Here is a 56,828-nt window from a genome sequence, read left to right on the forward strand (position 1 = left end):
CATGCCTCGTCCGGCCACACGCGGGCGATCAGCCCGGTGGGCACCGGGAGCGACGACACCATCCAGGTGTCCACCTGGGCCACGCACGCGGCCACGTGCCGGTCGAGCCACTCGGCGAGCCGGCGCAGCCGGTCGACCTCCGGGTCGTCGCGCAGTCCCTTCGGCAGCGTCTTCAGCTGCCGTCCCCCGGCGCGCCGTGCCACCACACGCCCGTCCTCCAGGGTGATCTCGTACCCCTCACCCGCTGTCAGCCACGCCATCAGCCGTGCCCCTCCGCCTGTCCCGTCGGAAATCCGCACAGCTCGAACCACGGGGTCGAAGCCCCCGGAGCTGCGGTATGCGGGGAACACTAGACAGAGCCACTGACAACGGGTCCGCGCACGCCCGCCGGAGGAGGCGGGGTGCCGGACGACGCATGGCGCGGGGATGTACGAAGGGCAGGGCGGGGGCGGACGGAGGGTCACGCGCGTCGAGGGAAAGGGCGGGCGGCGGGTCACGCCGCCTCGCCGGAAGGGCCGGGCGGGCGACGGAACGTCAGGCGGACGGGACCGCGCGCTGGATGGCGGTGATGACGCGGTCGAGGGCGTCCTTGCTGTGCGGGTCGGTGAGGTTGGCCCAGAGCTTGAACATGAAGCGCTGCAGGACGGGCCGCTGGAGGCTCTTGGTGGCGACGAGCTTCATGACCCGGGGCTGGTTCAGGGCGTGGACGACGAGGCGCCCCACGGTGAAGTAGCGGCCGTAGGCGGCGCGGACGGCGTCGGGGTAGCGCAGCAGGGCCTCCTCGCGCGCGTGGGCCGTGGGCCGCCCGAGGGCGTGGGTGACGGTGTCGGCGGCCAGGCGGCCGGACTCCATCGCGTAGTCGATGCCTTCGCCGCTGAGCGGGTTGATCATCCCTCCGGCGTCGCCGGTCAGAAGGAGCCCCCGGGTGTACTGCGGCCGCCGGTTGAGGCCGGCGGGCAGGGGGGCTCCGCGCAGCGGGCCGGTGGCGTGGTCGTCGTCGAAGTGCCGGGCCGGGGACAGGCGGGCGGTCCACTCCCCGAAGAGCGCCCGGTGGTCGATCTCGGGGCGCCGGCCGATGTGGAAGGTACCGAGACCGACGTTGAAGGTTCCGTTGCCGACCGGGAACACCCATCCGTAGCCGAAGGGCATGTAGGTCCGGCCGCGGCTGTCGCGGGTCTCCAGGTCGAGCCATGCCTCCAGATGGTCCTGGTCGCGGTCCGGCGTCGTGTAGTAGCGGCGCACGGCCACGCCCATGGGCCGGTCCCGGCGCTGGTGCAGGCCCAGGGCGACGGCCAGGCGGCTCGACGCTCCGTCGGCTGCGACCACCAGCGACGCCCGGTAGGTGCGGGGAGCGCCGTCCCGCTGGGCCGTCACGCCCGTCACGTGGCCGGTGGCGGGGTCGATGACCGGGCCGGTCACCTTGGTCCCTTCCAGCAGGCGCGCACCGGCGGCCACGGCCTTGCCCGCGAGCAGCTGGTCGAGGTCCATCCTGCTGCGGACGAGCCCGAAGTCGGGGTAGGACGCCACGCGGGGCCAGGGCATCTCCACCGTGGTGCCGGAACCGTGGGCCCGCAGGCCCCGCGTCCTGACCCAGCCGTCGTCCTCGATGTCGACGCCCATCCCGACGAGTTCCTTCACGGCCCGCGGCGTGAGGCCGTCGCCGCAGATCTTGTCGCGCGGGAAGGTGGCCTTCTCGATCAGCAGGACGTCGTGGCCCGCACGCGCCAGGTGGTACGCGGCGGCGCAGCCGGCGGGTCCCGCGCCGACGATGATGACGTCCGCCGAGTCGCGGTGGGGTGACAGGTCCATGTGGTCTTCCTCTGCTGCGGGCGGCGTGAGGTGCGGGGAACGGCTCCCCATCTGTACCCAGGGCCGACGGCTTTGATCACCCGTCACGCCACTCTCCGTGCCGGGAGCCGCCGCGGCCCGCGCCGGCCCCCGACCCCGGTGGCGCCGCGCCGGGCACCGACGACCCGTGGCCGCGGAGCCGGATCCCCGCAGCCGCCTCCCACCCTGCCCCTCCGGACGGCCGGGGCAAGGACCGCGAGGCCGAAAGGCCCCACACCTCACCTGTTCGGGTCCCCCGGGCGGCGGCGTGCGCGCGGCGGTCCGCCGATGTGCGCGCCGCGGGCCACCCGGGGAGCCGAGGGCTCTCCCCGGCGCCCCGCCCCACCCCTCCCGGCCCAGCCCCGCTCCGTGCAGCCCCGCCCCGTACCAAAGAGGCATTCCCACGGGCGACTTCGGCATCAGAGCCCAGCGCCCCACCCGCGGCTACCGGCGGCGGATCGTTCGCGTGGGCCACCGGGTCGCGACCGCGAGGCCGTCAGGACGGAACGGCGCCGAGCTGGCGCAGCTGGGTGAGCACGTCGACGACGCCGCGGATCTCGGCGATACGCCCGTCGGCGAACCGGAGGATGAAGATCTCCTGGTAGGAGACGGGCCTCCCGGTGGGCGGCAGCCCCTGGTACTCGCCCTGGTGCGTTCCCGTCACGGTGTTCCTGGAGACGACCTTGTCGCCCTCGGCGATCGTCTCCTCGACGGCGACGTGCACGTCGGGGAACGCCCGCAGGAGCACCTCCCAGACCCGCTTGAGGGCCTCCGCTCCGGTCGCGCCGACGGCGACGGGAGGGTGGAAGTCGAGGTCGGGTGCGACGAACTCGTCGATGGCCTTCGCGATGACGTCCCGGTCGCCGCTGTTCACGGCGGCGTGGAAGCGGTGGAGGATCTCGGTGTGACGTGCTGTCGCGGCTGCCGTCATGGTGTCTCTCCTCTGGTCTGCGCCTTCGGCCGGATCTTCGGACCGAATCTTCGAGCCGAATCTCCGGGCCGGGTCTCCGGGCCAAATCCTTCGGGCCGGATCCTTCGGCCCTGCGTCGTCTCGTCCGCGCCTTCGGGGTGCCCGTGCACCGCCGTGTCCCGGCTACGGAGACGGCGGCTCTCCCCCTAGGACGGCACAGCCACCGGATCTGTGACACGGCCGGGGTCGATGCTGCCGCCGGGACCTACCGTTCCAGGCGCTCGACGGCACGGGCCGCCCGCGTGGCCGCCTCGCGCGCGGTCCGCAGGGCCCGTTCGGCGGCCGTCAGCGCCGCCCCGGCCTCGGCGTCGGCCTCGGCCGCTTCGCGGACGGTACGCCGAGCCGCCCGGAGCTCCTGCTCCAGGTGCCGCACCCGGTCGGCCGCCTCCTCCGCCCGCTCGGCGGAGGCGTGTCGCGCGTCCTGTGCCTCGTGGAGCTCCCTCTCACGCCGGCCCGCCTCCGCGGCGGCCTCCTCCGCCGCCTCCTCGGCCGCCGTACGGGCGCGTGCGCGCTCCCTCGCCCGACGTGACGCCTCCCGGTCGAACTCTCCCGCGACCGCACCCCCGGACTCCCGCGACCCCGCACGCCCGGGCGTCGGGGACACCTCACGCCCGGCCTTCGCCGCCTTCCCGCCCCCCGACTCCCCCGGCTTCCCCCGCTCCCCCGGCTCCCCTCGTTCCCCCGACTCCCCCGGTGGCCGGGGCCGTTCGGCCTCGCCCGTGCGGGCGGCCACCGCCTCCGGGGCGGCGGCGGGAAAGCCGACGGCGGCAGAGGGGGGTGTCACGAGGCGGCCTTTCGACCACCGCGCGGCGACGTCCGGGTCGGCGAGTACGCCGTGGAGGGTGCGCTCGATGTCGTGGGTCACCGTCTCACTGACCGGCTGTCCCGCCTCGCGGGCGAGGTCGGCGGCCAGGCGGGCGAGCGCGGTCACGAGCTGGTGCTGTCGACGGCTCGCCGTACGCAGCCGCTCGGCGTCGAGCGTACGGTGGGCTTCCCGGAGGCTCACTCCCAGCGTGAGCAACTCCTCTGCCTGCCCCGGCTGTCGACGGGCGAGCAGGTTCGCGGCCCATGCCGCGAGCGCCGGTCGGCGCAGGGCGGCGATCGCCTTGGCCGCGGCGGTGTCCTTCGCCGTCCGCGCCTGTGCCACGTACCGGTCCCGCGCCGGTACGAACTCGGCCGGCTTGAGCCCGTACAGCTCGTCGGTGACCTTCTCGACATCCACGCCGACCACTGTGGCCGCCCGCGGGCGGGCGACACGGCCCCGGCCGCCGGGCCTCCGCCGGATGACCGACGCGATCACCCGCCCGGGCGCCGGTCCGGGGCAGCGACGCGCCACCCACCGGCCACCCGCCCCGGCCACCCGCTCGCGGCCGAGGCCCGTGGGCGCCGCCGTCGCGGCGGCGGCCAGGCCCGCCCGGCTTCCCCTCAGCCGCTCGCCGTCGTCGGGCCCGTCCGGACGACCGCCTGGTCGCCGTGGGGGCCGAACAGGTGCAGGATCTCGACCGGCTCGGGGCCTGCGGGGCCGAACCAGTGCGGTTCGGCGGTGTCGAACTCGGCGGCCTCGCCCGGCCGGAGGGTGACGTCGCGGTCCCCGAGGATGAGGCGGAGCTCCCCGGCGAGCACGTAGAGCCACTCGTAGCCGGAGTGCGTGACCAGCTTCGGTTCGCGGTACGCGAGGACCTGCTTGAAGACCTGGACCCGGCCCGGGTACTGGGTGAGCGGGACGAGGACGCTGCCGCGCCCGCGGCTCCGGGGAGTGAGGTGGACCCGCGGGTCGCCGGTGGCCGGGGCCGCCACCAGCTGGTCCAGGGCGACCCGGTGGGCCCGGGCGAGCGGGATGAGGAGGTCGAGCGTGGGGCGCCGCAGGCCGGACTCCAGGCGCGAGAGGGTGCTCACGGAGATCCCGGTGTCCTGCGCGAGGGTTTCGAGGGTGAGGCCGCGGTCGCGCCGCAGGGCGCGCAGCCGTGGACCGATGCTGTCGAGGAGTTCCGCGAGTTCTGCGTCCATGGGGCCATTTTGCGGTCTTCGCAAAGTTCCTGGTCGCGGGTGCTTCCCGGGGCCGAGCCTGGCGGAGTCCGATCCCGTCGAAGGGGGAACTCCCGTGCTCACGACATCCCTGCCCGCTCCACCCGCCCCACTGAGCGCGCGCCGGCGCTGGACGGTGCTGGCGGTCTGCGCGCTCAGCATGTTCCTGGTGGGGGTGGACACGACCATCGTCAACGTGGGGCTGCCCGAGATCGGACGGGGCCTCGGCACCGGCACCCGCGGTCTGGAGTGGGTCGTCGACGCGTACACCGTGGTCATGGCCAGTCTGCTGATCGTCTCCGGCGCGCTCGCGGACCGCTTCGGGCGCCGCCGGGTCTTCCGGTGCGGGCTGCTCGTCTTCGGTGCGGCCTCCGTCGTGTGCGCGCTCGCCCCGTCCCTCGGCGTCCTCGTCGCCGCCCGTGCCGTGCAGGGGATCGGGGCGTCGATGCTGAGTCCGGTGGCGCTGGCGATCGTGGTGAACGCGATGCCCGACCCGCGGGAACGGGCCCGGGCGATCGGGGTGTGGGCCTCGGTCTTCGGGCTCAGCATGGCGGCGGGGCCGGTCACCGGCGGGGCGCTGATCGCCGCGTTCGGCTGGCGCTCGGTGTTCTGGGTCAACGCGCCGGTGGTGGTCGTGGCCCTGGTGCTGGTCGCCGTGTTCGTGCCGGAGTCGCGCGGGGAGCGCGCCCGCCGCCTCGATCTGCCCGGCCAGGCGCTCCTCACCGCGGTCCTGTGCCTCGCCGTGGGGCTGCTCATCGAGGGCCCCCGTATCGGCTGGACGTCGCCCGTGGCCCTCGTCGGTTACGCCGCGACCGCGGCGGCCGTGGCGGGGTTCGTGGTGGTCGAGCCGCGCCGGGCCGAGCCCCTGATGGACCTGGGCCTGTTCCGGCGGCCGCCGTTCGCCACGGCGGTGCTGGGTGCGGTGGCGGTGTTCGTCGCGCTGAACACGACCCTGCTGCTCAACACCCTCTACCTCCAGCACACCCGCGGCTGGACGCCGCTCGCGACCGGCGCGGCGACCCTGCCCATGGCGCTCGGCGCCACCGTGTGCGCGCCCTGGTCCGGGACCCTGGTCGGCCGGCTCGGGCCGCGGCGTCCGCTGGTCCTCGCGGGCGTCTTCGTCGCGGCCGGAGGTCTGTGCCTGGTGGGCCTGGACCGGGACACGGCCGTGCCGCTGGTCCTGCTCGCCCTCCTGCTGATCGGCATCGGCTTCGGCTTCGCCAACGCCCCCCTGACCAACACCGCGGTGAGCGGTCTCCCGTCCTCTCGGGCGGGGGTGGCGGGCGCGATCACCTCCACCGCGCGCCAGGTCGGTGCGGCGGTCGGTATCGCCGTCGCCGGCGGCCTTCTCGCGGGCACCGGCCCCGCCGGACTCCCCGCCGCCACCCGTCCGGGATGGCTGCTCGTCTCGGTGTGCGGGCTGTTCCTCCTCGTCGTGGCGCGCGCCGCGGGACCCCGGCCCGCCGGGAAGGCCGGCGGCTGACCCGCTCGAACCCCGGTCCGGACGCGGACCGCCGTCACGACGTGACGGACCGCCGCGCGTACGCCTCGATCTCGATCTTCATCCGGGGATCGGCGAGGCCGCACACAAGCATGGTGGCGGCCGGCACGCCCTCGCCGGTCTCGCCGACGGGCTCGCGGCGGCCCGCGAGGCGGGCAGCGGCCGGGCCGGGCGTCTGCGGATCGGCTTCGCGGCCTCGCTGGCGCTGACCGTACTGCCCGGTCTCCTGCGCACGTTCCGCGAACGGTTTCCCGCCGTGCGGCTGGACATCCACGAGATGACCACCACCCCGCAGCTGGCCGCCCTCCGCGAGGGGACCCTCGACATCGGCCTGCTGCGCGAGCCGCCCTCCGACGACGCGGAGTTGGGCTTCGAGACCGTGCTGACCGAGCCGTTCGTGGCGGTGCTGCCGTCGGCGCACCCGCTCGCCGCGCAACGGACCGTCCGGGTCGGGCAGTTGGCCGACCACCCGTTCGTCCTGCTGCCCCGCCCCGTCGGCCCCGGGCTGTACGACCGGATCACCGGCCTGTGCACCGCGGCGGGTTTCACTCCCCGCGTGGCCCAGCACGTTGTGGAATGGCAGACGGTCTGCGCCCTGGTGGAGACCGGTCTGGGCGTCTCGCTGGCGCCGGAGAGCATCCGCCGCGTCCGCCTCAAGGGCGTCGCGTTCCGCCGTATCGCCCCCTCCACCCCGCGCACGACGGTCGCCGTCGCGTGGCGCCGCAACGATCCGAATCCCTTGGCCGCACGGCTTCTTGAGGCGCTCGGCCAGGACGCGTCGGGCGGGCCTCGCCGGACGGGACCCGCCCGGTAGTACGGTCCGTCAGGCGGTCGGGGCCTGCCACGGCTGGAACCACGGGGCGGGCCACCGTTCGGCGGCGGCCAGCAGGGGGAAGAGGGTGGCGCCGTCGAGGGACTCGCGGATGATGTCGGCGTGGCCGCCGTGCCGGGCGGTCTCCTCGACGAGGTGGAGGAGGACCCAGCGGACCGACCACTCCTCGACGTCGGCGGGGAACCACGGCAGCCCCCGGGGGACGGGCACGCCCTGGCCGAGATCGGCGATGGAGGCGATCACCTCGTCCGTCTCGCGGGCCGCGGCCTCGTACTGGTCGAGGACGTCCGCGAGGGTCTCCTTGTCCGTGAGCCGGAACTCGGCGGAGTCGCTCTCGTCCGCCTCCCGCCGCGGGCCGCGCTGCCGCTGGAGGATCAGGTCGGTCCAGCCCGCCTCGCAGCGGGCGGCGTGCTTGATCAGACCGCCGATGCTCAGTTCACTGACCGTCGGCGTCAGCCGGGCCTGATCGTCCGTCAGGCCGTGGGCGGTGGCGCGCAGTGTCTGGCGCTGCTGGGCGAGGTAGGCGAGTAGGCCGTCGCGTTCGTCGGCGACCGGCGGTACGTGTGCGGGCATGGGCCGACCCTCTCGCCCGGCGAGGATGCCGGTCAACACTTTTCTGAAATTTCTTGCAGCTTCTTTCGCAAGGAGAGGGTGCGGGCAGGCACGTCACCGCCGAGCGGAGCGCCCTCGAGTCCTGGACGCGGCCCGCCCCCACCCCCTGAGCGGGGGTCAGACGTCGAGCTCGACGTCGGTGACCGGATAGGCGACACAGGAGTGGGTGTAGCCGAAGCGCTCGTCGGAGAGCCGGAGGCGGCCCTCCTGTGCCGTGTGGACCGCGCCCTTGACGACGCGCACGCGGCACAGACTGCACTCGCCGGAGCGGCAGGCGGCCTCGGGGCGGATGCCCTGGTCCTCCAGCGCGTCGAGGAGCGGGCGGTCGCGGCGGGTGCGGAAGGTACGCCCCCGGGCGGTGACGGTGACCTCTTCGTCGGGCGCGGCGTCGGCGGGCCAGTGCGGCTGGGCGGCGGGGTCGGCAGGGGCGCCGTTGGCCTCGAAGCGGACCCGGCGGGCCGGGTGGCCGAGCTCCGTGAGCTGCGCGAGCGCGTACGGGTAGAGGGCCTGGGGGCCGCACACGTACACCATCCTTCCGTCGAGCGGCCCGGCGAGGGTGTGGACGAGGCCCGCGGTGAGGAGTCCGGTCGGACCCGCCCACCCCGTCCCGGGTGCGGTGACGACGTGGTCGACGCGGATGTTCGGGTGTTCCGCGGCGAGTCCGTCCAGTTCGTCGCGGAAGAGGATGTCGTCGGCCGAACGGGAGCCGTACAGGAGATGGAAGCGGCGGTCGATCCCGTGGTCGACGATGTCGCGGATCATGCTCATGGCCGGGGCGACGCCCGAGCCCCCGGCGAGAAAGACGACGTCGTCGCCGTGGAAGAGCGGGTGGTGGTGGAAGGTGCCCAGCGGGCCGGTGGTCGTGACGGCGTCACCGGCCCGCACGGTGTCGGCCAGGTGGTTGCTGATCCGTCCGCCGGGCACCCGGCGGACGGTCAGATCCCAGTGGTCAGGGTGGGCGGGACTGGACGAGATCGCGTACGGGCGGCTCGTGCCGTCCGCGTACACCGCCACGTACTGGCCGGCGAGGAACGGCGGCAGATCGGCGCCGTCCGGACGGCGCAGCCGGAGCGTGACGGCGGTCGGAGTTTCGGGGACCACGGCGGAGACGGTGAGGGTCAGCCGCTCCGGGTGGTGGGCGTCGAGGACACGGCGGGTCGTGGCGACGTGGTCGGCGGGGTCGGCGGGACGCCGGTCGATCTCCGCCTGGACGTCGTCGTGCCCGTCGAAGAGCGGCGCGAGGTGGTGCTTCACAGGTGTCTCCCGGAGGTTCGGACGGGGTGGGCGCGCGGGCTGTCCTCCGGGCGCGTCAGCCGGTCCGGGCGTGCAGGAGGCGGCGGGCGACGCGGTGGCCGGCCTCCAGGGTCGGCTGGAATCCGCCGAACCCTGCCCAGGACCCGGCCAGATGGAGCCCGGGGACACCCGGGTCGCGGAGGCTGTCCCGGAAGAGCCAGTTCTCGGTGCGGTCCTGGTCGTATCCGTAGATCGCTCCGCCGGGGTGGCCTAGGTAGCGGGCCATGGTGAGCGGGGTGGCGACGTCGACCTCCTCGATCGCGTCCCGGATGCCGGGGGTGACCGCCTCGACCCGGTCGAGGAGGGTCTCGGCGTAGGCGAACTTCGCCTTCGCGTACGCCGCCGGCGGGAGCTTCTCCCAGACGTCGCCGTACTGGAGCGTCATGAGGCTCACATGCGTCGCGCCGGCGGGAGCGAAGCCGATGGGGGCGATGTCGTAGGAGGAGACGCAGATGCCGCGGGCGGGCTCCAGGGTGCGCCAGGAGGCGTACGTGCGCTCGTCGTCGAGATCGGCGGTGACGAAGGTGGTGCTGCTGGTGAAGCCGAGTTCGGCCGGGGTGGCGTCGAGTCCCATGTGCAGGACGAAGCCCGAGACGCCGACGCGGCGGGTGGCGAGGTCGGCGCGGACCCGCCCCGGGACGACGGAGTCGTCGAGCATGCCGTACGTGACGGGGAGCGAGGCGTTCGAGACGACGTCCCGCGCCGAGACCTCCTCGCCGTCGGCGAGGCGGACTCCGGCGGCCCGGCCGCGCTCGGTGACGATCCCGGTGACCGCCGTGTTGAAGCGGACCTCGCCGCCGGCGGCGAGGAAGGAGTCGAGGATCGCGGTGGACATGGCCTGTGAACCGCCCCTGACGTGCCAGGGCTTGAACTCCAGGTAGGCGAAGAGCGTGATCGCCAGGTCCTGGAAGGCGAGCCGGGACGGCGGCTGGCCGAGGTAGGTCCAGTAGGTCGCGAGAACGGACTTGAGGCCGGGGTCGTCGAAGTGCTCGTCGAGGACGTCCCGCAGAGGACGGAGGCCCTGCCGGAAGAGGACCGGGTCGATCTCGTCGGCGGGCATCCCGCGCATGGCGGCGATCTGCCAGAAGGCGACGTCCCGCAGGAGCCGGAAGAAGCCCTCGACGCGGTCCCGATTGCCGGGGAACGCCTCCTCCAGGGCGTCGGCGGCCCCGGCCCAGTCGGCCGGAAGGGTCACGTCGTGCCGGCCGGGGACGACGGCCCGGTAGAGGTCCTCCTCCTGGACGAAGTCGATCGAGTCGGAGACACCCAGCTTGTCGAACAGCCCCCGCAGGGTGAAGCCCTGGCCTTCGAGTCCGACTCCGGACAGCTGGTGCAGCGCCACCTCGAACTCGTACCGGCCGCGCCGGAAGGACGTGGCGCAGCCGCCCGGCACGTTGTGCCGCTCGACCAGGAGGGTGCGGAGGCCGGCGCGCTGGAGGGTGGTGGCGGCGGTGAGTCCGGCGTTGCCGGCGCCGATCACGACGACGTCGACGTCGGTCATGCCCCGGCCGCCCCGCGGGCCTCGCTGCCCCCAGAAGACTCGCTGCCCTCAAGGGACTCGCCGTTCCCGTGGGACTCACTCGCCTCGCGGGCGATCCGCTCGAACTGGGCCCCCATGGCCTCGGCGAGCGCCTGGGCGGCGGAGAGCGGCCGGACCATGACGGTGAAGTCGTCGATCCTGCCCTCCTCGTCGAAGTGGAGGAAGTCGCAGCCCTGGATCCGCTTGCCGCCGACGGTGGCCGTGAAGACGAGGGCGTGGTCGCGGCCGTCGGGCTGCGCGATCTCCCGCACGTAGGTGAAGTCCTCGAAGACGCGCATCACGCCGCGCAGGATCGCCGCCGTGATCGCCTTGCCGGGGTACGGCTTGAACGCGACGGGGCTGGTGAAGACGACATCGTCGGCGAGAAGAGCCTCGATCGCGGCCTCGTCGCGGTTCTCCACGGCCTTGCGGAAGGGATGCACGGTGACCACCTCTAGTAAACTAATTGAATAGGTGCACCGGAGAGTAAGGGGCGCGCCACGGCTTGTCCAGACCCGTCATCCGCCGGGTCTGCGACGCCGCCGACCCACTCGCCCCCGCACCCGATCGACCCCGCGCGTCCATGCGTCCCACCGAAGAGAGGCCCTGCCCATGACCGTCACACCCGTCCGCTTCTCGCGGTTCGTGGCCCTCGGCGACAGCCAGACCGAAGGCGTCGGAGACGGCGACGACGTCACCGGACTGCGCGGCTGGGCCGACCGGCTCGCCGAACGCCTCGCCCGGCACAACCCCGGTCTGCGCTACGCCAACCTCGCCGTCCGCGGCCGCGTCGCCGGCGAGGTCCACGCCGGCCAGCTCGCGCCGGCGCTCGCACTGCGGCCCGACCTGGCGACCGTGGTCGCCGGGGTCAACGACCTGCTGCGGCCCCGGTTCGACGCCGACGAGGTCGCCGGCCACCTGGAGGCGATGTTCGCCGCCCTCACCGCCGGCGGAGCGCGCGTCGCCACCCTCACCTTCCCGGACGTCACCCGCGTCATCCCCCTGGCCCGTCCCGTCCGCTCCCGCATCACCGCCCTCAACGACCGCGTCCGCGCGGCCGCGGACCGGCACGGCGTCGTGGTCGCGGAGACCGGTCTCCACGCGGTCGGGAGCGACCCCCGGCTGTGGAGCACGGACCGCCTCCACGCCAGCCCCGTCGGCCACGACCGCATCGCCGCCGCCGTCGCCCACGCCCTCGGCCTCCCCGACACCGACGACTCCTGGACACGCCCCTTCGCCACCCCACCCGGGCCCGGCACCGGCGACCTGCGCTGGGCCGCCGAGTTCCTCGGTCCCTGGCTCGGCCGCCGACTCCGGGGCCGTTCCTCCGGCGACGACCGCACCGCCAAGCGCCCTGACCTCGCCCCGCTGGAAGCCGAGCCGGCCCAGGGGTGTGAGGCGTCCGCACGGTGTGGCACGTCCACGTGACGTGCCACGCAGACGGCCTCGCCCGGCGCACGGAGCGGCTTCGACCGAATGGCTCAGGCGCGGCGCGCCTCGGCCGGGCAGGCGGTCGCCGGTGGAGGATCGGCGGGGCGGCGGCCCCGGTACGGGGCTGCCGAGCAGAGCCGTCATCGCGTGAAGGGGTCCGGCCATGGAAGCGTTCGACCGGCTCGACGAGAGCCTCCGCACCACGACGGTGACGACGTGAGCACCGCGCGGGGCGAGGGCCGCTATGGGGAGGCCGCCTTCCGGCCGGAACAGGCGGGCGAGGGGGAACGGATCGACTTCGGCGCCCTGGCCTACGACGACATCACGATGGCGCGGCTGCGGGCGCTCGGGGTCGGGCCGGGGTGGCGCTGCCTCGACGTGGGCGCCGGTACGGGCACGGTCTCCCGGCGGCTCCTGGAGGAGGCCGGGGTGGAGAGCGTGCTCGCCGTGGACCGCGACGTCCGCTTCCTCGGCGCGCGGTCCCGGCCCGGGCTGGACCTGCTGGAGGCCGACATCACCGCGCCGGACTTCTCCCCCGGCCGGTTCCGGCTCGTCCACGCGCGGTTCGTGCTGATGCACCTGCCCGAGCACGAGCGGCTGATCAGGCGGCTCGCCGAACTCGTCGTGCCCGGCGGAGTGCTGGTGCTCAGCGACGCGGTCGACCTGACGAGCGACCGGACGCCCGACTCCCCGTACACGGCCGCGATGCGGGCCATGTGGCAGGGGCTGCGGGCCACCATCGGCACCGATGTCTCCTGGGTCCCGTCGTATCCGAGCCTGCTGCGCGGGGCCGGTCTGCTGCCCGTCGCCGCCGAGATCCACGTGCCACCGCTGCTGCCGGGCAGTCCTCTCAGCCGGTTCTGGGCGGACACCTGGGAACGGAGCAGGGCGGCGATGGTCGCCACCGGTCTGGTCGACGACGGCGCCGTCGACACGGCGGTCCGGTACCTAGCTTCCGACGAGTGCGCCGCGCTGTCGGCCGGCATGCTCACCGCCTGGGGCCGACAGCCCGGGGACACCCCCCGCTGACACTTCCCGGGCCCGGAATCCTCATCGTTCGGACAGGTCCTGGCCGCGCGCGAGCGTGTCGAACCAGCGCACGATCTCGGGCCCCGCCAGCTTGAAGGACCCGTTGTGGTCGGCCTTCCCGTGGTCGACGACGGGGGCCGTGACACCGTTGCGGGCCAGATCGGCCGCGCAGCTGACGGAGTTGGCGATCGCCACGTCCGTGTCGCCGGCCGCGCTGTGCAGCCGTACGGGCACGTCGGGCTTCCAGTCGCAGGTCCCGTCCTGCGCCGCGAGCGCGGCCAGGAGGCCGCCGTCCGGGCGCCGCAGCCGCTCGTAGAAGCCGTCGGTCAGCAGCTCCTTCACCGAGCCGGGCAGCTTCGTGACGATGTCCTCCTCGGTGTGCCGGGTGTCGAAGAGTTCCTCCACGTACCCCGCGTACGGCTGCCGGAAGGCGTCGGCCGGGTCGTCGTAGACGGGGTGCAGCCGGTTCTGTGCGGTGAGGAAGTACGACATGTAGAAGACGCCGCTGATGTCGTTGACACGGCCGTCGAGCAGAGCGGGGATCTCGGCGCCCTGCAGGTCGTACGGTCCGGCGACCGGCGCGAGCGCCCGCAGCCGGAAGTGCCGGTCCGCGCCGCGCGCCAGCTCGCGGCCCAGCGCCATGGCGACCTGGCCGCCCTGTGAGAACCCGGTGCCGTACACGTCTCCGGTGAGCGGCCTGCCGAGCGCACGCGCGGCGGCGCGGGAGGCCCTCAGCATGTCGAGCGAGGCGGAGACGGAGGAGGCGGTGTCCATGTAGGGGTGGAGGCCGGGGCCCTTGCCGAGCCCGAGGTAGTCCGGAGCGGCGACGGCGCGGCCCGCGGCGGCGTGCAGATAGGGCGCGTACAGGCCGAAGTCCTCGGCGACGGACGGCGCGTAGTCGCGGTGGACCATCGTGCCGTGCGTGTCGGCCACCAGGTCGAGCCGGCGCTCGCCGCCCTTGGGAAGCACCAACAGGCCGGTGGCGGTGGTCGGTTCACCCCGAGGCGTCAGGGTCCGGTAGGTGAGCCGGTAGCCGCGCACACCGTGGCGCACGGTCGCCGGGTCGATGTCGGCGCCCTTGAGGAACGCGGCGACCTCGGCCCGGCTCAGGTCGGCGACGGGAGTGACGCCGAGAAGGGCCCCGCGCCCCGTGCTCTGCTGGGCCGGGCGGGGTTCGGCCACCGCGACCGCCGGGGCGGCGGCCAGGGCGGTGAGGACGACGGCCGTCGCGGCGGCCAGGGACCGGCGTGCTCGCCTGCGCTGCACGGCCTGTCGGAAGCGGGTGCGGGTCGTGGTGTGGGTCATGGCGACGACGCTACGGAGCTGTTGATCACAGGGACATCCGACGGCCCCCCGGCCGGGGGTGCGGCCAGCCCTACCCCGGAACCAGGGAATCCCCCCGGGTGGAGGCGGGTTGGGCCGGCGTCCGGTTGTGCAGTCCGCGGCCCGTGAGCCGAACGCCGTTCGGGCGCGATGGGGGTTCGCCCCGGGCGGCCGGGGCCGGTCGCTCGATCGGGTGGTTACGGCAGATGACGGCCAGTGAGGACCCGTGTACAGGAGAACGTTTCCTCGTCGGGCAGGCGGGTGTGCGGAGAGGGTGTGGTGCGGAATGGATGTGGTGCGGGAGTCGGCCCGGGCCGGGCGGATCGTGTTCTGGGAGGAGTCCGCCCGGGACGGTGCGCAGGCCAAGACCCTCATGGGGGCGGGGTTCCGGGTGCGGCTGGCCCGCGAGACGGGCCGGATCTTCGGTGCCGATGGCCCCCGGCACGTGGTGTTCGCCGCCGGCTTCCCTGCGGTGTGCGCCGAGGAGTTCGAGGCCGTTCGCCAGGTGGCGGCGGAGGCCGAAGGTGCTGTGAGTGTGGCCGCGGTGTGCCGTGGCGTGGACCGCGACGTGGAGCAGGCCGTCGCCTCGGTGCGCGGCAGCCGGCACGCGCGGGTGATGGTGGTGGTGCCCGCCTCGGACGCGATGGCGCGGGTGATGGTCCACCGCACCGCCCCCGAGGCCCTCGAAGCTGCTGTCGACCTGGTCAAACGGGCCCGCGACCGGGACGACTCCGTCGCGGTGGACATCTGCCTGGCGGACGCCTCCCGCGCCGACACGTCTCTGATGGCCCATCACTCCCAAGCCGTCACCGACGCCGGTGCCGGGCTGGTCGTCCTGGCGGACACCGTCGGATCCCAGCTCCCCCACGCCTGCCACGACATGTTCACCCGCGTCCGGGCGGCATGCGGTCCCGAGGTGGTGCTCGCCTCCCACCTCCACAACGACCTCGGGCTCGGCCTGGCCAACACCCTGCAGGCGCTGGCGGCCGGGGTCCGGGTGGTCTCCAGCTCCTGGCTCGGCATCGCCGAGCGGGCCGGCATGGTCGCCACCGAGCAACTGCTCTTCCTCCTCGCCCGCCACAGCGAGGAACTGCTCGAAGCCGACTCGGCACCGTGGTGGACGCCCCCTGACCTCACCCGGCTGCCCGCCATCGCACGCATGGTGACGGCGGAGACGGGCGCGCCCCTGGGCGTCACGACCCCGATCGTCGGTACGGGCGTCGGCACCATCTCCACCGGCACGCCCTTCGTCCACCCCGAACTGTTCCAGCCCTACGACCCGCACAAGGTGCTGGGGATCGAACCGCACGTGGTCCTCACCCAGCTCGCCAGCACGCGCGTCGTCACCGCCGTCGCCGCCCGCCTCGACCACACCCTCGACCCGGACCAGACCCGCGCCGCCATGGACTGGGCCAAGACCCGCGCCTACCGGACCGGCCAGTCCGTCACCGACGACACCGCATTCGCCGCCTACCTCGACGGCCTCACCCGGACCATCGCGGGGAGCACCCCGTGAACACCGCCGAAGGAACACCGACCCGCACACCGGCGACCCTGGCCCAGGCCCGCCACGCCCTCAGTCACGGCACAGCGGTGGTGCTCCCCAATCCCGCGCCCCTCACCCACATCGTCACCGCGACCACGGCAACCGCCGTCAACCAGGCCAAACACCGGCCCGCCGACCAGCCCGTCGCCCTGTGGGCCCACCACCACGACACCCTCGACACCCTCACCGACCTGTGGGACCTCGCCCCCCGCCACCGCACGACGGCACTCCACCTGCTGGCCGAAGAACACCTCACCGTCCTCCTGCCGGTGCGCGTCCCCGGCACGCTCCCCTCCTGGCTGGCTCCGGCGGTGAAGGACGGATGGATGCTGCTCTTCGGCGCCCGCTGGCAACCGCTGCACCCCCTGCTGGACGACCACCCGGTGCTGTACGTCAGCAGCGCCAACCGCACCGGCCGCCCACCCGTCGCCGACACCGGCGAGGCCCTCGCGATGTTCCCGCCCACGGTCCCCGTCCTGCACCTGACGGACGCCGAACCCCCGCGCCCACACACCGGCACGCAGGTGCGACGGGCGACCACCACCGTCCGCGTGACGTCCGACGGACAACTGCATCTCCATCGCCACGGCGCCCAGGACCACGCCCACGGCCAGGCCGACGACTACCTGCGCCACCTGAACACGTGTTACACCGACTGATTTCCACGCTCGGTAGTCACTGCGTCACCGGCAGCAGCAGAACGGCGCATCGGCACCCCGTCAGGTCTCCTCCTCCGTGGCGAGCAGGCGCGTGACGGGCGCTCCGATCAGGGCCGGGGCATGCGCGGGACTCACCCACACGTGCGTGCGGAGGAAGTCCAGGAAGCCGTCGGCCCGCTCGGCGGTGGCGAAGGACAGGTCGACGACGACGTAGGCGGGGTCGTCGATGGGGCGGCTCACCCGGTGCCGGAGCACTCCGGCGTCTCGGCGAGCGTAGGCGAAGCGGTCGAACGCCTGCTTCCACACGGTGTAGTCGGTGATCGGGTGCTCGATGTGCAGGGTGATCACGGCTCCTCCCTCCAGAGGCGCGTGGGATTCGAGGGAACGGTTCCAGCGTGGGTGACGGCGCCCGGTCGCGTACATCCCAGATTTCTGGGGTTTCGGCCGTACGCTCCGCCCATGGCTTTGCCCGCCTCCCACGCCCGCTCCCGCGAACGCGTCCTGCGGATCTGCGCGACCGGCGGGGACGCGCACGCTCTCCGGGTCCACCTGCTCCGGGAGTTCCGGGGGTTGCTGGGCGTCGATGCCTTCGCGTTCCTGCTGACCGACCCGGTGACCTCGGTGGGGTGCTCGCCGGTGGCCCGGGTCCCCTTCCTGCCGGAGCTGCCCCGGTTGATCCGGCTGAAGTATCTGACCTCCGCCGATCGCTGGACCTCCCTGACGGGTCCCGCGGCGCTGAGCGGTCTGCCGGAGGACGAGAGGGGGCCGCTGTGGACGGAGCTGCTTCGCCCGGCCGGAGTGCGGGACGTGGCGTCGGCGGTCTTCCGCGACCGTTTCGGATGCTGGGGGTTCCTCGACCTCTGGCGGTACGGAGCCGAGTTCGGCACCGCAGACCTGGCCTATCTGGACGCGGTCAGCGGCGCGGTCACCGAGGCCCTCCGGCGCGCCCAGGCCACGGCCTTCCCGGCCCGCCCGCCGGGTGCCGCACGTCCGGGCCCGCTGGTGCTGCTGCTCTCCGGAGACCTGCGGGTGCGCGGCCAGACGCCCGAGGCCCCCGTCTATCTGGCGGGTCTGATCCCGCCGGAGGAGGGCCGGGCGCCGATCCCGGCGGCCGCGTACAACGTGGCCGCGCAGCTCCTGGCCCGCGAGGCGGGGATCGACCCCAACCCGCCCCGCGCGCGCGTACACCTCGCCGACGGGCTGTGGCTGACGCTGCGCGCGGCACGGATCGACGACGACCCGGACTCCGAAGTGCCACGGTCCGGGCGGGAGATCGCCGTGACGATCGAGGAGACCACGCCCGCCGACCGCCTGGACGTGTTCTGCCGGACCCATGGGCTGACGGCACGCGAGACGGAACTCCTCGGCCTCCTCGCGGAGGGCGCCGACACCGGCGCCGCGGCGCACGCCATGTCCCTGTCCGCCCACACGGTCCAGGACCACCTCAAGTCGGTCTTCGCGAAGACGGGCACACACCACCGCCGCGGGCTCCTGGCGCGGGCGCTGGGGTCCTGACCCCGGGCATGCCGTGCGACGGAGTCACCGATGTCCACCACCCGCACCTGTGCCGGGTATCCGTTGTGGTGGCAGGATCGTGCATGGTGTGGAGGCAGGAGCATGCCAGCGGGGAGTCCTGTGGAGGAGGGGGGTTCGCTGCGATGCTGCTGATGTGGTCGGGGATCTCGTCCCGGGCACCTCTGAGGAAACGGCGCCGGGGCGCCGGGAGGGGAAGAACCATGATGCGTACCGCCACCAGCAAGGCTGCCCGAGGGATCGCGGCGGCGATGCTGACCGCGCTGGCGACGACAGGGGCGTTCACCGCCCTCGCGGGGAGCGTCACACCGACGAGCGGTGACGCCGTCGTAGGGGCGGGCGGCTGTCTCGACCCCCTGAGCGCGTGTTGGGTCAACGGCTGGCAGGAGAAGTCGGGCACCTGATCCTGTGCGGCGAGCCCGCCACGGGGGTGGGTCCAGCGGTCCGGGTGCCGAGCACGACGCGCGGCCCACCGCCTTTCCAGTACCTCGTCACCGACCGACCGTGGAGCACCGCCGATGCACCGCATGCAGATCCTGGGAATCACCCCCACGGAGGAGCGGACGTACCGCCACCTGTTGAGACATCCCGGCAGTGGCGTCGACGAGATCGTTGCCGCGCCTTGGCACCCGGCCGGGGCCGGTGCGGCTGCCGTGGAGCGGCTGAAGGCTCTGGGCGCCGTGGTCGAGAGCGACGGAGCGCTGTGGCCGGAGGAGCCGAAGGTGATGGTGGGCCTGCTGGCCGAGCGGCTGCTGGCCGAGCTGCACACCATCACCCGCAGCCTTGCCCAGGTCTACACTGTGGTGCGCTCCCTTGAGGACGAGGCGGCCGCCACCGGCCGGCCCGAGGAGGGTGACACGCCTCCGCAGGACAGCCGGCTGATGGAGCGGATCACCGATCCCACCGCGTTGCGGGCGAGGGTGGAGGCCCTCGCCCTGAGTACCCGCTCCGAGGTGCTGGCGGGTGGGCTCTGCGAGGAGGTCGACCCCCGGGTCCTCCGGCTGACCTTGCCGCTGGGCCTGCGGATGCTGGGTCGCGGCGTCACCGTGCGGCTCCTGGTGTGGCAGTCCATGCTGGCCGACCCGGTGGTCGTCGCCCACCTGCGCCAGCTGGCCGACGCGGGCGCTCGGGTGCGGGTGCTGTCCTCCTCGGACAGCCCGATGGCGGTGTGCGACGGCGGGACCGCGCTGGTGCCGGTCGAGCCCTCGGACGTCGCCAAGGGCGCGTTCGTCACGGCTGAACCCGGCATGGTGAGCACGGTCGTCAACCACTTCGAGCGGCTTTGGGCGGACGCCCGGGAATTCGGGGACGGCTGACGGCCGGGTCACGTCCCCGGCTGTCAGACCCGGGGACGGCTGACGGCCGGGTCACGCCCCGGCTGTCAGACCCACCGGCTGTCAGACCCACCCTCGTTCTCGGGCCAGCAACGCCGCATGGGCGCGGTTCTCCGCACCGAGGAGCCGCATCAGCTCCGATATGTGGCGGCGGTAGGTCCGCAGTGCGGTGCCCACCTGGCGGGCGCCGGTCTCGTCCTTGCCGACCGTGCACATCGCCCGCAGCACCTGCACTTGCAGATCGCTCAGTTCGGGATCGCCCGACGAGTCGTCCCCCTGCCCGACCAGGTCGGTGAACTCCTCGGCCCCCGCCCACAGACGCTCGAAATTGTTGACGACGGTGGTGACGATCCCCTCCTCGCTCGAGCAGAGGGCGCCCTTGGAGGTGTTCTTCGGGTCCACCGGCACCAGCGTGGTGTGGTGGTCGTACACGATCATCAGCTCGCTCAGGTCCTCGACCACCCGGATCCGGGCCCCGGCGGCGGTCAGTTCCTGGAGGTAGGCCCGCGTGGTGTCGTCCGCCACCGAGGAGGCGCGGACCAGGTTGCGCAGGACGACGCCACGGCGCAGGCAGCGCAGGTCGAGCGGGCGGGAGTGCTTGATGTTCTCCAGGGTGAGCGCGTCGTAGGGCTCAGAGGCCAGAACCTCCGCACGGGCGAAGAACGCCAGTTCGTCCAGACGTTCGCGGATGGCCGATAACCCCATCAGTCGTTCCACCGGGGCGTGTTCGGAGTTCGGGCCCTGGTCGCGCGCGTCACGCGCCAGGGAGTCCACGATGGGTTTCAGGTCGGACAGCGTACGGATGGTGCTGTAGAACTCCTCCAGGCGCTGCTGGGCCAGCCGGTTGACCACCAGGTCCGGCTTGTGCGGCCATGCCTTGCCGTCGTCCTCGCGGATGACGTGCAGTTCCCGCAGCCGACGCACCGCTGCGTCCAAGGTGAGGGGTTCCAGTCTCAACAGGACGTGCACTTCGTCGAGTTCGACGCCCGGGTTGCGCAGCAAGTGCCGGTAGAGCTCCTCTTCCGCCGCAGTGAGACCAAGGACCGCCATGTGGTGCACGAGCAAGAGGCACTCCGGTGGGAGAGGACGTCGGGAAGGATCCGGCCGGCGTGTTGTGCTGCAGGAATTGTAGAAGGGAGGTGCCCGAAGGGTAAAGGTTTCCCCAGGAGCCCCTGGTGACCCAGCAGTAGGATCTCCGGCGCGGGAGCGATCAGGCCGGATCCTGCATCGGGTTGGCCGTATCTGGCCAACAGACCTTGTTCCTCCCCGCCTCGGGCGCTGCCATATTCGGTCGTGAGGGAGGTGTGGTACTGACCACACGACGCGAGGGGGGACACGCTGCCGCCGCCGGGCGGCCCCTGCGGCCCGAGGCCGGTACCTGCCTCAGCACTTCACACGAGAGGTGGCAGAGCGAGATGCTTTTCCGACTGCTGGGGCCTGTGAGGATCGCGGGCGGTGCCGAGACGCAGTCGGCGGCCCGCCGCGCGCTGCTCACCGCGCTGCTCCTGCGCCGGGGACAGTTCGTCGGCATGGGCGAGCTGACCGAGCTGCTGTGGGACGACCCGCCGTGCTCGGCGGTGGCCAACATCAGGAGCCACCTCACCGGGCTCCGCCGCGGCCTGGACTCCGCGCAGCCGGGACTGAGCAAGCGGCTGACCACCAGCCGCGGCGCGGAGACCGGGTACGCCCTCAGCGTCGACGCGGACGAACTCGATCTGTCCTGCTTCCTGAAGCTCGCCCGGAAGGGCAAGGAACTGCTCGCCGCGGGCGACCACCGGGCCGCGGTCGGCCACCTGGACGAGGCCCTCGCCCACTGGCGCGGCCCGTTCGGCCAACGGCTTCCGGCCACCCGATGGTTCCACGCGCATACCGTGGGCCTCAGCAACACCCGCTTCGAGGCATGCCAGGACTTCTTCACCGCCTGCCTGCTGACCCATCGGACCGAGATGCTGTCGTACCGCATCGAGACCGTCCTGGCCGAGGCCCCCTACCGGCAGCGGCTGTGGCAGTTACTCGCCGCCACCTACTGCGCGCAGGGCGACGTGGCCGGCGCGCTGGGCGTGATCGAGCGATGTCGGACCGTCTTCGCCGACGAACTGGGCCTGGACGTCCCTCCCGGCGTCGAGGCCATCCGGGCCGCCGCGCTCACCTGGGACACAGCGCGGGCGCACCGCCTGGTGGCCGAGATGGCGGGCCAGTGACGGCGGGCATCCGGTCGGCCAGGGACCGGGTCCGACGGCGACTTCGGTCGCTCGCGGTAGGGGAACTGGTCAACGTCCCGTTGCAGACGGCCGTCTGGTTCGGCGTGGTCGGCGTGCCGGCGACGGCCGCCAACGTCTTCGGGTTCGCGCTGGTCACGCTGCTCCTGCTGGAGGGCGCCGCGTACTGGACGGTCAAGCTCCGTGCCCTGTCCGCCGGTAGCGGCGCGCCGCTGCCCGGTGCGGCGGTGTTCGCCGCCGCTCGGGTGGTCAACCTGGTGCTGCTCGGGCTCGGCGTGCCGCTCACCGTTCTCGCGGTGGCCGACGCCCCCGGGACCGGGAGCATCCCGGGGCTGCTCTTCGCGCTCTTCGCCGTCCTGGAGCACGTCAACTATTTTCATACCCAGCTGATGTACGACACTCCCGAGGACCGGCGCAGCCGCCGCAGGAACGGGCGGCGCCGGGCGCATCTGGCCCGTGACCTGGAGCGGGCCCGGAAGCTCGAGACCGGGCGACCGTCCGCCGATGAGGTCGGTCGCTCCTGACGTCCCAGGCGCACCGTGACCGGCCCGGTCACGGTGCGGCCTTCAGAATCTCGTAGAGGTCGGACGCGGCGGCCCGGGGTCCGTGCACCGCGCCGACCCCGGTGACGTTGAGGACCACCTCGTCCACGCCGAGCGCCCGGTAGGCGTCCAGCCGCTGGTGGATCTCCTCGGCCGTCCCGTAGAGGAAGATCCCGCCGTCCACCAGGGCGCGGACGTCGTCGGGCCCGCCGTCGCCGGTGATCTGGATCCCGGCCCGCCGGAGGACGGCCTGGTAGTGGGGGAACTGGATGTGCCCCCCGCAGGTCGCCCGCAGCAGTTTCGCCATGTCCCGGTCGGGGCCGGCGAGTGCCACCGGGACATAGGCGGTGACCTTGACCGGCTGCTCCGGACGCCGCTCCTTCGCGCTCCGCAGAGCCGGGATCAGGAACTCCTCGAGGTACGCCGCCGAGGCCATCCAGGTGATGGCCACATCGGCGAGTTCTCCGGCGACTTCGGCCATCCGCTCCCGCAGGACGCCGAGGCCCAGCGACACCTCCGGCTTGTGGAACGGCATGAGCTGCGCCTTGGCGGAGAAGATCTCCCCCTCGCGGTCGCTGATCCCGCCGTCCAGCAGGTCCCGGACGATGGTGACGTACTCCCGGCAGGCGGTGAGCTGGCTGGGGTAGGGCCGCCCCATGGCGCAGGTCTGCGCGGCGAGCGAGCCCGGACCGTAGCCGGCCACCACCTCGTGGCCGGTGGCCAGCGCCACGGACCGGGCCTCGATCGCCGCGTTGTACGGCGAGCGGTAGGGCATCAGCGACACCCCGAACCCGGCGGGCACCCTGATTCCGGAGCCGGCCAACCAGCTCACGATCTGATGGCTGTCCAGGACGAGGCCCTGGCCCTGCCACAGTCGGGCGGCGCCACCCCATTTGACGAGATTGGCGAAGGGGATCACCTGCTCGGGGCGGGTGGCGTTGACGGGGAGGAGGATCGAGTGCCGCATCCCGGCAGCCCTTTCGACGAGTGGTGGAGCGGACGACAGGCGGGAGGTCAGCTCCGGGAAGGCGCGGACATTTCCAGCGGGAGGCGCAGACCGGCCGGGTCCGCGCCGCTGAGCAGGACATCGAGCATCAGGTCGGTGTCGCCCACGCCGGCCCAGCCGAGCATGTAGCCGATCAGTGAGGTCCGGCCGGCCGCGCCGGTGAAGTAGCCGTCCTCGCGGATCCGGCCGAGGACCTCGGTCTGATGGGCGGCGGCCCGCTCGAACAGGTCCGCGCGTCCCAGGGTGCGGCCCGCGCCGATCAGGCACTGGACGACGCCGCTGCTGCCGTGGCAGACGGAGAGGTCCACCGCGCGGCCAGGCGCCAGGGCGGTCGCCCGGCCGACCAGATCGGCGAGCCGGGTCTCGGTCAGCCAGTCCGCCCGGCCCGCCGCGGCGAGGATCTCCGAGCCGGCGAGCAGAAGGCCGGCGGCACCCTTGCACCAGCCGTGCTCCGTCGGGACGCCGTCCCGCTCCCAGCGGCCGATGAGCCAGTCGGCCGCCTCCTTGGCGGTGCGCTCAAGGCCCAGAACGGATCCGGTCCGGGCGGCCGCCCAGCGCAGTCCCAGTTCGCCGTGGGCCAGGTCCGACCAGTGGGTGTCCCGCTCCCTGCCCAGGTGGGACAGGGTCAGGTCGGTGAGCCGCTCGACCGTCGTGGCGTCGGCGGGGAAGGAGGAGCCGTCGCGGCGAATACGGTCGAGCAGCACCATCAGCAGCCCGGCCGGGCCGTTGGAGAGGTCGGTCTCCAGCACGTCTTCCGCCGCACGGTCCTGGACGGCCTGGAGCAGGTCGGCCAGCCGGGCGGACGCGGTCTCCGGGTCCTCGGGGCGGACCAGCAGCAGCGAGGCGGCCCCCGTGAACACCGACTCGGGGCGCTGCAACAGCGCCTCGCCGTACTCGGCGAGCAGGGTGGTGAGCCCGCGGTCGGCGCTGCCGGCCGGACCGGCCAAGCTCTCGTCGCGGGCGGCGGCGCGGTTGAGGAAGGTGACCACGCCGGCCGAGTCGTGGAAGGAGACGAAGTTGCCCGGGGTGATGGTGGAGGCGTCGCGGTCCGGGCCGATGCCGCCGACCCAGCCGCACTCCTCCTGCCCGCCGGGAGCGGTGACCGGCACCCGCACCTCGGCGATCCGGCCGGCGATCGCCCGCCACCAGTCGCCGGGACGGGCCCCGTCCAGCAGGTGCCCCCCGAAGACCCCGGAGGCCGAGAGCCCGCCGGGCGTGTCCTCGCCGCACAGCTCGCCGAAGCACTCCTCAAGCAGGAAGTGGTGGTAGGCGTCGGTGCGGGCCGCGTTGTGGGCGACGCCGCGCCGGGCGAAGTCCAGCGCGGTAGCCGAATACACCCCGGGCGTCGACCCGTTGACCGTGCCGAGTGCGTCGGAGTCGCCCCGGGTGACGAAGTACGGCACGTTGCCGCCGTGCAGCGAGGAGCGCTCCGCAGCCGCCGCGAAGCGCTCCGCCTCCGGGGACAGGAAGTCCTGGTGCATCTTCAGAAGTCCGAACAACCGCTCGGCCTCCTCGGGGTCCACCAGGTACTTCGGGTGGGTGGAAGCGTCGATGAAGCGACCGTAGATCATGGTGGAGCGCAGCAGCAGCCGCGCCGGCACCTCGGGATGGGCCTCCAGGACACGGGTGACGGCGCCGCCCCGCAGGGCCGTCAGGGCCGCACGACAGCCGGCCAGGATGGCGTCGAACCACTCGGTGGCGACCAGGTGCTCCTCGCCCAGCCGGGCCACGTTGGCGCCCTGCCGGTAGCTGAAGGGCTCCCGCGACACCGCGATGGCGTCCGATCCCGGGTCGCGGATCACGGCGCTGGTCATGGACGACGGCTGGTCGCCCGCCACTCCGACGCCCGCCATGATGAAGTCGACCGGCGAGGTCGGGTTCACCATCGGCACCAGCATGGTGGAGGCGACGGACAACTTGGTGTGGTTCATCAGCACGTCGGGGAGTGAGTCGTCGCCCACCCCGGCGTCCGGCCGGATCATGGTCTCGGTGTCGATGACGCACGGGTGCTCGCCGCAAGCCAGCAGGTTCTCGTCGTGCAGGTCGGTGGCGCCGATGGCGCCGAACAGCACCGCCAGAGCGCCGATCCGGTAGAAGTAGCGGTCGGGCTGGTCCGCCTGCTCCATGGCGGTCGGCACGGTGAACTCCTGCCAGCCGTGCGTGCCCACGGTGAACGACCGGGGGACGCAGCGGGACAGCGAGTGCTCCAGGTACGGGTCGACCGCCCGGTAGAGGTCGCGGACGAAGTCGTCCGCGGTGAGCGGCCGCGGCTTGAACACCAGCCGGGTTCCGTTGGCCAGGTGGAGAATGTGTACCTGACGGTTGTCGTTGTGCAGGTCGGAGCCGCTGGGCGAGATCGCGGACAGCAGCCGGCCGTCGCCGCCCGGCTCGCCGAGCAGTCCGGCCTCCGCGAGCAGCGGGTGGTCGTCGGCGAAGGCGGTGAGGAACTCGCGGTAGGCGTCCAGGGAGTGGGACAGCATCGCGGTCAGCCGCACCCGCAGCACCGGGTACTTCTCCAGCAGGGCGTCCGGGACGCCGGGCTCTTCCAGACGGGCCGTGAAGCGGCGCAGGGCGGTGTCGCCGCCGGACTCCATCGGCAGGCCCAGCTGCTCGCGGAAGGCGTGGAACTCGCCGATGAGTATCCGGTAGGACTGCGTCTCCACCATCTTCAGCAGGGCCTCGTGGGCCTGGTCCAGCACGTGGTCGCGGCGGTCCGGGACGGCAGCCCGCAGCAACGGCTCGCGCAGCTCCTTCTCGACTGCGGACCGGGGGACCACATGGGAGTAGAAGGGGAGGAATGCCTCGATGGCCACCATGCTCTCGCTCATGCCCCGGCACCTTCCACCAGCAGTTCGGCCGTCGGGCCGGCCCCATCGGCTGTCGCCGCGTACAGGTCCCGGTACACGCTGCCTCCGTCCATGAGTTCTGAATGTGTTCCTTGCTCGACGATCCGTCCCTGGTCGAACACGTAGATGAGGTCGGCGGACTCGATCGTCGACAGGCGGTGCGCGATGACGATCTGGGTGGCGCCGATTCCCTCGATCAGCCGGGTCACCCGGCGTTCGTTGACCGTGTCCAGGGAGGCCGTGGCCTCGTCCATGACGAGGATGGACGGCCGTTGCAGGAGGGTGCGCACGATCGCCAGCCGCTGCCGCTGCCCCCCTGAGAAGTTGGAGCCCATCTCGGCGACCAGGGTCTGCAGACCCATCGGCAGGTCGTCGAGGAAGTCCAGGATGCCGGCCTCGCGGCAGAACTCCCGGACGGTCTCCTCGGGGATGTCCTGGCCCAGGGTGAGGTTCTCCAGGATCGACCGGTTGTGCAGGTGGACCTCCTGCGGGATGTAGCCGATCACTCGGCGCAGGGAGTCCCGGTGGTACTCGCCGGCGTCCCGGCCGCCGAAGCGGACCGAGCCGGAGGTGGGTTCGTGCAGGCCGCAGACGATCCGGGCCAGGGTGCTCTTGCCCGACCCGGAGGCGCCCACCAGGGCGACCCGGGCGCCGGCCGGGATGTCCATGGTGACCTCGCGGACCACCGGTTCACTGTGCCGGGTGTAGCGGAACGACACCCGGTCCAGTTGGACGGAAGCGGACGCCAGCTCCTTGCGGTCACCGCCGGGGCCCTCGGGCTCAGAGCGGGTGATGTCGCTCAGGCGGGACATGTAGCGGCTGGTCTCGGTGAACTCCGCGTACGCCTGGAACACCGAGGTGGAGATCGCGAAGTAGGTGGCGGCGACGGTCTGCACCGCGATCGCCCCGCCGATGCTGATGGTTCCCCGGCCGACGAAGTAGAGGCTGGCGAGCAGCAGCAGGAGCGGCCCGAACATCTGGATGGTGGCCGCCACCCCGGTCACCTGGCCCTGCTGCAGCCGCATCCGCGCTTTCATCGCGTCGAGGGAGGCGGCGTAGGTCTCGCGCCAGGTGTCCAGGTACTGGTCGGCGTAGCCCCCCATCTTGATGGTCGGGATGGAGACGATGGCGTCCAGCTGCAGCGACTGGCTCCTGCCCAGGTGGGTGATCTCCATGTCGACCGCCTCGAGCACCCGCAGTCGGGTGGCGGCCAGATAGCCGGCGTTGCCCAGCACCAGGGCGAGCGCCATCAGCCCGAGCCGCCATTCCACGTACAGCAGGTAGCCGCTGACGCAGACCATGGTGCCGACGTCCAGCACGCCCTGGGCGACCCGGGAGGAGAGCATGTCGCGGACGGCGTTGACGCTGCCGAGCCGGAAGAGCAGCTCGCCGGGCTGACGGGTGGTGAAGAACCGGTACGGCAGCAACAGCAGCCGGGTGAAGGCGTGGTCCATCAGATGCCGCCCGAGCACCGACACCAGCGAGGACAGCAGCAGGATCCTCAGGAGATGCAGCAGGTAGTAGCCGACGGCGGCGCCGGCCACCATGCCGATGACCCACAGATGGTCGCCGAGCTCCGTCCAGCCGGAGAACCGGTCCACGGACCATTCGGTGAGCAGCGGGATCCCCAGCACCGCGGCGTAGGCGGCCAGCGACAGCGCGCCGACACCGGCCATCCGGCGCCCCGCGCCCTCGGGCAGCAGGGGCATCGTCCGCCAGTCGGCGAAAGGCCGGCGGCGCAGCCGGCGGAACGCGGGCCCGGGCTCGGCGGTGAGGACCACGCCGCTGAAGTGCTGGGCGAGTTCGTCCGAGGTCATCCGGCGGCGGCCGACGGACGGGTCCATGACGACGGCCTGATGGCCGTCGAAGCTCTCCAGGACCACGAAGTGGTGATCGTCCCAGAAAAGGATCACGGGCGAGTCGAACCGGGTGAGCGCTGCGACGCTGCGGGCGCTCAGCAGCCGGCTCCGCATGCCGCGGGACTCCAGGAACCGCGCGAGCTGCCGGGCGCTCAGGCCGTCCCGTCCCGCGTCCATGTCCTCGCGGACCTCGGAGATGCCTTCGTCCCGCCCGTAGTAACGGAGCAGGGACACGCAGCAGCACAGACCGCACTCGGTCTGGGCGACCTGGGTGACGGCCGGCACGCGTCGCGCGGTCCGACGTGATTCCGGGCGAGCGCCCATGGCTACCGCACCTCCGGGTTGTGGGACTTCGGGCAGGAAGAGGGGTGTGCGTCGACGGGACGTCGGACGGGGCGGGAGACCGGGAAGCCCGGTGCGGGCCTTCGGACCTCGGTCCGGCCCTCCCCCACCCCGTCCGTCGTGACCGACGCGGCGGTCCGGTTCAGCGGGCCGCGCGTATCAGTGCCGTCAAGGGCTTCAGCACTGGCTGGTGCACTTGGTGGTCGGGCAGGCGACGGCGGACACGAGGGTCACGATGGCGCAGCTCCAGGTGGTACCGCCGTACACGTCCGCCTCGCCCATCTCGACGAGCTCGAACTCGTCGTAGCCGCCGAGGACGTCGGCCTGCATCTTCTCCATGGTCTTCTCCTTTTCGTATTTCTCCGGAAACGCGCCCGGAACTCGCCTGGCGAATACCGAACGCACACCCTCCGCGTTCGGAGGACGCCTCCCATTCTGTCCGCCCTCAATTCGCCGAACGCATAGACCCGACGCCCCCGTACGCACACACTGATATACACAGGAAAATGCGACGGGCCCCCACGCATTCGCGTGGGGGCCCGTCCATGGGAACTGCCGGAAGAGGCGAGGTGGGAAAACCCGTCAGACGTCCCGCCGCACAGTCACCCAATGCCCAAGTCCCACCGACCCCACCGCCCACACGGCGAGCACACCCAGCCCGGACCACGCCCCCAGCACCTCATCGCCCCCTGAGCCGCGCAGCACCATCCCCCCCGCCACATCCGGCAGGAACCGCGCCACCTCCCCGACCCCAGGAATGTTGCTCAGGATCGTGGAGAGCATGAAGAACAGCGGAAGCAGAATGGCCAGCGCCGCCGCCCCCGACCGCAGCAGCGTCGCCACGCCCATGGAGAACGCCACCAGCAGCACCGTGTAGAGCACCGCCCCCGCCACATGGCCCGCCGTGGCGAGTCCCGCCGGCGCCCGGTGCTCCCCGATGCCGCCCTGCACGATCAGGAAGGCCGGCACCACGCCCACCACGGCCAGCACCCCGCTGACCAGGCTGACAAGCCCCACCTTGGCGTAGTAGAACCGGGCCCGGTCGGGGACGGCCAGCAGACTGCTCCTGATCGACCCCGACGCGTACTCGCCCGTCACCGCGAGAATCCCCATGATCACCAGCACGATCATCCCGAGCGGTACGGCCGACAGGCCGAGCCCGACCGGGTCGAACCCCGGCGCCGTCAGCTGCTTTTCGCCGGGAACCATCCCGTAGACGAAGGCAAGTCCGATCATCAGGACGACATAAACCGCCGGGGACCATTTCGGAGACCGCAGCGTCGTCAGTTTGACCCATTCCGCGGCCACGGCGTGCTTCATCGGAACCCTCCGGTCGAAGCCCGGTATTCAGCGTGTTCCCGGGTCAGCTTCATAAACGCCTCCTCCAGCGAACCGGCGGAAGCGGTCAGCTCGAATACGGCAATATGCTCCGCGCTCGCGACAAGCCCTACCTTCTCCACGGACGCCCCGCTCACCGCCAGCGTCGCGTCGTCCTGCCGCACCGCCTCGATGCCCTGCTCCCGCAGCGCCCGCCGCATCCCCTCCGGATCGGCCACGCGGGCCAACACGGTCCTGTCCGAGTGCGCGGCGATGAACGCGTCCACGGGGGTGTCCGCGAGCAGCCGGCCCCGGGCGACGACCACCAGATGGTCGGCGGTCACCGCCATCTCGTTCATCAGGTGGGAGGAGACCAGCACCGTCCGCCCCTCCGCGGCCAGCCCCCGCATCAGCTCCCGGATCCACCGGACACCCTCGGGGTCGAGCCCGTTGACCGGCTCGTCGAACAGCAGCACCTCGGGGTCGCCGAGCAGCGCCGCCGCGACGCCGAGCCGCTGCCCCATGCCGAGGGAGAATCCGCGCACCCTCTGCCGGGCCACCGCGAGCAGGCCGACCCGGTCCAGGACCTCGTCGGCCCGGGTGACGGGCAGGCCGTGGGAGGCGGCCAGCACCCGCAGGTGGTTCCGGGCACTGCGGCCCGGGTGCACGGCCCTGGTGTCGAGCAGCGCTCCCACCCGGGTCAGCGGGCGCGCCAGACTCCGGTAGGGGACGCCCAAGACGGTGGCCCGGCCCGCGGTGGGCTCGTCCAGACCGAGGATCATGCGCAGGGTGGTGGACTTGCCGGCGCCGTTGGGGCCGAGGAATCCGGTGACCTTCCCCGGGGTCACGGAGAACGACAGACCGTCCACGGCGACCTTCGCGCCGTACCGTTTGGTGAGGTTCTCGACCTCGATCATCACAGCACCTCTCGTCCGTGAACAGTCGTGACCGGACGGCCCCGCCCACCGGCCCTCATACGGCCCCCGCCACCGGCTCCGCGTACAGCCCCGCGTACACCCCGCCCAGAGCCAGCAACTCCTCGTGCGTCCCCCGCTCCACGATCCGGCCGCGGTCCAGGACGTGGATCAGGTCCGCGTCCTGGATCGTCGCCAGCCGGTGCGCGATGACGATCTGCGTGGCGCCGGTCTCCGCGATGATCCGGGAGACCCGCCGCTCGTTGGCGGTGTCCAGCGAGGCGGTCGCCTCGTCCAGGACGATGACCCGCGGCCGCTGCAGCAGTGTCCGCACGATGGCCAGCCGCTGCCGCTGCCCGCCGGAGAAGTTGGAGCCCATCTCGGACACCAGGGTCCGCAGCCCCATCGGCAGTTCCTCGACGAAGTCGAGGATCCCCACGGCCGCGCAGTACTCCCGGACCGTGGCCTCGTCGATGTCCTGACCCAGGGTCAGGTTCTCGAGGATGGTCCGGTTGTGCAGGTGCACCTCCTGCGGGACGTACCCGATCTGCCCGCGCAGGAAGTCGGTCCGGTAGGCGCTCATGGGGTGGCCGCAGAACTCCACCGCCCCTCCGGTCGGCTGGTGGAGCCCGCAGACGACGCGCCCGACGGTGGACTTGCCCGAACCCGACGCGCCGACGAACGCCACCTTCGCGCCGGCCGGGATCTCCAGCGACAGGTCCTCCAGCACCGGCCTGCTGTGCCGGGTGTAGCGGAACGACACCTCCCTCAGCCGTATCGAGGTGTCGTGGAGTTCCGTGAGGGGCCCGCCCTCCGACTCGCTCTCGTGCGCCGTGATGTCGCTCAGCCGGCTCACGTAGCGGGAGGTCTCCGTGATCTCCGTCAGCATCTGGAAGACGGACGCGCTCAGGGCGAAGAAGGTGCCCGCCACGGCCTGCACGGCGATGGCCGAGCCGATGGTCACCGTCCCCCGCGACACGAAGTGCAGGCTGGCCAGCAGCAGCGCCAGCGGGCCGAACATCTGCGTGGTGGCGGCGATTCCGGAGATCCAGCCCTGCTGGATCCGCATCCGGGTGCGCATCGCGTCCAGCGAGGCGCTGTAGGTCGCCTCCCATTCGTCGGCGAACCGGCCGGCGTAGCCGCCCATCTTGATGGTGGGGACGGACACGATGGCGTCGAGCTGCGTGGACTGGGAGCGGGAGAGCAGCGCGAGCTCGGTGTCCGTCACCTCCTTCACCCGGTGCCGGCTCAGCCACAGGAAGCCGCCGTTCAGCAGGAACAGCGCGAGCGCCAGAAGGCCGATGCGCCACTCGGTGACGAACAGGTAGACGCCGATGCAGGCCAGGGTCCCCACGTCCAGGACGCCCTGGGCGATCCGCGAGGAGAGCAGGTCCCGGACGCTGTTGACGGTGTTCAGGCGGAACAGCAGCTCGCCGGGCTGCCGGGTGGCGAAGAACTTGAAGGGCAGGGAGAGCAGTCTCCTGAAGACGTGGCTCATCAGGTGATGGCCCGTCACGGCGATCAGCCCCGCCAGCGCGGCGGTGCGCAGCATCCACAGCAGCAGGTAGCCGATCGCGGCCGCCGTCACCGCCCCCGCGATCAGCCCCGTCTGGGACAGGTCACTCCAGGCGTCGTCTCGGTCGACGGCCCATTTGGTCAGCGCCGGTATGCCCAGCACCGCCGCGTAGGAGCCCAGCGACAGCATCGCGACCAGGGCGATCCGGCGGCCTGCCCGGGCTGGGACCAGCGGCAGCGACCGCCAGTGCCGGAAGACGGGGAGGGACTGCCGGACGAAGTCCGGGCCGGGGGAGGCCGCGATCACCACCTGGGAGAAGCCGGCCTCCAGCTCGTCGCGGGTGAGGCGCTTGCGGCCCACGGCCGGGTCCATCACCCAGGCCGTCGTGCCGTCGAAGCGCTCCAGGACCAGGAAGTGGTAGTCCTCCCAGAAGAGGATCACCGGCTCGGTGAAGCCCCGCAGGGCCTCCACGCTCCGGGCCCGGAACGCCTTGACCTCCATGCCCCGCGAGCGCAGGAAGTCCGCGAGCTGCTTGGCACCGAGACCGTCCCGGCCGGCCTCCAGGTCCTCCCGCACGGTCCGGAAGTCCTCGGTGCGGCCGTGGTACCTCAGCACCGCGACGCAGCAGCACAGCCCGCACTCCGTCTGGGTGACCTGGGTGACGGAGGGAACCCGGAGGCGGCCCATCAGAGGGCTCCGTGCCAGATCGGCGACACCCGGGGCCGCGCGTCGTCGAGGCGGCCGAGCAGGTGCAGCAGCACACCCGAGGAGCCCACCATGGCGCTGTCGGTGTGCGCGTAGCGGGAGCCGGTGTCGGCGAGCTTCTCGGCGACCACGTCAGGTCCCAGCCGGCGCGCCTCGACGGCGGCGGCCCGCTCCAACAGCTCCTGGTCGTCGCCGGCGATCCGGCGGACGACGTCGATGTTGCCGAGGTCGCCGTGGCACCAGGTGAGGTTGCGTCCGAAGCCCTGCCGGAAGGTGTTGTCGAGGGCCACCTCCAGGCGCTCGGCGGCCCGTTCGTCCGCTGTCCGGGCGGTCACGGCGGACAGCCCCATGGCGATGCCGGCGGCGCCGTGGCACCAGCCGGTCGAGAACCGGCCCGGGAAGGCGGAGTTGGTGGACCAGTTCCGCTCCTGGGGCACGTAGAAGGACTCCAGGCGGTCCGTCAGGACGCCGATGGCGGCGTCGACGCGGTGTCCGGGGTGGCCGGGCAGCGTGGCGAGGGCGTACAGGACTCCCGCGACGCCGTGCGCGAAGCCCGACTGCTCCCACCAGGAGCCCGACGGTTCCTCCACATGGCCCAGCAGTCGGCCGGTGAGCCCGTCCAGGGCGTTGAGGCTGTGGTCGCCGCCGATCGAGGCGATCATCGTGGCGATGCCGGAGATCCCGGAGATCACCTCCGGGGTGTTCTCGGGGCCGAGCTGCTCCACGACCAGCGGCACGGCGTCCTGTGCCGCCTTGACCCAGCCCGGTTCCCGCAGGATGCGCCCGGCCTCGCACAGGGCGAACAGCAGGCCGGTGGTTCCGGTGTAGGCGCCGGCACCGCTCTGCCGGATGCTGCGCAGCTCGTAGACGCCGTCGGTGAGGATGCCGGCGCTGCGCTCGAAGACCTGGCGTGCCACCCGCTCGTAGCGTTCGTCGCCGAAGTGGGCCGCGGCCGCGGCCAGGGCCAGCGCGGGGCCGGTGCGTCCGGTGTACAGGTCGTACCCCAGCACGCCGGAGGGCCAGGGCCGGGCGGCCTGCGCGGAGGCCAGGGGGCCGATCCAGGTGGCGGGGAGATGTGCGTACTGGTCGGGGAGGCTGCCCGCGGTCAGGGAGTCGGCCAGCGACCGGGCGAGCCGCTCCAGGTCGGTGCGCTCTCCGGTGGAGGCCCGGCCGTTCCAGGCGGTCCCGCCGGAGAGGTGGTTGTCGGGGAAGCGGGAGCAGAAGGCCGAGTGGAGCAGCCGCAGCTGCCGCCTCACCGCCTGCTCGTCGAGTGCCGCGGCCTTGGCCAGCGCCCGGGAGATCGGGGTGCGGTCGAGCCGGACGCCGGTGTCCTCGCCGTCGCAGTCGTGGACGGTGGTGCCGGTGGCGGGCACGGTGAAGTAGGGGACGTCGCGTTCGGCCATCTGCCGCAGTTCCGAGCCGACCAGCCTGCGGTCGGAGAACCGGGAGGGGATGGCGATCCTGTGGAGCAGGGCCTGGGCGAGCGCCGGGTCGGCCATCGCGGCGGCGGAGGCCGCCATCCGCAGGATCTGCGCGTACTGCGACGTCGGGTTGTGGATGTAGCGGAGGCGCATGGCCGGAGCGAGCCCCTCCAGCAGGGTGGTCCACCAGGAGGGCCGGCGCATCACCGCCTCGCAGACCTGCCGGAACCCGTCGGCCATCTGTCCGGCGAGCCCGTGGATCTCCTGTTCGGTGCTCTCCCGGACCACGGTGGAGCGCTGCTCGGACGGGCGGGCCTGGAGGTGCACCCGGACCCGGTCGGTGAAGGGGTGCTCGAAGACCATGGTCTTGAAGGGGGAGACGCCCTGGTTGTCGCCGCCGAGGAAACCGAGGTCGACGTAGCCGGAGTCCTCGTCCTTGCCGGCCAGGACCAACGGGAGGATCCCGATGCCGTAGACGCTGCGGCCGATCTCGTCGTACGCGTTGCCCTCGGCCTCCGGGGTGGGGCCGGTGTGCACCCGGGAGGGGTGCAGCAGCGTCTCGAGGTCGATGGCCACCGGGCCCAGGCGGGTGGGCAGGATGTTCTCGAAGTGCATGTCCCGCGCGTCCAGCAGGTAGAACACGGCGGCCAACTGGCCGCAGGCCCGCATGAACGGCACGCTGAATCCGCCGATGTCCTCCTGCTCGACGTACTCGACGTACCCGTACCCGTCGCACACCAGGGTGCGGGCGGCGGGCAGTGCGCAGTCGGCCTCCGCGTTGACGCGCTCGACGACGGTCTCGAAGGCGGCCTCGCAGGAGACGTCCCGAGGCTTGTAGACCAGGCGGGCCCCCGAGGCGAACGTCAGGATGCTCACGGCCCTGCCGTGGGCGTGCGAGTCGCCGTCGGCCCCGCCGATGGACAGCAGCGGGTCGCCGGGGGCGATGCCGGAGAACCGGAACACCTCGTCCCGGTCGGCGTGGAGGCGCCGGACCAGTTCGCGCGCGGCCTCGCGGGCGTTGCGCACCACATGGCCGGCCGCGGAGCGGAGCACAGGGAACGGCTCCAGGGCGTCTCTCCACGCCCGGGTGACGAAGTCCTGGTAGCGCTCGTGCGGGGTCGGCCCCCGCAGCAGCCCGTCGGTGGATGCCTTGTTGACCGCGGCGACCAGCGTACGGGTCGCCACGTCGCGGAGCCGGGCCTCGGCCCGGCCGAGCACCTGGAGCGTGAAGGCGTCCAGGTCGGCGACGGCCTCCGTGAGGTCCTCAGGGAGGAGCCTGCCGGCAGCCGGCAGTGCCAACTGCCGGATCACACGCTGGAACGGATACTCCTCCGACTCCAGCGACCAGGCGAGCGCGGCCGGCGAGGGGGCCTCTGGAGCGACGTCGGACGGAGCCGAGAGCTTGACGTGGACAGCGGGCGCGAAAACGCCGAGGGGCTCGATGGTTTCGCGGATTTCGACGCTGTCGAGTTCTGGGTAAAGATTCGCGGGCGAGATCAATGCTCCGGCTCCCTGCGCGGAAGATGATAGATTGCCACGTTGCGCCGGGGGCGGGGAGCATGAGCCGCTCCCCGCCCCCGGTCCGTGCCGAGCCCTACGGGCTCAGCTGCAGTTGGGCTGGCACTCCTTGGTCAGCGTGCACCAGCCGCCGTGGTTGCCGAGGAAGTCGGACAGCGAGAACGTGTTGGTCGAGCACGCGCCGTAGGCGACGCCGTCGAAGTCCTGCTCCGCGATCTCCTCGATGAGCGAGATGTCACCGTCGAAGTTGTTCATGTGAATTCACATCCAATCCGACCGCATATATCCAATAGGCCATTCTGCGGAAAAATTTCGGCCCATGGCTCGTCGCCCGGCTGAGCGACGAGGGAAAGCTATGCGCGTCGATAGCCAGTCCACAACCCATCGAGCGCCCGACGGGTCACCGAAATGCGTTTCCGGTGATGCCGCGTGAGCCCTCGCTGACGCCGTTGACCTGCGGCTTCGATGCCATGTGGCCGAATCCTGCCAGGGTGCTGGCAACTTGGTGCAGTTCATTTCCCGGCGGATTCGTACGCGGTCGTATGCGCGACCGGATGCACTGGATATGCGCGGCGAATAGAGGGCCGAATGCGATCGGCCAATTTCCGCTCGCGATGCTTTCGTGGCCGTGGATCATCTCCGTGACACGGCCGGCCGGTCCGCGCCCGGCGGGAAGTGACGCACCGCCCGCGGCGCTCCTCGCGCAGGGGATCCGGTCACCCCGCTTCGCCTTCGCCGTCCCGAGCCGCGCATCCACGGCTCGCTCGCTCCTGGCACGCCTGATCCGCCCCATATGCGCGAGTTCTACGCTCCGTAGCCAGCAGCCATGGCTGCTGGCCGCACTCGACGGCCCCGAACTATGGTGTCCCACCACATACGCCCCTGACCTGCCACTTCCTACGGTGTGGCGACACCGAATCGTCCCCGCACTTGCCTGGAAGTGGTGCACATGGCCGCCGCAACACCCTCCCCGACCCCGCCCAGTTCTCTGAAGAGAATCGTCGCCGCCAGCCTCATCGGCACGACCATCGAGTGGTACGACTTCTTCCTGTACGGCTCCGCCGCGGCGCTCGTGTTCAACAAGCTGTTCTTCCCCGGCTCGGACCCGCTGGTCGGAACGCTGCTGTCGTTCCTGACGTACGCGGTCGGGTTCGCCGCGCGGCCGCTCGGGGCGCTGGTGTTCGGGCACTACGGCGACCGTCTCGGCCGCAAGAAGCTGCTGGTCCTCAGCCTGCTGCTGATGGGCGGGGCGACGTTCGCGATCGGGCTGCTGCCGACGCACGCGACGGTGGGGTCGGCGGCTCCGGTGCTGCTGACGGCGCTGCGGCTGGTGCAGGGCTTCGCGCTCGGTGGCGAGTGGGGCGGGGCCGTGCTGCTGGTCTCGGAGCACGGGGACGCGAAGCGGCGCGGGTTCTGGGCCTCGTGGCCGCAGACGGGAGCACCGGCGGGTCAGCTGCTCGCGACCGGTGTGCTGTCGGCGCTGACCGCGCTGCTCTCGGACGCGGCCTTCGCCTCATGGGGCTGGCGCATACCGTTCCTGCTGTCGGGTGTGCTGGTGATCGTGGGCCTGTGGATCCGGCTGTCGGTCGACGAGTCGCCCGTCTTCAAGGCGGCGCTGGCCGCCGCCGAGGAGCGCAAGGCGGTCGCCGGACAGGTCGAGAGGATGCCGCTGGTCGCGGTCCTCAAGCACCACTGGCGGGACGTGCTGATCGCCATGGGCGCCCGCATGGCGGAGAACATCTCGTACTACGTGATCACCGCGTTCATCCTGGTGTACGCGACCACCCAGGTCGGTCTCACCAAGCAGACCGCCCTCAACGCCGTCCTCATCGCCTCCGCCGTCCACTTCGCCGTGATCCCCGGCTGGGGCGCGCTGTCCGACCGGATCGGCCGCCGGCCCGTCTACCTGATCGGCGCGGTCGGGGTCGGTGCCTGGATGTTCCCCTTCTTCATGCTGATCGACCGGGGCAGCTTCGGCTCGCTGCTGCTCGCCGTGACGGTCGGCCTGGTCCTGCACGGGGCGATGTACGCGCCGCAGGCGGCGTTCTTCTCGGAGATGTTCGCGACCCGGATGCGCTACTCCGGCGCCTCCATCGGCGCCCAGTTCTCCTCCGTGGCCGCCGGCGCCCCCGCCCCGCTCATCGCGACCGCGCTGCTGGCCGACTACGGCGGCTCGACCCCGATCGCCCTGTACGTGATCGCCGCCGCGCTGCTCACCGTCATCGCCATCGCCTGCGCCCGCGAGACCCGGGACCGGGATCTGGGCGACATCGCCCAGGACGCCGTTCCGGCCTCCCGCGTCGGCGCCGACGCCTGACGACCGGCCGGACGGCCCCGGAGACCCCCGGCCGGTGAGCCCCGGAGACCGCCGGCCGGTGCCCGTGCCCCGTGCTCCGCTCGCGACGAGCGGAGCACGGGGCACGCACGCGTCAGGTCCCGGTGACCACCGCCGACATCGCGTGCAGGCGCAGGGCCAGCTGGATCTCCAGGGCGCGGGCCGGGGACTGCCAGTCGGGGCCGAGGAGCCGGCCGACCCGCTCCAGGCGCTGGGCCACCGTGTTGACGTGCACGTGGAGTTCGTCCTTGGTCCGGGCCGGACTCATGCCGCTGGCGAAGTACGCGTCGAGGGTGCGCACCAGGTCGGTGCCGCGGCGCAGGTCGTACGCGACGACCTGGCCGACGGTCCGGTCGACGAAGCCGTCGATGTCCCGGCCGTCGGCGAGGAGCAGGCCGAGGAAGCCGAGGTCCTCGGCGGCCGCGCCCTGTCCTGAGCGATGCAGGAGCCGGAGCGCGTCGAGGCAGCGGCGGGCCTCCTCGTACGCGACGGCCACCTGGTCCGGTCGGTCGAGCAGGGCCCGTACGGGGGCGGAGGCGCCGACGGTGACCGGCTCGCGCAGGGTGCCGCCGAGGTTCCTGGCGGTCTGCCGGGCGAGGTCGGCGGCGCTCTCGCCGGGGCCGAGCGGCAGCAGCAGGACCGTACCGCCGTCGCGTGCCGAGGCGAGTCCGTGGCGGGTGGCGGCCAGGTGCGAGGCGGCCGACCACAGGCGCTGGCGGTCGGCGCTCTCGCGGCGGCCTCCGTCGGCGTCGGCGTCGCCCCCGGTCCGGTCGATGCGTGCGGCGAGCACGACGTGCGGGGCCGCGCTGTCGGTACGGAGCCGGGCGGCGCGCTCGCGCAGCAGGCGGCGGTCGCGGTCGGGGGCGTCGAGCAGGTCGTCGAGGAGTTCGCCGCGTACCCGCTGTTCGGCCTCGCCCGCCGAGCGGCGGGCGAGCAGCAGCAGGGAGGTGACCAGGGCGGCGCGCTCCAGGGTGCGCTGGTCGACCGGGTCGAGTGCGGGCTGACCGTGGAGGACGAGGGCGCCCAGCGTCTCGCCGCCGGCGGAGACCGCGGCCACCCAGTCGTCGCCCTCGCGGACCGCGTGGCCCTCGGCGCGGCGGGCCGATCCGGCGCCCGCCTCGGTGAACTCCACCGTGCCGCCGAGGACCTCGGAGACTGCTTCGGCCACGTCGTGGACTCCGCCGCCGTGCAGGACGAGTTCGGAGAGGCGGTCGTGGACCTCCGAGGCCCGTTCGATGACGGCGCTGTGCTCGCGGATGATGTCGTTGGCCCGCTCCAGCTCCGCGAGGGCCGTGCGGGTCTCGGCGAGCAGGTTGGCGGTGTCGATGGCGACGGAGGCGTGCGCGGCGAACGAGCCGAGCAGCGCGACCTGCTCGCGCTCGAAGACCCTGGCCCTGCGGTCGGCGGCGAAGAGGACGCCGATGACCTGGCTGCCGAGGGTGAGCGGGACGCCGAGGATGGCGACGAGGCCCTCGTCGCGTACGGCGGTGTCGATGGTGCGGGTGTGCTGGAAGCGCGCGTCGTCGAAGTAGTCGTCGGTGACGTACGGGCGGGCGGTCTGGGCGACGAGGCCGCCGAGCCCCTCCCCCATGCCGAGTCTGAGCTGCTGGAACCGGGCCGACACGGACCCTTCGGTGACCCGCATGTACGTGTCGCCCGCGGCCGGGTCGTTGAGGCTCAGATAGGCGACCTCGGTGCCGAGGAGCGAGCGGGCGCGCTGCACGATGGCGCGCAGGACGGCGTCGAGGTCGCGGAGTCCCGCGAGGTCGTGGGCGGTGGCGAAGAGGGCGGACAGCTCCGCCTCGCGGCGCCGGCGCCCCTCCAGCTCGGCCCGGACGCGCAGGGCGAGCTGTTTGGCCTCTTCGAGTCCGGCCAGCGCCTCGGGGCCCGCGCCGCTCGCGCGGGCGAGCAGCACCGGCCGGTCGTATGCCTCCGTCGCGGCTCCTCGGGCGAGGAGTTCCAGGTAGGAGACGTGTTCGTGGGACATGGACACAGGGATACCTGCCGTACCTGTGGTCGCACCAGCCCTGTGGACAACCTGTCCGCTGGTGCGGGGATCCCTCAGTGGGCGGTCCAGCCGCCGTCGAGGGTGAGGGAGGTGCCGGTGATGAAGGACGCCTGGGGGGTGCAGAGGTAGAGGACGGCCTCGGCGACCTCCGCCGGTTCGATGAGCCGCTTGAGGGCGGAGTCCTTGAGCAGGACCTCGGTGAGGACCCGCTCGGGCGGGATGCCGTGGGCGGCGGCCTGGTCGGCGATCTGGCGTTCGACGAGCGGGGTGCGGACGTACCCGGGGCTGACGCAGTTGGAGGTGACCCCGTGCGGGGCGCCTTCCAGTGCGGCGGTCTTGGAGAGGCCCTCCAGTCCGTGTTTGGCGGCCACATAGGCGGACTTGAAGGCGGAGGCGCGCAGCCCGTGGACGGAGGAGACGTTGACGATCCGTCCCCACCCCTGGCCGTACATGTGCGGCAGGGCGCCTCTGATCAGCCGGAACGGCGCTTCGAGCATCACCGTGAGCACCGTGTGGAAGACGTCCGGCGGGAAGTCCTCCAGGGGGCGGACGAGCTGGAGTCCGGCGTTGTTGACGAGGATGTCGGCGCCGGCCGCGCTCGCCTCGGCCGCGTCGAGGTCGGTGAGGTCGAGGTGCCGGGGTTCGAGGCTCCCGGGGAGGGGGGCGGCCTCGGCGGCCAGGGTCTCCAGGCCCTCGGCGGCCCGGTCGACGGCTCTGACCCGGGCGCCGGCGGCGGCGAGCCGCAGCGCGCAGGCGCGCCCGATGCCGCCGGCCGCGCCGGTGACGAGCGCGGTGCGGCCGGTGAGGTCGAGGGCGAGTCCGGCCGCGCGGGGCAGGGGCGCGGCGAGGTCGGTGCCGGGTGCGGTGATGGGGGCGCTCATGCTCCGCACTCTATGAAGGGCCTCCTGCCCCACCGATGTGTGGCCAGCCCACAGTTCAGCTGTTCGCTGTGGTGCGGAACCATGTGGGTTCGTCGGCGAGCGCCTTCTCGATTCGGAGGTACGAGAAGCGCTTCATCTCCGGCAGGGCGTTCACCTCGAACCAGCCGACCTCGGTGGACTCATCGTCGTTGACCCGGGCCTCGCCGCCCACCGCGCGGCAGCGGAAGGACACGTCCATGAACTGGCACACGTCGCCGTTCGGATAGACCACGGGCTTGCGGAGGGTCTCGACGAGCAGCACCCGCTCGACCTCGCAGCGCACGGCCGTCTCCTCGAACACCTCGCGGACCGCGCAGTCGGCGGGCTGCTCGCCGGGGTCGACGATGCCGCCGATGACCGCCCAGACACCGTTGTCGGACCGCCGGCCGAGCAGCACCCGGCCCCGGTCGTCGAAGACCACGGCGCTCACCCCGGGCAGGAAGAGGAGCTGGTGGCCTGCGGTCTCGCGCAGCGCACGGATGAAGTCAGGGGTAGCCATGGACCGACCCTAGATCATTTACGGCCTGGGCCACGGCCCGGGCCGGGGTCCAGGCGACGGCTCCGACCCGACCCCCAGGGGCGCGCTCCCTGGTCGGCCCGCGGGAGTACGTCCCTGCCGCGGGCCCCGAGGCGGTGCGCCCCGCTCACTCCGCCGACGTGCGCCGGGCCCGTACCGAACGGAGCACCGACCAGCCGAGGCCGGCGGCCGCGAGGGCCGCGAGCAGGGCCTCCGGCAGGGTGCCCATCCGGGTCGCCGGAGTGAGCGAGGAGCGCAGCGGCACCTTCTCCACCAGGACGTCGGGGGTGAACATCTTCGTCTGCGCGACGATCTCGCCGTCGGGGCGGATGACCGCGCTGACCCCGCTGGTGACGGGCACGACCACCGACCGGCTGTGCTCGACCGCCCGCACCCGGGACATCGCGAGCTGCTGGTAGGTCATCTCGCTGCGGCCGAAGGTGGCGTTGTTGCTGGGCACCGTGATGAGCTGCGCGCCGTGGGTGACGGTGTCGCGCACGGCCCAGTCGAAGGCCGCCTCGTAACAGGTGGCGAGGCCGACCTTGGTGCCCGCCAGGTCGAAGACGCCGACCTTCGTGCCGGCGCCGAAGTCGCGGCTCACCCGGTCGACGTTGCTGTTGAAGAGGCGCACGAAGGACCGCATCGGGATGTACTCGCCGAACGGCTGGACGTGCCGCTTGTCGTACGTGGCGACCGGTCCGCGCTTCGGGTCCCACTCGATGAGGGTGTTGCGGAGCTTGCCGGTCTCGGGGGCGACGACGGCGCCGATCACGGTGGGCACGCCGATCGCACGGACGGCGCCGTCGATGACGTCGGCCGCGTCGGCGTTCGCGTACGGGTCGATGTCGGAGGAGTTCTCCGGCCACAGCACGAAGTCGGGCTGCGGCTCGCGGCCCGCCGCGACGGCTTCGGCGAGCTCCCGGGTGCGGGCGACGTGGTTGTCGAGGACGGCACGGCGCTGGGAGTTGAAGTCGAGGCCGAGCCGGGGCACGTTGCCCTGGACCGCGGCGACGGTGGCGGTGCCGTCCTCGGCGGAGTCGTCGACCAGCGGCAGCGCGGCGAGGGCGCCGGTCACGGGCAGGAGGACGGAGAGCGCCGCGGCGGCGAGCGGGCCGCGCGGGAGGGCGCGGGTGGCGCGGTACGCGCGGACCTGCCGGTACGCCTCGTACAGGCCGAAGCCGCACAGGGCGACGGCGAAGCCGAGCACCGGTGTGCCGCCGACGGCGGCGAGCGGCAGGAAGACGCCGTCCGCCTGCCCGAAGGCGATCTTGCCCCAGGGGAAGCCGCCGAACGGCACGCGCGCGCGTGCCGCCTCCGCGAGGATCCACACCCCGGCGGCGAAGAACGGCCACCAGGGCAGGCGGGAGACGGCGGCGATGCCGAGTCCCGCGGCGGCCACGAAGAGCGCCTCGACGGCGGCGAGAGCGAGCCACGGCCCGGGGCCGACCTCCTCGCCGGTCCAGACGAGGAGCGGCAGCAGGAAGCCGAGCCCGGCCAGGTACCCGAGGCCGAAGCCGGCCCGCGGGCGGCGGCCCCGCAGGGCCCAGCCCAGCAGGGCGAAGGCGGGCAGCGCGAGCCACCACAGGGGGCGCGGCGGGAAGCTCAGGAAGAGCAGCAGCCCGGACAGCAGGGCCGCTCCGGGCCGCACGAACCGCCGCAACCGGGAACCCGGAGTGGGTGCGGTGCCGGCTCCGGACGCGTCGACGGGGGTGATGGTGGCGCTCACCTTGCGGAGTCTACGGGTCGTCCCTGTCACCCGGGCGTCCGGTCCGACCTGCGGCGGAGCCCGTACCGCCGTCGGTGGGCCGGCCTGTCCGACTGCGGCGGAGCCCGGACCACGGTCGGCGGGCCGGCCCGTTCCCCGCCGGGTACGGGCCTCAGACGCCGGTCGGAGCGGGCGGGACGGGCGGGCCGGGGGGACGGAGCCGGTCGCGGATCGCCTGGACGGCCGATTCGGCGTCGTCGACGGTGACCGTGAAGGTGCGTCCGTCGCCGAGGCGCAGGACCAGGCCCTCGCCACGCCGGACGACGACGGCCGTGCCCTTCTCGGGGCGCCAGCGGTAGCCCCAGCCGCCCCACTGGCGCGGGGTGACGCTGGGGGCGAAGTCGGCGCCGACGACGTGCGAGAGCGGGATGCGCCGGCGGGGTACGCCGATGTGGCCGCAGCGGACCTCCATGGCCCGGTCGTCGACCTTCACGGCGACGTGGACGAAGGCGAGGGTGCCGAAGAGGACGAGCAGTCCGGCCGCGACGCAGCCGATGACCGCCATGAGCAGGGCGGCGACGCCCGAGGTCCACGCCGATTCGACGGCGATGGTGATGCCGAGGGCCATGCAGGCGGCGCCGGCCGCGGCCGCGACCCACTGCAGGCGGTTGGTCGCGCGGCCGGTCCATACGGCCGGCGTCAGCTCGTCGGCGGACCGGGATGGGCGGTGCTCCCTCATACAGGGAGCGTACCCACGTTCGTCCGGGACAGCGCGGCGGAGCGAGGTCGCCCGCTCACGCTCAGTGAACGGCGGCGGTCGCCGCGAGGAGGCGGCCCTCCACGTAGCTGAGCGCGGTGGCGGGGAGCGGCCCGGGCCGTCCGCTGAGCAGCACGGACAGGGTGCCGGTGGGGTCCGCGTCGGGAGCCGGTTCCGCACCGACGCGGCGGAGCGCCTGCGCGGCGACGGCGTCGGCGGAGCCGTGGAAGACGATGGGCGGCAGCCCGGCCCGGCCGCGGGCCTCCAGGGCGGCGAGGACCCGTGCCTCGACGAGTTCGTAGTGGGTGCAGCCGAGGACGACGGCGCGCACGTCGGCCGGCGTGAGGGCGGCCGCGGCGGCGACGGCACGGTCCACGGCGTCCTGGTCGGCGTGCTCCACGGCGTCGGCGAGACCGGGGCAGGGCACCTCGGTCACGTCGGCGCCGTCGGCGAAGTCGCGGATGAGTCCACGCTGGTATGCGCTGCCGGTGGTGGCGGGGGTGGCCCAGATGGCGACCTTGCCGCCGCCGGTGGCGGCCGGCTTGATCGCGGGGACGGTGCCGATGACCGGGATGTGCGGTTCGAGGGCGGCACGCAGGGCGGGCAGGGCGTGCACGGTGGCGGTGTTGCAGGCCACGATCAGCGCCTGCGGGTGGTGCTCGGCGGCGGCGAGGGCGACGGCGACCGCGCGCTCCGTGAGGTCCTCGGGGGTGCGCGGACCCCACGGCATGCCGTCGGGGTCGTTGGAGAGGAGCAGATCGGCGTCCGGCCGGAGCCTGCGTACTGCGGCTGCCGCCGGGAGGAGGCCGATTCCGGAGTCCATGAGCGCGATCTTCACCCGGTCACCCTAGCCGATGAGCCTCGGACGGCCGTCGATCTGGGGCAGACTGCCGCGAATGAGCACCCTCGCCTGGTTCGCCGTCGGCTCCCTCGCCGTCTGGGTCTGGCTGCTGCTGGGCCAGGGCTTCTTCTGGCGCACGGACCAGCGCCTGCCGGCGACCGGCCGGGGGCTCTCCGCCGGGCGGCCGCGGGGCGGCGCGCCGCTGCCCGGGGAGCCGGAGCGGTGGCCCCGGGTGGCGGTGCTCGTCCCGGCGCGGGACGAGGCCGCCGTACTGCCGCTGAGTCTGCCGTCGCTGCTGGCGCAGGACTATCCGGGCGCGGCGGAGGTCGTGCTCGTCGACGACGGGAGCACCGACGGCACGGCGCGGCTCGCGGAGGAGCTGGCGGGCCGGCACGGCGGGCTCCCGCTGACGGTGGTGTCGCCGGGGGAGCCGGAGCCCGGCTGGACGGGGAAGCTGTGGGCGCTGCGGCACGGCATGGCGCTGGCACGCGCGCGTGAGCCCGCGCCGGAGTTCCTGCTCCTGACGGACGCGGACATCGCCCACGAGCCGGACAGTCTGCGGCTGCTGGTGTCGGCGGCGGTGGGGAACGACCTGGACCTCGTGTCGCAGATGGCCCGGCTCCGGGTCGAGAGCGGCTGGGAGCGCCTGGTCGTGCCGGCGTTCGTGTACTTCTTCGCCCAGCTGTATCCGTTCCGGTGGATCAACCGGGCCCGGCCGCGGGCTACGGCGGCCGCGGGCGGCTGTGTCCTGCTGCGCACGGAGACGGCGGTCGCGGCGGCCGTTCCGGAGTCGATCCGGCGGGCGGTGATCGACGACGTGTCGCTGGCGCGTGCGGTGCGCCGCTCCGGCGGCCGGATCTGGCTGGGGCTCGCCGACCGGGTCGACAGCGTCCGCCCCTATCCGGGGCTGGGCGAGTTGTGGCGCATGGTGTCGCGCAGCGCGTACGCGCAGCTGCGGCACAACCCGCTGCTGCTGGCGGGGACGGTGGCGGGCCTCGCGGTGGTGTACCTGGTCCCGCCGACGGCGTTCGTGGCGGGGCTGACCGGCGGGGACGCCGTGGCGGCCTGGGCCGGCGGCGCGGCCTGGGCTGTGATGGCGGGCACGTACGTGCCGATGCTCCGCTATTACCGGCAGCCGCTGTGGACGGCGGTCACCCTGCCCTTCACCGCCTTCCTCTATCTCCTGATGACGGTGGACTCCGCGGTGCAGCACTACCGGGGCCGGGGTGCGGCGTGGAAGGGGCGTACGTACACCGCCGATTACGTTTCCCGGCAAGGGGATTAGCGCCGCCGAGGCGATGCCGAGGCCACCTGGTCGACGGCCCGCGGCGTGGGTCCTGCGGGGATCGGCGCCAGTTCGCGCCGATCGATCACCGCAGTGGGGTTCCCGGCTGCGCCCGCATCCGGGCCCGCGCCTGAATACGCGCCGGGATAGGCCCAATTCACTGCCCGTCACACCCTGAAAAGCGCGTTCTCGAAGGCGCGTCGATCATGATTGCGTTGCGCTCCGGCGGGGATTCACCGACGTCTCCGATGCCAAGGATCGAGTTACTGCCGTCCGGAGAGCCGTCAAGACCGCCCGGGGCGCCAAGGCCCGTGGTCCCGTGATCCCGTGATCCCGTGATCCCGTGATCCCGTACGAGGGTCAGCCCGCGCCGCCGCCGAGTACGCGTACGGCCTCGACGATCAGGTCCCAGAACGCGGTGGTGTCGACCTCCATGCCGACCTCGGTGTCGGCGGGCAGGCCGGTGACACCGTGCAGGTCGACCACCGTCGCGCCGCGTGTGTGGGTGCCGTCGAGCTCCACCGTCACCGCCGCCCTCACCAGGCTGACGAGGGAGGGGTCGATCAGGTGGGCGACGGTGAGCGGATCGTGCAGCGGGGGCGCGTCGAAGCCGTACACCTCGCGGTACGTGGACGCGAAGTAGGTGAGCAGGTCGACGCAGAGACCGCTCAGCGGGGTGCCGAGCGCGGCGATCCGGGCGACCACCTCGGCGGTGGCCCGTACCTGATGGGTCGCGTTGAGGCCGAACATCGTCACCGGCAGGCCGCTGCGGAAGACGATGTCCGCCGCTTCCGGATCGCACAGGATGTTGAACTCGGCCGCGGGCGTGGTGTTGCCGCTCCCCGTCGAGCCGCCCATGAGGACGATCCGCTCGATCCGCCCGGCGAGCTCGGGGTGGGCGAGGAGGAAGACCGCGATGTTGGTGAGCGGCCCGGTCGGCACGAGCGTCACGGGGGCCGGGTGCGCCAGCAGGGTGTCCCTGATGAGGGTGAGGGCGTCGCGCGGGTCCTGCGGCACGTCCGGCTCGCCCTCGCCGAAACCCGGCCCGTCGAGGCCGGAGTCGCCGTGGATGTTCTCGGCGATCCGGCGTGGTCCGTGCAGCGGGCGGTCGCGGCCCGCCGCGACGGGCACGCCTCTGATCCCGGCCGCGGCGCAGACCCGGCGGGCGTTGAGGGTGGTCTTCTCCAGCGTCTGGTTGCCCGCGACGGTGGTGATCGCGAGCAGCTCGATCGCGGGGTGCGCGGCGGCCAGGAGGATGTTGAAGGCGTCGTCGTGACCGGGGTCGCAGTCGAGAATCACGGGGACCGGCATGCCTCCACCGTCCCACATCGGGAGCGGCCCGCGAAGGACGCGTCACACGTCCCAGGTGACCGGGAGGCTCTTCACCCCGTAGATGTCCGCGGTCTCGGGGCGCAGGGCGACGTCCTCGGCCGGGACGGCCAGGCGCAGTGTGGGGAAGCGCCGGAGCAGCGCGGCGAACGCGATCCGCATCTCGACGCGGGCCAGTTGCGCCCCGAGGCACAGGTGGATGCCGTGGCCGAAGGCCAGGTGCCCGGCGGGCTCCCGCCGGATGTTCAGCTCGTGGGGGTCGGCGAAGCGCTCGGGGTCGCGGTTGGCGGTGTGGTACGACAGGACGACCGTCGTGCCGACTTCGATGGTCACGCCGCCGATCTCGACGTCGACAAGCGCCGTGCGCATGAAGGACTTGGCGACGCTCAGGTACCGGAGCAGTTCTTCGACGGCCCGGTCGGTGAGCGCGGGATCGTCGCGCAGGGCGGCCAGTTGGTCGGGGTTCCGCAGGAGGGCGAAGGTGCCGAGGGACAGCATGTTGGCGGTGGTGTCGAACCCGGCCGCGAGCAGGATCAGGCTGATGCCCTTGAGTTCCTCGTCGGTGAGATCGCTGTCCGTGAGTTCGCTGAGCACGTCGTCGGTGGGGTTCGCGCGCTTGGCCGCGACCAGCTGCGCGAGGTACTCCTGGGTGGCGGTGTAGGCCGCGATCAGCTCCTCGTCGCCGGTCTCCCCGCTCATGAACGTGTCGATCTGCTCCTGGAACGAGTCCCGGTCCTCGTAGGGGACTCCGAGGATCTCGCAGATGATGATGGTGGGGATGGGCTTGGCGAAGGCGGTCACCAGGTCCGCCGTCGGCCCGGCTTCCTCCATGGCGTCCAGGCAGTCGGCGGTGATCTGCTCGACGCGCTCGGCGAGCAGGCGCATCCGCCGTGCGGTGAACCTGCCCACGAGCGGCTTGCGGTAGCGCCCGTGCTGCGGTTCGTCCATGAGGAGGAACTCGCCGGGCGGCGCCGGCGGCAGCTCGAAGTCGACGACGTTCAGCAGGTCCTTGCGGGCGCTGAACCGCGGGTCGGCCAGGACCGACTTGACCAGGTCGTGTCCGGTGAGGAGCCAGCCGGGTTTCCCGCCGGGGTGGGTGTAGCGGCTGATCGGTCCGTGCGCGCGGGCGTCGGTCAGTTCGGCCGGCGGGTCGAAGGGGCATCCGGACGGACGCTCGGTCGGCAGGGCGGCGACGGTGTGGACGGACTCGCTCATGGTCGTTCCTCGATCTCGTGGCGTCAGACGTTCGAAGCAGTCCGAAAGCTACGTTGCGTTCAGGTTTCCGTCAATCATAGTTGAGCCATAACACCAGGTCGCCGTCGGGAAATTGATGCAATGACGCTGCGCCTTAACGCAACGTTGCGTTGCAATGAATCTGCCTCGGCGCCGAGGATTCACCCGGTCGCGGCTTACGTCAACACCGTTGACGCCCTGATCGGGCGACGGTTCGATGCTGCCGACGAGACGGTCGCCTGTCAGTCCGTCCGCGCACCCCGCTCCGCCGCTTCAGGAAGGGACCCACCCATGACCGACCCCACCGACCTCGCCTATATGCCGGCCACCGAAGCCCTGAACCGCTTCCGGGACCGCTCGCTGTCACCGGTCGAGCTGATGACCGCCGTCATCGCGCGCGCCGAATCCGTCGAGTCCAAGGTCAACGCCCTCGCCGAGCGCACCTTCGAGGAGGCGCTCACCGCCGCGCGCGAGGCCGAGGCGCGGTACGGGGGCAAGGGCGCCGCGCCGCGTGCGCTGGAGGGGCTGCCGGTCGCGACGAAGGAGGAGCAGCCCCTCGCGGGCCGCCGCAGCACGGACGGCTCACTGGCCTTCCGGGACGAGATCGCCGACGAGACCCACCCGGTCGTCGAGCGGGTCCAGGCCGCGGGCGGCATCGTGCACGCGCGCACCACCACCCCGGAGTTCAGCTGCGCGGCCTTCACGCAGTCGCGGCTGTGGGGCGTGACGCGCAACCCCTGGAACCTGGAGTTCAGCCCGGGCGGTTCCTCGGGCGGCGCCGGCGCCGCGCTCGCGGCCGGCGAGACGACGCTCGCGACCGGCTCCGACATCGGCGGCTCCATCCGCATCCCCGCCTCGTTCACGGGCACGGTCGGATACAAGCCGCCGTACGGTCGCGTGCCGGCGATGGCACCGTTCAACCTCGACACGTACTGCCACGACGGCCCGATGGCGCGGACCGTCGGCGACTGCGGCCTCCTGCAGAACGTCATCGCGGGGCCCCACCCGCTCGACGCGGTCTCCCTGCGCCCCAAGTTCACGCTGCCCGAACGCTTCGAGGGCGTCGAGGGCGTGCGGGTGGCACTCTCCGTCCACCTAGGGGACTGGCCGGTCGACCCCGAGGTGGAGGCCAACACCCGCGCCGTCGCGGAGGCCCTGCGGGCGGCCGGAGCCGTCGTCGAGGAGGTGGAGGTCCCGATCCGGCGGGCGGACGTGATGGAGGCCGCGATGATCCACTTCGGTTCCGTCTTCGGCCCGTACGTCACGTCGGTCGCCGCCGAGCACGGCGATCTGCTCACCGCGTACGCGCTGGACTTCGCCGAGCGGACGGCCGAGGCGGTCCGCGAGCCCGGGAGCGTCCTGCGCGGTCTGGAGCTGGAGGCCGGGGTGCAGACGACGCTGGGGATCCTGCTCGACCGCTACGACGTCCTGCTCTGCCCGACCACCGCCATCCCCGCGCTGAGGGCGGACGACGACTACCTCTCGACCAAGGTCGTGATCGGGGGCGTCGAGCTGGACTCCTATCTGGAGGCCGCGATGACCACGGTGTTCAACATCGCCAGCCGCTGCCCCGTGCTGAGCGTGCCGTCCGGATTCGCCTCGACCGGCGTGCCGACGGGAGTCCAGGTCGTCGGGCGCACCTACGACGACGCGAGCGTGTTCCGCGTCGCCGCGGCCATCGAGGCCGTACGCCCGTGGAGCGGCCGCCCGGCCCTCTGAGCAAGGCAGGCAGACTCCCCTGCCCGCGGGGCGCATGTCTCAAACGCCAGAACGGCACGTACATACGCCCCGCACCGGTGAACCCCGAAATCCCCTTCGGGCAGTAATCGGGCAACCACCATGCGTACGGTCGACGGCGACGACACAAAGGATTGTTACCTTAAGTAATCGGATGATAGACACCAGGTTTCGGGAGCACGCGATCGAAGCGGCCGACTTGGCGAGTACCTATCCGATGTCGCCTTGAGGCCACGCCGACACTTCTCGTTAACCGAGGTGCCGAGACATCGGAAAACCCGCTTCGTTAACACTGCCTTTATCGATGTTTCGGCAGGTCAGGCGGACAAAAACAGCGTAAAACGGATAACCGCAAGATGGGGGCTCCCCAACCGGCACATCGTGGGCTTAACTTATGTGCCATGACCTCCCCCCGCTCCACCTATGGAGGCGGTTACCACACCGCGCCGTCCTTCCCGGACACCCCGATCTACGACTCCCTGGTCGCGGAGCGGGGCACGCCTCAGATCGCCCCGATCCGAGTGCCCGCCGCTTACGACACCGGCAGCAGCTTCCCCGGAAGCGGCTCGTACCTGCCGGCGCTCCCCTCGGCACTGCCCGCACTTCCGGCGGCGCCCAGCCCTCACCCCGCCCCCGCGTACGGCGGTGGTTACGGCTACCCGCAGCCCTCGCAGCAGATGGCGCCCGTGCCGCTCCAGCACGCGCCGACCCCGTACATCCCCCAGCAGCCGGTGGCCCCGCGCGGCTACCAGCCGAGCCCCTACCCGCAGCAGGCGCGTCCGGCGCCGATGGGGTACGAGGCGATGCGCCCGGCGGCTCCCCGGCCCGCGCCGGTCCCGGCCCCCGCGCCCTACGACGACCCGTACAACCGTCCCTACCAGGGTGGGGGTTACTGACCGGCCCAGGCACCGGCCGACGCAGGGGCCGGGGCGGCTGGCAGGATGACGGTATGTCCACTCCTGTTCTCCGCTCCGTCCACGTCCACCCGGTGAAGGCCATGCGCGCGCTGGCGCTCACGGAGGCCGAGGTGCAGCCCTGGGGGCTGGCCGGAGACCGCCGCTGGGCGGTCGTCGACGCCGCCGGCAAGGTCGTGACCCAGCGCCGTCACCCCCGGATGGCGTTGGCCACCGCCGAACCGCTGGCGGACGGCGGGATCGGCCTGTCCGCACCGGGCCACCCGCCGCTGACGGTCGAGGTTCCGCACCCCTCGGCCACCGTCACGATGGAGATCTTCGACAAGTACGTGGAGGCGGTGCCGGCCAGCGCCGCGGCCGCCGCCTGGCTCTCGGCGTACCTGGAGTCCGAGGTCACGCTCGTGCACATGGACGCGCCCGAGCACCGGCGCCCGGTCGACCCCGACTACGCGCTGCCCGGCGAGACGGTGAGCTTCGCGGACGGGTACCCCCTGCTCGTCGCCGCCACCTCCTCGCTCGACGCGCTGAACTCCCTCATCGCGCAGGGGGACCACGCGGACGAGGGCCCGCTGCCCATGAACCGGTTCCGGCCCAACCTCGTCATCGAGGGGACCGCGCCCTGGGCGGAGGACGACTGGACCCGGCTCGCGGTCGGCGAGGTCACCTTCCGCGTCGCCAGGCCCTGCGGCCGCTGCGTCGTCACCACGACGAACCAGTTCACCGCCGAGCGGGGCAAGGAGCCGCTGCGCACCCTCGCCCGGCACCGCAAGCGCGACGGCCGGGTCATCTTCGGCCAGAACCTCGTCCCCGAGCACACCGGCACGGTCCGGGTCGGCGACGCCGTCAAGATCCTCGACTGAGGCCGCCCCGCGCACGGTCCCCGGGCCCGGACTCGCGTCGCACTCCACCGGCCCAAGAGGCGGGGAACCCCGCCCCGGGGCACACTCGTTGGAGTAACGGCGAACAACGAGGGGGCCCGACGTGCGCGCAGCCACCGGACTCTGGCGCTGGCGGCACAATCCCCTGCGCCGGACCACGGACCTCGCCGAGGCGTGGATCGCCTTCGCCGCCGCCGCGCTCCTCTGTGTCGTCGTGCCGCTGACGGGCTGGGCCGCCGGCTCCTCCGCGCACGGTTCGCTCCAGCGCGCGGTCCGGACGCAGCAGGAGCAGCGGGTGCCGACGACGGCCCGGGTGGTACGGCAGGCCGACGGGCCCGGCTCCGGCCCGCGGACCGCCGACACCGCCGGCGAGGAGCGGCTGCGCCGCTCGGTGGTGGCGCGCTGGACGGCCCCGGACGGTTCGGTCCGCACGGGGACGGTGACGACGTCCCGCCGGCAGTCCGCGCCCGGCGACACCTTCCCGCTCTGGACGGACCGGAGCGGGCACCCGGTGACGCCGCCCATGCGGGCGGGCACGGCCCGCGCGCACGCGCTGATCGCCGGTCTGATGGCCGCGATGCTCACCGGACTCCTGGTGGAGATCGTCCGCCGGCTCGCCGTCCGCCGACTGGTCCTCACGCGGTACGCGCGCCTCGACCGCGCGTGGGCCGCGACCGGTCCCGACTGGGGCCGCACGGGCACCGGAAGCTGACCCCCGCGTCGGGCGCCGTACGGCGGTGTCCGCCGGCCCGACCGAGCACGACCGTCCCGGACCGATGCCGACCGGGCCCGACCACCTCGGACCGGCCCCACGACCCGTCAACCCGGTGCCGCCGCGCGCGCTACGGTGGGACATCGGATCAGCGGCGAGGCATGAGGCGGGGGCAGGACACACCCATGGCACAGGGCACGGTCCAGGTGACGCACACCGGCACATCGCGGTGGCGGCGCCGCACGGGTGAGTACCCCTCTCTCGCCGCCGCGCTGGAGGCCGCGGGCGACGGCGACGTCCTCACGGTCGCGCCGGGCACCTACCGGGAGAACCTCGTGGTGTGGCGCGCCGTCACGCTGCGCGGCCCGGAGGGCGGGGTCGGTTCGGTGCGGATCGCGCCCCCGGACGGGGTACCGCTGACGCTGCGCGCCTCCGTCACGGTGCAGGACCTGCACATCGAGGGTCAGGACGTGGCCGCGCCCGCGCTGCTGATCGAGGACGGCACGCCCGAGCTGCTCGACCTGCGGATCATGACCCGCTCGGCGGCCGGTATCGAGGTGCGGGGCGCCGCCCGGCCGACGGTCCGCCGCTGCACGATCGACAACCCGGCCGGGGTCGGCATCGCCGTGCTCGACGGCGCCGGCGGGGTCTTCGAGGAGTGCGAGGTGGTCTCGGCCGGGCAGGCCGGCGTATCGGTGCGCGGCGGCGCCCATCCGCGCCTGGAGCGGTGCCGGGTGCACCACGCCTCCGGCGCCGGGATCGCCGTGACGGGCGAGGGCAGCGGCCTGGAGGGCGTCGGCTGCGAGGTGTACGAGATCAAGGGCGCGGGTCTCCAGATCGCGGCCCGCGCCGTCGCCCACCTGTCCGACTCCTCGGTGCACCGCACGTCGGGGGACGGGATCACGCTCGACACGGACGCGGTGCTCACGCTCTCGGACTGCGACATCCACGACGTCCCGGAGAACGCGGTGGACCTGCGGTCCCGCTCGGTCCTGACGCTGACCCGGTCGACCGTCCGCCGCTTCGGCCGCAACGGTCTGTCGGTGTGGGACCCGGGGACGCGGGTGGACGCCAACCAGTGCGAGATCCACGACAGTACGGGCGACTACCCGGCGGTGTGGGTGAGCGACGGGGCGACGGCCGTGCTGGACGCCTGCCGGGTGCACGACGTGCCGGACGCGCTGTTCGTGCTCGACCGGGGGTCGCGCGTGGACGTCGTCGACAGCGATCTGTCGCAGGTGCGGAACACGGCGGTGTCGGTGAGCGACGGGGCGACGGCCCAGCTCGACGACTGCCGGATCCGGGAGGCGTCCACGGGTGCCTGGTTCCGGGACCACGGCAGCGGCGGCACCCTGGGCGGCTGCACGTTCGACTCCGTGCAGACCGGGGTCATCGTCACCAAGGGGGCCGACCCCACGATCGACCGGTGCACGGTCACCTCGCCCGCCGAGGCCGGTTTCTACGTGTCCGCGGAGGGGCGCGGCTCCTTCCACGGCTGCCGGGTGACGGGCAGCGGCGGGTACGGCTTCCACGTGACGGACGGCTGCCGGACGACCCTGCGCAAGTGCCGTACGGAGCGGTGCGCGCGCGGCGGGTACGAGTTCCCGGAGGAGGGGGCGAGCGCGGAGGACTGCACCAGCGACGAGAGCGCCGTCCGCTCCTCCGTGCCCGACGGCGGTACGGTCCTGACGGCCACGCAGTCGGCGGGTCTGCTGGGGACGGTGCCGGTGCCGCGCGAGCGCCCAGCGGCCGCGGCGGTCGTGGCGTCCGAGCCCGCGCCGGATGCGCGTTCGTCGCAGGACGTGCTCGGGGAGCTGGACGCCCTGGTGGGTCTGGAGAGCGTCAAGCTGGAGGTGCGGACCCTCACCAACATGATCGAAGTGGGGCGCAGGCGCCAGGAGGCGGGGCTCAAGGCGGCCTCGGTCCGCCGTCATCTGGTCTTCACCGGCAATCCGGGGACGGGCAAGACGACGGTGGCGCGGCTGTACGGGGAGATCCTGGCGTCCCTCGGTGTCCTGGAGCGCGGACATCTGGTGGAGGTGTCCCGGGTGGATCTGGTGGGCGAGCACATCGGCTCGACCGCGATCCGCACGCAGGAGGCGTTCGACCGGGCGCGCGGCGGGGTGCTGTTCGTCGACGAGGCGTACGCGCTGTCGCCGGAGGACTCGGGGCGTGACTTCGGCCGCGAGGCGATCGACACCCTGGTGAAGCTGATGGAGGACCACCGGGACGCGGTGGTGGTGATCGTCGCCGGGTACACGGCGGAGATGGAACGCTTCCTGACCGTCAACCCCGGTGTGGCGTCCCGCTTCTCACGGACCATCACCTTCGGCGACTACGAGCCGGAGGAGCTGCTGCGGATCGTGGGCCAGCAGGCGGACGAGCACGAGTACCGGCTCGCCGAGGGCACCGACGAGGCCCTGACGGTGTACTTCACGAAGCTGCCCAAGGGCCCGGCGTTCGGCAACGGCCGTACGGCGCGGCAGACCTTCGAGTCGATGGTGGAGCGGCACGCGGGCCGGGTCGCCGCGCTCGCCGAGACGAGCACGGACGACCTGACCCTGCTCTACCCGGACGACCTGCCCGAACTCCCCTGATCCGAGGTCTCGTTCGGGTCCCGCTGGCGGGGCATGGCGGTCAGGAGCCGGTCGAGGAGGGCCGAGCGCCGCTGGGCGAACGCGGGGTCGGCCTGGTAGTCGGAGTGGCCCAGGATCGGTTCGGGCAGCGGGTGCCGTCGGGTGCGGCCGTAGGCGACGGGATCGAGCAGGACCTCCGCGTCGACGGCGGGCCGGCCGTCCTCGGCGGGCACCCGGACGGGTCCGCCGATGGGGTCGGTGGCGCGGTGCAGGTTGCTCCAGCAGTCGACCGTGCGGTGCAGGGCCCGCAGCGCCTCGGGGCCGAAGTAGGCGGGGAACCAGCGCCCGTAGAGCCGCTCCAGGGGTGATCCGTACGTGAGGAGGGCGACCCGGCCCCGGGTCGCGGGCGGCAGCTGCCAGACGGCGGCCGCCGCGAGGACGCTGCCCTGCGAGTGGCCGGAGATGACGAGCCGCCCGCCGGTGGCCCGGGTCCAGGAGCTCATCCGCCAGGTGAGGTCGGGGACGGCCCGTTCGGCATAGCAGGGGGGCGCGAAGGGGTGGGCGGCACGGGGCCAGAAGGTGCCGACGTCCCAGAGGATGCCGATGGTGCGCCGGGCGGAGGCGTCCCGGTAGGCGCGCCGGCCCCAGGTGACGAAGAGCAGGAAGCCGAAGCCGATCATCCAGGAGCCGAGGGCCTGTGTCGCGGAGGCGAGCGAGGCGATCGCGGGATGGGCTCCGTCGAAGGCCCGGCCGGGTACGTTTCCGCTGGCCCAGGCCCCGGCGACGGAGGCGGCGCCGAGGAGCAGGGTGGCGCCGGAGATGACGCCGACGAGGACCGGCGCGGAGTCGGTGAGCCCGGCGCGGGCCCGGCCGGACGCGATCTGTCCGGTGCGGACCGGGTCGCGCTCGTCGGCGGCGCCGTAGTCGTCCTCGACGGCCTGCCGGAGCCGCCGTGCGGTGAGCAGGGTCCGTACGGCCAGGAGGGCGGCGGGCACGAGCAGCAGCAGGAGCAGGACGGGGATGACGGACGCCTGCCAGCTGAGGAGCACGGGCGGGCCGATCCGGGGGCCTTGGCCCATGCCGGGCGTGGCCGGGCCGTCGAGCCAGTCGGCGACGCGCTGGGCCACTCCCCCGGACATGACGCCGGCGAGGGCGCAGGCGAGCATGGCGACGGCGGGGCCGCCGAGTCCGCGCAGCGCGGTCCGCGGGTCCCGGCGGGGCCGCTGGAGGAGCAGGGCGACCACGCCGAGGGCGACGACCAGGCCGCCCTGGACGAGGGTGAGGGCGCCGAAGACGGCGTCGCCGGGGAGGCTGCCGGAGGAGGTCCAGCCGGGGCGGGACCAGCCGGTGTGGAGGGCGGTGAGCACGAGGAGCGCGAGGGAGGCGGCGGGCAGCCAGGAGACGACGGCGTGCTCGACGCGCAGGTCGAGGCGGCTCTCGCT

Annotated in this window: 46 protein-coding genes and 3 pseudogenes (2 of these 49 cut by a window edge); 18 read left to right on the top strand and 31 right to left on the bottom strand. The window is 72.8% G+C overall.

Annotation, left to right across the window (positions count from 1 at the left end):
* The 5 genes from ACFVZH_RS12410 to ACFVZH_RS12430 form a co-directional block, all read right to left on the bottom strand.
* Positions 1-260, bottom strand: the 5' end (the start) of a protein-coding gene (locus tag ACFVZH_RS12410) for a DUF4132 domain-containing protein (protein ID WP_384896022.1). 598 nt of this gene lie to the left of the window's left edge; 260 of the gene's 858 nt are visible here — the first part of the coding sequence; it begins with the start codon at positions 258-260; the stop codon falls past the left edge of the window.
* A gap of 274 nt (positions 261-534) precedes the next feature.
* Positions 535-1,809, bottom strand: coding sequence for a geranylgeranyl reductase family protein (locus tag ACFVZH_RS12415; RefSeq protein WP_384896024.1), 1,275 nt, complete (start codon positions 1,807-1,809; stop codon positions 535-537).
* Between the two features lie 514 nt (positions 1,810-2,323).
* A complete protein-coding gene (locus ACFVZH_RS12420; RefSeq protein ID WP_384896026.1) occupies positions 2,324-2,758 on the bottom strand; it encodes an ester cyclase in 435 nt (144 codons plus the stop codon).
* Positions 2,759-3,002: 244 nt separating this feature from the next.
* The gene (locus ACFVZH_RS12425) at positions 3,003-4,019 is read right to left on the bottom strand and encodes a collagen-like protein (protein WP_384896028.1); all 1,017 of its coding nucleotides are present in this window, start codon (positions 4,017-4,019) and stop codon (positions 3,003-3,005) included.
* A gap of 203 nt (positions 4,020-4,222) precedes the next feature.
* Positions 4,223-4,804, bottom strand: a complete 582-nt coding sequence (locus ACFVZH_RS12430) for a helix-turn-helix domain-containing protein (protein ID WP_384896030.1) — start codon at positions 4,802-4,804, stop codon at positions 4,223-4,225.
* A gap of 94 nt (positions 4,805-4,898) precedes the next feature.
* On the opposite strand from ACFVZH_RS12430, the gene ACFVZH_RS12435 reads away from it, so the two are divergent.
* The gene (locus tag ACFVZH_RS12435) at positions 4,899-6,305 is read left to right on the top strand and encodes an MFS transporter (RefSeq protein WP_384896032.1); all 1,407 of its coding nucleotides are present in this window, start codon (positions 4,899-4,901) and stop codon (positions 6,303-6,305) included.
* A 34-nt stretch (positions 6,306-6,339) separates the two neighbouring features.
* Here ACFVZH_RS12435 and ACFVZH_RS12440 read toward each other — a convergent pair.
* Positions 6,340-6,441, bottom strand: a pseudogene (locus ACFVZH_RS12440) (RidA family protein); the annotation flags it as partial.
* On the opposite strand from ACFVZH_RS12440, the pseudogene ACFVZH_RS12445 reads away from it, so the two are divergent.
* Positions 6,427-7,137 (top strand): annotated as a pseudogene (locus ACFVZH_RS12445) (LysR family substrate-binding domain-containing protein); the annotation flags it as partial. The pseudogenes ACFVZH_RS12440 and ACFVZH_RS12445 overlap by 15 nt on opposite strands.
* A gap of 9 nt (positions 7,138-7,146) precedes the next feature.
* On the opposite strand, the gene ACFVZH_RS12450 reads toward ACFVZH_RS12445, so the two are convergent.
* From ACFVZH_RS12450 to ACFVZH_RS12465, 4 genes and pseudogenes are all read right to left on the bottom strand, one after another.
* Entirely contained in the window at positions 7,147-7,728 is a 582-nt protein-coding gene (locus ACFVZH_RS12450) for a DinB family protein (protein WP_384896034.1), read from the bottom strand.
* Positions 7,729-7,884: 156 nt separating this feature from the next.
* Positions 7,885-9,021 carry a 2Fe-2S iron-sulfur cluster-binding protein gene (locus tag ACFVZH_RS12455; protein WP_384896036.1) on the bottom strand — a complete coding sequence of 379 codons (1,137 nt, stop codon included), beginning with the start codon at positions 9,019-9,021 and terminating at the stop codon, positions 7,885-7,887.
* A gap of 55 nt (positions 9,022-9,076) precedes the next feature.
* Positions 9,077-10,561, bottom strand: coding sequence for a phytoene desaturase family protein (locus tag ACFVZH_RS12460; RefSeq protein WP_384896038.1), 1,485 nt, complete (start codon positions 10,559-10,561; stop codon positions 9,077-9,079).
* A gap of 74 nt (positions 10,562-10,635) precedes the next feature.
* Positions 10,636-11,022: pseudogene (locus ACFVZH_RS12465) on the bottom strand (nuclear transport factor 2 family protein); the annotation flags it as partial.
* Positions 11,023-11,191: 169 nt separating this feature from the next.
* On the opposite strand from ACFVZH_RS12465, the gene ACFVZH_RS12470 reads away from it, so the two are divergent.
* Positions 11,192-12,007 carry an SGNH/GDSL hydrolase family protein gene (locus ACFVZH_RS12470; protein WP_384896040.1) on the top strand — a complete coding sequence of 272 codons (816 nt, stop codon included), beginning with the start codon at positions 11,192-11,194 and terminating at the stop codon, positions 12,005-12,007.
* A gap of 219 nt (positions 12,008-12,226) precedes the next feature.
* A complete protein-coding gene (locus ACFVZH_RS12475; RefSeq protein WP_384896042.1) occupies positions 12,227-13,039 on the top strand; it encodes a class I SAM-dependent methyltransferase in 813 nt (270 codons plus the stop codon).
* A 21-nt stretch (positions 13,040-13,060) separates the two neighbouring features.
* Here ACFVZH_RS12475 and ACFVZH_RS12480 read toward each other — a convergent pair whose 3' ends face one another.
* Positions 13,061-14,344: an alpha/beta hydrolase gene (locus ACFVZH_RS12480; protein ID WP_384896043.1), complete on the bottom strand. Its 1,284-nt coding sequence runs from the start codon at positions 14,342-14,344 to the stop codon at positions 13,061-13,063.
* A 304-nt stretch (positions 14,345-14,648) separates the two neighbouring features.
* Here ACFVZH_RS12480 and ACFVZH_RS12485 point away from each other — a divergent pair, with 304 nt between their 5' ends.
* A complete protein-coding gene (locus ACFVZH_RS12485) occupies positions 14,649-15,878 on the top strand; it encodes a 2-isopropylmalate synthase (RefSeq protein WP_384896045.1) in 1,230 nt (409 codons plus the stop codon).
* Positions 15,875-16,567, top strand: a complete 693-nt coding sequence (locus ACFVZH_RS12490) for a Sua5/YciO/YrdC/YwlC family protein (protein WP_384896047.1) — start codon at positions 15,875-15,877, stop codon at positions 16,565-16,567. The genes ACFVZH_RS12485 and ACFVZH_RS12490 overlap by 4 nt, the downstream gene beginning before the upstream one ends.
* A 60-nt stretch (positions 16,568-16,627) precedes the next feature.
* On the opposite strand, the gene ACFVZH_RS12495 is transcribed toward ACFVZH_RS12490, so the two are convergent.
* Positions 16,628-16,915 carry a hypothetical protein gene (locus tag ACFVZH_RS12495; RefSeq protein ID WP_384896049.1) on the bottom strand — a complete coding sequence of 96 codons (288 nt, stop codon included), beginning with the start codon at positions 16,913-16,915 and terminating at the stop codon, positions 16,628-16,630.
* A gap of 111 nt (positions 16,916-17,026) precedes the next feature.
* On the opposite strand from ACFVZH_RS12495, the gene ACFVZH_RS12500 reads away from it, so the two are divergent.
* From ACFVZH_RS12500 to ACFVZH_RS12510, 3 genes are all read left to right on the top strand, one after another.
* Positions 17,027-18,082 (top strand): helix-turn-helix transcriptional regulator, encoded by a 1,056-nt coding sequence (locus ACFVZH_RS12500; RefSeq protein WP_384896051.1) that lies wholly within the window; start codon positions 17,027-17,029, stop codon positions 18,080-18,082.
* Positions 18,083-18,303: 221 nt separating this feature from the next.
* Positions 18,304-18,504, top strand: coding sequence for a hypothetical protein (locus ACFVZH_RS12505; protein ID WP_384896053.1), 201 nt, complete (start codon positions 18,304-18,306; stop codon positions 18,502-18,504).
* Positions 18,505-18,627: 123 nt separating this feature from the next.
* Positions 18,628-19,416 carry a helix-turn-helix transcriptional regulator gene (locus tag ACFVZH_RS12510; protein WP_384896055.1) on the top strand — a complete coding sequence of 263 codons (789 nt, stop codon included), beginning with the start codon at positions 18,628-18,630 and terminating at the stop codon, positions 19,414-19,416.
* An 81-nt stretch (positions 19,417-19,497) separates the two neighbouring features.
* Here ACFVZH_RS12510 and ACFVZH_RS12515 read toward each other — a convergent pair whose 3' ends face one another.
* Positions 19,498-20,484 (bottom strand): helix-turn-helix transcriptional regulator, encoded by a 987-nt coding sequence (locus tag ACFVZH_RS12515; RefSeq protein WP_384896057.1) that lies wholly within the window; start codon positions 20,482-20,484, stop codon positions 19,498-19,500.
* A gap of 365 nt (positions 20,485-20,849) precedes the next feature.
* On the opposite strand from ACFVZH_RS12515, the gene ACFVZH_RS12520 reads away from it, so the two are divergent.
* A complete protein-coding gene (locus ACFVZH_RS12520; RefSeq protein ID WP_384896059.1) occupies positions 20,850-21,635 on the top strand; it encodes a BTAD domain-containing putative transcriptional regulator in 786 nt (261 codons plus the stop codon).
* 80 nt (positions 21,636-21,715) lie between these two features.
* Positions 21,716-22,177 (top strand): hypothetical protein, encoded by a 462-nt coding sequence (locus ACFVZH_RS12525; protein ID WP_384896061.1) that lies wholly within the window; start codon positions 21,716-21,718, stop codon positions 22,175-22,177.
* Between the two features lie 28 nt (positions 22,178-22,205).
* Here ACFVZH_RS12525 and ACFVZH_RS12530 read toward each other — a convergent pair whose 3' ends face one another.
* The 9 genes from ACFVZH_RS12530 to ACFVZH_RS12570 all read right to left on the bottom strand — a co-directional run bounded on the left by ACFVZH_RS12530 (position 22,206) and on the right by ACFVZH_RS12570 (position 35,894).
* On the bottom strand, positions 22,206-23,162 hold the full coding sequence (locus ACFVZH_RS12530; RefSeq protein WP_384896063.1) for an LLM class flavin-dependent oxidoreductase: 957 nt from the start codon (positions 23,160-23,162) through the stop codon (positions 22,206-22,208).
* A 47-nt stretch (positions 23,163-23,209) separates the two neighbouring features.
* On the bottom strand, positions 23,210-26,029 hold the full coding sequence (gene lanM, locus ACFVZH_RS12535) for a type 2 lanthipeptide synthetase LanM (RefSeq protein ID WP_384896065.1): 2,820 nt from the start codon (positions 26,027-26,029) through the stop codon (positions 23,210-23,212).
* Positions 26,026-28,191 (bottom strand): peptidase domain-containing ABC transporter, encoded by a 2,166-nt coding sequence (locus ACFVZH_RS12540; protein WP_384896067.1) that lies wholly within the window; start codon positions 28,189-28,191, stop codon positions 26,026-26,028. The genes lanM and ACFVZH_RS12540 overlap by 4 nt, the downstream gene beginning before the upstream one ends.
* Before the next feature lie 234 nt (positions 28,192-28,425).
* Complete coding sequence (locus tag ACFVZH_RS12545) at positions 28,426-28,587, bottom strand: class II lanthipeptide, LchA2/BrtA2 family (protein WP_169749506.1); 162 nt, start codon at positions 28,585-28,587, stop codon at positions 28,426-28,428.
* 243 nt (positions 28,588-28,830) lie between these two features.
* Positions 28,831-29,568 (bottom strand): ABC transporter permease subunit, encoded by a 738-nt coding sequence (locus tag ACFVZH_RS12550; RefSeq protein ID WP_384896069.1) that lies wholly within the window; start codon positions 29,566-29,568, stop codon positions 28,831-28,833.
* On the bottom strand, positions 29,565-30,482 hold the full coding sequence (locus tag ACFVZH_RS12555) for an ABC transporter ATP-binding protein (protein ID WP_384896071.1): 918 nt from the start codon (positions 30,480-30,482) through the stop codon (positions 29,565-29,567). The genes ACFVZH_RS12550 and ACFVZH_RS12555 overlap by 4 nt, the downstream gene beginning before the upstream one ends.
* A 55-nt stretch (positions 30,483-30,537) precedes the next feature.
* On the bottom strand, positions 30,538-32,682 hold the full coding sequence (locus ACFVZH_RS12560; protein ID WP_384896073.1) for a peptidase domain-containing ABC transporter: 2,145 nt from the start codon (positions 32,680-32,682) through the stop codon (positions 30,538-30,540).
* Positions 32,682-35,621, bottom strand: a complete 2,940-nt coding sequence (locus ACFVZH_RS12565; RefSeq protein ID WP_384896075.1) for a type 2 lanthipeptide synthetase LanM family protein — start codon at positions 35,619-35,621, stop codon at positions 32,682-32,684. Before ACFVZH_RS12565 ends, ACFVZH_RS12560 begins: the two co-directional genes overlap by 1 nt.
* Positions 35,622-35,723: 102 nt before the next feature.
* On the bottom strand, positions 35,724-35,894 hold the full coding sequence (locus tag ACFVZH_RS12570) for a plantaricin C family lantibiotic (protein WP_369142745.1): 171 nt from the start codon (positions 35,892-35,894) through the stop codon (positions 35,724-35,726).
* Positions 35,895-36,588: 694 nt separating this feature from the next.
* Between ACFVZH_RS12570 and ACFVZH_RS12575 the strand changes: the two genes are divergently transcribed.
* Positions 36,589-37,956, top strand: a complete 1,368-nt coding sequence (locus ACFVZH_RS12575) for an MFS transporter (RefSeq protein ID WP_384896077.1) — start codon at positions 36,589-36,591, stop codon at positions 37,954-37,956.
* Positions 37,957-38,068: 112 nt separating this feature from the next.
* Here ACFVZH_RS12575 and ACFVZH_RS12580 read toward each other — a convergent pair whose 3' ends face one another.
* The 6 genes from ACFVZH_RS12580 to ACFVZH_RS12605 all read right to left on the bottom strand — a co-directional run bounded on the left by ACFVZH_RS12580 (position 38,069) and on the right by ACFVZH_RS12605 (position 44,719).
* Complete coding sequence (locus tag ACFVZH_RS12580) at positions 38,069-39,961, bottom strand: helix-turn-helix domain-containing protein (protein ID WP_384896079.1); 1,893 nt, start codon at positions 39,959-39,961, stop codon at positions 38,069-38,071.
* A 74-nt stretch (positions 39,962-40,035) separates the two neighbouring features.
* Positions 40,036-40,863 carry a 3-hydroxybutyrate dehydrogenase gene (locus ACFVZH_RS12585; protein ID WP_384896081.1) on the bottom strand — a complete coding sequence of 276 codons (828 nt, stop codon included), beginning with the start codon at positions 40,861-40,863 and terminating at the stop codon, positions 40,036-40,038.
* 55 nt (positions 40,864-40,918) lie between these two features.
* On the bottom strand, positions 40,919-41,401 hold the full coding sequence (locus tag ACFVZH_RS12590) for an NUDIX domain-containing protein (protein WP_384896083.1): 483 nt from the start codon (positions 41,399-41,401) through the stop codon (positions 40,919-40,921).
* Between the two features lie 145 nt (positions 41,402-41,546).
* Positions 41,547-43,145: an apolipoprotein N-acyltransferase gene (lnt, locus tag ACFVZH_RS12595; protein ID WP_384896085.1), complete on the bottom strand. Its 1,599-nt coding sequence runs from the start codon at positions 43,143-43,145 to the stop codon at positions 41,547-41,549.
* 151 nt (positions 43,146-43,296) lie between these two features.
* Complete coding sequence (locus ACFVZH_RS12600; RefSeq protein WP_384896087.1) at positions 43,297-43,863, bottom strand: hypothetical protein; 567 nt, start codon at positions 43,861-43,863, stop codon at positions 43,297-43,299.
* A gap of 61 nt (positions 43,864-43,924) precedes the next feature.
* Positions 43,925-44,719, bottom strand: coding sequence for a glutamate racemase (locus tag ACFVZH_RS12605; protein ID WP_384896089.1), 795 nt, complete (start codon positions 44,717-44,719; stop codon positions 43,925-43,927).
* A gap of 58 nt (positions 44,720-44,777) precedes the next feature.
* Here ACFVZH_RS12605 and ACFVZH_RS12610 point away from each other — a divergent pair, with 58 nt between their 5' ends.
* Positions 44,778-46,007 carry a glycosyltransferase gene (locus ACFVZH_RS12610; RefSeq protein ID WP_384896091.1) on the top strand — a complete coding sequence of 410 codons (1,230 nt, stop codon included), beginning with the start codon at positions 44,778-44,780 and terminating at the stop codon, positions 46,005-46,007.
* 360 nt (positions 46,008-46,367) lie between these two features.
* Here ACFVZH_RS12610 and ACFVZH_RS12615 read toward each other — a convergent pair whose 3' ends face one another.
* Positions 46,368-47,318, bottom strand: a complete 951-nt coding sequence (locus ACFVZH_RS12615; protein ID WP_384896093.1) for a nucleoside hydrolase — start codon at positions 47,316-47,318, stop codon at positions 46,368-46,370.
* A gap of 42 nt (positions 47,319-47,360) precedes the next feature.
* Complete coding sequence (locus ACFVZH_RS12620) at positions 47,361-48,551, bottom strand: cytochrome P450 (protein WP_384896095.1); 1,191 nt, start codon at positions 48,549-48,551, stop codon at positions 47,361-47,363.
* A gap of 309 nt (positions 48,552-48,860) precedes the next feature.
* On the opposite strand from ACFVZH_RS12620, the gene ACFVZH_RS12625 reads away from it, so the two are divergent.
* The 5 genes from ACFVZH_RS12625 (at position 48,861) to ACFVZH_RS12645 (ending at position 55,407) form a co-directional block, all read left to right on the top strand.
* Positions 48,861-50,288, top strand: coding sequence for an amidase (locus ACFVZH_RS12625; RefSeq protein WP_384896097.1), 1,428 nt, complete (start codon positions 48,861-48,863; stop codon positions 50,286-50,288).
* Between the two features lie 419 nt (positions 50,289-50,707).
* Positions 50,708-51,202 carry a DUF6643 family protein gene (locus ACFVZH_RS12630; protein ID WP_384896099.1) on the top strand — a complete coding sequence of 165 codons (495 nt, stop codon included), beginning with the start codon at positions 50,708-50,710 and terminating at the stop codon, positions 51,200-51,202.
* A gap of 53 nt (positions 51,203-51,255) precedes the next feature.
* Positions 51,256-52,080 (top strand): MOSC domain-containing protein, encoded by an 825-nt coding sequence (locus ACFVZH_RS12635; RefSeq protein WP_384896101.1) that lies wholly within the window; start codon positions 51,256-51,258, stop codon positions 52,078-52,080.
* Between the two features lie 121 nt (positions 52,081-52,201).
* Complete coding sequence (locus ACFVZH_RS12640; protein WP_384896103.1) at positions 52,202-52,810, top strand: hypothetical protein; 609 nt, start codon at positions 52,202-52,204, stop codon at positions 52,808-52,810.
* 185 nt (positions 52,811-52,995) lie between these two features.
* Complete coding sequence (locus tag ACFVZH_RS12645) at positions 52,996-55,407, top strand: right-handed parallel beta-helix repeat-containing protein (RefSeq protein ID WP_384896105.1); 2,412 nt, start codon at positions 52,996-52,998, stop codon at positions 55,405-55,407.
* Here the strand turns inward: ACFVZH_RS12645 and ACFVZH_RS12650 are convergent.
* Positions 55,377-56,828: the 3' portion of a hypothetical protein gene (locus tag ACFVZH_RS12650; RefSeq protein ID WP_384896107.1), read on the bottom strand. Its footprint extends 966 nt past the window's final position; only the last 1,452 of its 2,418 coding nucleotides appear in the window; its start codon lies off the right edge, out of view — the gene reads right to left on this strand; the stop codon is at positions 55,377-55,379. The two genes, ACFVZH_RS12645 and ACFVZH_RS12650, sit on opposite strands and share 31 nt — an antisense overlap.

Origin of the sequence: Streptomyces sp. NPDC059534, from assembly GCF_042743475.1 — a bacterium.
Classification (GTDB): Bacteria; Actinomycetota; Actinomycetes; order Streptomycetales; family Streptomycetaceae; genus Streptomyces.

Excerpts from the sequence above, each read along its gene's own strand:
- ACFVZH_RS12630 (WP_384896099.1), top strand. The coding sequence starts at position 50,708 with ATGACCTCCCCCCGCTCCACCTATGGAGGCGGTTACCACACCGCGCCG.
- ACFVZH_RS12570 (WP_369142745.1), bottom strand. The coding sequence starts at position 35,894 with ATGAACAACTTCGACGGTGACATCTCGCTCATCGAGGAGATCGCGGAG.
- ACFVZH_RS12560 (WP_384896073.1), bottom strand. The coding sequence starts at position 32,682 with ATGGGCCGCCTCCGGGTTCCCTCCGTCACCCAGGTCACCCAGACGGAG.
- lanM (WP_384896065.1), bottom strand. The coding sequence starts at position 26,029 with ATGAGCGAGAGCATGGTGGCCATCGAGGCATTCCTCCCCTTCTACTCC.
- ACFVZH_RS12545 (WP_169749506.1), bottom strand. The coding sequence starts at position 28,587 with ATGGAGAAGATGCAGGCCGACGTCCTCGGCGGCTACGACGAGTTCGAG.
- ACFVZH_RS12590 (WP_384896083.1), bottom strand. The coding sequence starts at position 41,401 with ATGGCTACCCCTGACTTCATCCGTGCGCTGCGCGAGACCGCAGGCCAC.
- ACFVZH_RS12585 (WP_384896081.1), bottom strand. The coding sequence starts at position 40,863 with ATGAGCGCCCCCATCACCGCACCCGGCACCGACCTCGCCGCGCCCCTG.
- ACFVZH_RS12505 (WP_384896053.1), top strand. The coding sequence starts at position 18,304 with ATGATGCGTACCGCCACCAGCAAGGCTGCCCGAGGGATCGCGGCGGCG.
- ACFVZH_RS12480 (WP_384896043.1), bottom strand. The coding sequence starts at position 14,344 with ATGACCCACACCACGACCCGCACCCGCTTCCGACAGGCCGTGCAGCGC.
- ACFVZH_RS12625 (WP_384896097.1), top strand. The coding sequence starts at position 48,861 with ATGACCGACCCCACCGACCTCGCCTATATGCCGGCCACCGAAGCCCTG.
- ACFVZH_RS12635 (WP_384896101.1), top strand. The coding sequence starts at position 51,256 with ATGTCCACTCCTGTTCTCCGCTCCGTCCACGTCCACCCGGTGAAGGCC.
- ACFVZH_RS12645 (WP_384896105.1), top strand. The coding sequence starts at position 52,996 with ATGGCACAGGGCACGGTCCAGGTGACGCACACCGGCACATCGCGGTGG.
- ACFVZH_RS12515 (WP_384896057.1), bottom strand. The coding sequence starts at position 20,484 with ATGGCGGTCCTTGGTCTCACTGCGGCGGAAGAGGAGCTCTACCGGCAC.
- ACFVZH_RS12550 (WP_384896069.1), bottom strand. The coding sequence starts at position 29,568 with ATGAAGCACGCCGTGGCCGCGGAATGGGTCAAACTGACGACGCTGCGG.
- ACFVZH_RS12615 (WP_384896093.1), bottom strand. The coding sequence starts at position 47,318 with ATGCCGGTCCCCGTGATTCTCGACTGCGACCCCGGTCACGACGACGCC.
- ACFVZH_RS12620 (WP_384896095.1), bottom strand. The coding sequence starts at position 48,551 with ATGAGCGAGTCCGTCCACACCGTCGCCGCCCTGCCGACCGAGCGTCCG.
- ACFVZH_RS12460 (WP_384896038.1), bottom strand. The coding sequence starts at position 10,561 with ATGACCGACGTCGACGTCGTCGTGATCGGCGCCGGCAACGCCGGACTC.
- ACFVZH_RS12610 (WP_384896091.1), top strand. The coding sequence starts at position 44,778 with ATGAGCACCCTCGCCTGGTTCGCCGTCGGCTCCCTCGCCGTCTGGGTC.
- ACFVZH_RS12420 (WP_384896026.1), bottom strand. The coding sequence starts at position 2,758 with ATGACGGCAGCCGCGACAGCACGTCACACCGAGATCCTCCACCGCTTC.
- ACFVZH_RS12470 (WP_384896040.1), top strand. The coding sequence starts at position 11,192 with ATGACCGTCACACCCGTCCGCTTCTCGCGGTTCGTGGCCCTCGGCGAC.
- ACFVZH_RS12530 (WP_384896063.1), bottom strand. The coding sequence starts at position 23,162 with ATGCGGCACTCGATCCTCCTCCCCGTCAACGCCACCCGCCCCGAGCAG.
- ACFVZH_RS12510 (WP_384896055.1), top strand. The coding sequence starts at position 18,628 with ATGCAGATCCTGGGAATCACCCCCACGGAGGAGCGGACGTACCGCCAC.
- ACFVZH_RS12485 (WP_384896045.1), top strand. The coding sequence starts at position 14,649 with ATGGATGTGGTGCGGGAGTCGGCCCGGGCCGGGCGGATCGTGTTCTGG.
- ACFVZH_RS12415 (WP_384896024.1), bottom strand. The coding sequence starts at position 1,809 with ATGGACCTGTCACCCCACCGCGACTCGGCGGACGTCATCATCGTCGGC.
- ACFVZH_RS12600 (WP_384896087.1), bottom strand. The coding sequence starts at position 43,863 with ATGAGGGAGCACCGCCCATCCCGGTCCGCCGACGAGCTGACGCCGGCC.
- ACFVZH_RS12430 (WP_384896030.1), bottom strand. The coding sequence starts at position 4,804 with ATGGACGCAGAACTCGCGGAACTCCTCGACAGCATCGGTCCACGGCTG.
- ACFVZH_RS12555 (WP_384896071.1), bottom strand. The coding sequence starts at position 30,482 with ATGATCGAGGTCGAGAACCTCACCAAACGGTACGGCGCGAAGGTCGCC.
- ACFVZH_RS12575 (WP_384896077.1), top strand. The coding sequence starts at position 36,589 with ATGGCCGCCGCAACACCCTCCCCGACCCCGCCCAGTTCTCTGAAGAGA.
- ACFVZH_RS12450 (WP_384896034.1), bottom strand. The coding sequence starts at position 7,728 with ATGCCCGCACACGTACCGCCGGTCGCCGACGAACGCGACGGCCTACTC.
- ACFVZH_RS12580 (WP_384896079.1), bottom strand. The coding sequence starts at position 39,961 with ATGTCCCACGAACACGTCTCCTACCTGGAACTCCTCGCCCGAGGAGCC.
- ACFVZH_RS12520 (WP_384896059.1), top strand. The coding sequence starts at position 20,850 with ATGCTTTTCCGACTGCTGGGGCCTGTGAGGATCGCGGGCGGTGCCGAG.
- ACFVZH_RS12500 (WP_384896051.1), top strand. The coding sequence starts at position 17,027 with ATGGCTTTGCCCGCCTCCCACGCCCGCTCCCGCGAACGCGTCCTGCGG.